This is a genomic window from Ferrovibrio terrae (assembly GCF_943371255.1).
In the GTDB taxonomy this organism is placed as follows: Bacteria; Pseudomonadota; Alphaproteobacteria; order Ferrovibrionales; family Ferrovibrionaceae; genus Ferrovibrio; species Ferrovibrio terrae_B.
Map to the genome: position 1 here is coordinate 1 of NZ_CALRUC010000010.1, position 55,837 is coordinate 55,837.

A 55,837-nucleotide genomic window follows, 5' to 3' on the forward strand; every position below is an offset into this window, starting at 1 on the left:
CTGCTGCTGCTGGACGAACCCACCGAGGGCATCCAGCCCTCCATCATCAAGGATATCGGCCGGGTGATCCGCGAGCTGGCCAACCGGGGCACCATGGCGATTGTGCTGGTCGAACAGTATTTCGACTTCGCCCGGGCGCTCGCCGACAATTTCATCCTGCTGCAGCGGGGCGAGGTTGTGGTCGAAGGTGACGCTTCCCGGCTGGATGCCGACGACGTCCGCCGCTATCTTACCGTCTGACATTTGGTTCGCTTCAGCAGGGGAGGGGTGGCGGCATGAATTTGACGCCCCGCGAGAAGGATAAGTTGCTGGTCGCCATGGCGGCCGTGGTCGCCCGTCGCCGGCTTGAACGCGGCGTCAAGCTCAACCATCCCGAGGCGATTGCCCTGATCACCGATTACGTGGTGGAAGGCGCCCGCGATGGCCGTTCCGTGGCCGAGCTGATGCGCGATGGCGGCACCGTCATCACCCGGGCGCAGGTGATGGAGGGCGTCGCCGAGATGATCCATGAGATCCAGGTCGAGGCCACTTTCCCGGACGGCACCAAGCTGGTGACCGTCCATAACCCGATCCGCTAAGAGGCCGCCCATGATTCCCGGTGAGATCATCACAGGCGACGGCGAGATCGAACTCAATGCCGGCCGGCCCACCATCACGCTGGAGATCGCCAACAGCGGCGATCGGCCGATCCAGGTCGGCAGCCACTATCATTTCTTCGAGACCAACCCGGCGCTGAAATTCGACCGTGCCAAGGCACGCGGCATGCGGCTGGATATTCCCGCCGGCACGGCTGTTCGCTTTGAACCCGGGCAAACGCGGACAGTCAATCTGGTGTCCTATGCCGGCAAGCGCGAGGTCTATGGCTTCCGCGCCGACATCATGGGCAAGCTGTAAGAGGGGATGTAGAGATGGCAAACCGCATTCCCCGCAAGGCCTATGCCGGCATGTATGGTCCCACCGTGGGCGACAAGGTCCGTCTGGCCGATACCGACATCATCATCGAGGTGGAGAAGGACTTCACCTCGATGCCGCCGACCGCCAAGGCCGGCGAGGGTGGCTACTCGGCAAATACGCCGCTCTATGGCGAGGAAGTGAAATTCGGCGGCGGCAAGGTGATCCGCGACGGCATGGGCCAGAGCCAGATCACCAACGCAGCCGGCGCGGTCGACACTGTCATCACCAATGCGCTGATCCTCGATCACTGGGGCATCGTCAAGGCCGATATCGGTCTGAAGAACGGCCGCATCCATGCCATCGGCAAGGCCGGCAATCCCGATATCCAGTCCGGCATCGACATCATCATCGGTCCGGGTACCGAGGCGATTGCCGGCGAGGGCAAGATCATCACCGCCGGCGGGTTTGACGCGCATATCCATTTCATCTGCCCGCAGCAGATCGAGGAAGCGCTCTATTCCGGCGTCACCACCATGATGGGCGGCGGCACCGGTCCGGCGGCCGGCACCTCGGCCACCACCTGCACGCCCGGCCCCTGGCACATGATGCGCATGATGCAGGCGGCCGAAGCCTTCCCGATGAATATCGGCTTCCTCGGCAAGGGCAATGCCTCGCGCCCCGAAGGCCTGGTCGAGCAGATTGCCGCCGGCGCCTGCGGGCTCAAGCTGCATGAAGACTGGGGCACCACGCCTGCCGCCATCGACAACTGCCTGAATGTCGCCGAGCAGTATGACATCCAGGTGGCGATCCACACCGATACGTTGAACGAAAGCGGCTTCGTCGAAGACACCATCGCCGCCTTCAAGCACCGCACCATCCATGCCTTCCACACCGAAGGCGCCGGCGGCGGCCATGCCCCGGATATCATCAAGGTGGCGGGGCTGGCCAATGTGCTGCCCAGTTCCACCAACCCGACCATGCCCTATACGGTGAACACCGTGGACGAGCATCTCGACATGCTGATGGTCTGCCACCATCTCGATGCGCGCATCCCCGAAGACGTCGCCTTTGCCGACAGCCGCATCCGTCGCGAGACGATTGCCGCCGAAGACATCCTGCACGATCTCGGCGCCTTCTCGATGATGTCGTCCGACAGCCAGGCCATGGGCCGTGTGGGTGAAGTCATCATCCGCACCTGGCAGACGGCGGACAAGATGAAGAAGCAGCGCGGCCGGCTGCCGCAGGAAACCGGCGACAACGACAATGTCCGCGCCAAGCGCTATATCGCCAAATACACCATCAATCCGGCGCTCAGCCACGGCGTGGCGCATGAGATCGGCTCGGTCGAGGTTGGCAAATTCGCTGATCTGGTGATCTGGTCGCCGGCGTTCTTCGGCGTCAAGCCCGACATGATCCTCAAGGGCGGCAGCATCGCCGCGGCGCCGATGGGCGATCCCAATGCCTCGATCCCGACGCCGCAGCCGGTGCATTACCGCCCGATGTTCGCCGCCTTCGGCCGCAATTCGATCCAGTCCAGCCTGCTGTTCGTCAGCGAGGCCGGCCTGCAGAACGACATTGCCGGCAAATTCGGCCTGCAGCGTCCGCTGGTGGCGGTGAAGGGCACGCGCACGGTGACCAAGAAGGACATGATCCACAACAACTACATGCCCAAGATCGAGGTCGATACCGAAACCTATGTCGTGCGTGCCGATGGCCAACTGCTGACCTGCGAACCGGCCAAGGTGCTGCCGATGGCGCAGCGCTATTTCCTGTTCTGAGCGATGTTGCGCGCCGCCACTGTCATCTCCGCCACCCACTGGCCAGCCGCCGAACGCCGCGCCACCGTCACGCTGGCGCATCACGACCGCCATCGCCGCCGCATCCGACTCACTGCCGATGATGGCACGGCCTTCCTGCTCGATCTGGCGGAAGCCACCGTGCTGCGCCATGGCGACGGGCTCAAGCTGGATGACGGCGGCTATATCGAGGTGCAGGCGGCGCCCGAACAGCTGATCGAGGTCTCGGCGCCGACGCCCGAGCTGCTGGCGCGTCTGGCCTGGCATCTGGGCAACCGGCATCTGCCGGCCGAAATCCGCGGCGACCGCATCCTGATCCGCGACGATCATGTGATCGTCGACATGCTCAAGGGCCTGGGCGCCAGTGTGGCGGCGGTCAACGCGCCCTTCGATCCCGAGGGCGGTGCCTACGGTCAGCACAACCACGATCCCTCGCACCCTTTCGGCCTCGGCTCGCGGTATGGCAAGGGCGGCGAGAAGGCCGGCGGCCACAGTCATGACCACGACCACGGTCACGGACACGGACATCACCACCATCATCACGGCGATGACCACGATCACCACCACTGAGCTGTATCGCCTGCTGGCCTGGTTCTCGCCGAGCTATCCGATCGGCGCTTTTTCATACAGCCATGGCATCGAATTCGCCGTCGAAAGCGGCCGGGTAACGAATGTCGCCACGCTCGTCCAGTGGGTCGGTCATATCCTGCGCCATGGCGCCGGCTGGGTCGATGCCGTGCTGCTGAAAGAGGCGCATGCCGCGGCCGATGATCCCGCTCGGCTCGATGAGTTGGCCGATCTGGCCGCCGCCTGGCGCGGCAGTGCCGAAATGGCGCTGGAAAGCTGCCAGCAGGGCGGCTCCTACCTGAGTGTCACCCGCACCGCCTGGGGCGAGTCGAAAATACTGGATGCCTTCGCCGCCGTGCGGACCGACAAGCCGGTGCCGCTCTGCATCGCCATTGGCGTGGCCGCGGCGGCGCATGACCTCAAGGTCGAAACCGTGCTGGCCGCCTATCTGCATGCCTTTGCCGCCAACCTGGTCTCGGCCGCGGTGCGCCTGATCCCGCTGGGCCAGACCGATGGCCAGCGCGCCCTGGTGGCCCTGATGCCGGTGGTCGACAGCGTGGTGCCCTGCGCGATTGCCTGTGCGCTGGAGGATTGCGGCACGGCCTCGCCGATGGTCGACCTTATGTCTATGATGCACGAAACCCAGTATACGAGGCTGTTCCGCTCATGAGTTCGAATCCCCCCAGCAGCAATCCCCTGCGCGTCGGCATCGGTGGCCCTGTCGGCTCGGGCAAGACCGCGCTGGTTGAGCGGCTCTGCCGCCATCTGCGCGACGACTGGAACATCGCCGTCGTCACCAACGACATCTACACCAAGGAAGATGCCGAATTCCTCACCCGGGCCGGCGCGCTCGATCCCGCCCGCATCGCCGGCGTCGAGACCGGCGGCTGCCCACATACGGCGATCCGCGAGGATGCCTCGATCAATCTGGCCGCCGTCGCCGACATGCAGAAGCGTTTCCCCGGCCTCGATGTGATCTTCGTGGAATCCGGCGGCGACAACCTGGCCGCCACCTTCTCGCCGGAACTGGCCGACATCACCATCTATGTGATCGACGTCTCGGCCGGTGACAAGATTCCGCGTAAAGGTGGCCCCGGCATCACGCGCTCCGACCTGCTGGTGATCAACAAGATCGATCTCGCTCCGCTGGTCGGCGCCTCGCTCGAGGTGATGGACCGTGATTCCAGGAAGATGCGCGGCACCCGGCCCTTCATCTTCGCCAACCTGAAGGCGGAAAAAGGCGTCGCCGAGATCGCCGATTTCATCCTGAAAAGCGGTGGCCTGAAGGACTAGGATGCCGCTAACCATGCGTTCCGTCATCGCGCGGTTGTTCCCGTTACATGGGCGGCGTAGTCCCGGCGGCTATGGTCGGGTCATGCTGATCTATATCCTAGTGAATGTCGTCGTATGGGGTGTAGCCTTGGCCACCCAGATCCGGCCGCTGGGTTTTCTGGCCATGCTGGTGACGGGCATATTTATCTTGTCCACCTATTTCACCGGTGCGCAGCGCTGCCGTGACCTGACACTGCCCGGTTGGGCGATTCTTGCCGTCTTTATTCCGGGATTTGGCTTCCTGTTGGCTGTTGCGCTCTGCTTCATCCCGGGGACCCGTGGTCCTAACAAATATGGCCCCGACCCACTTGACCCATTTGCTCCGGCCTTGCCGGCCGGCGCTGCATTGGCAGGAATGTCGAAGCCAGTTTTCTCCGACCTGTTCCGTGCGTCAGGTCGGCGCAACCGCAAATCCTATCTGCTGCTCCATCTGGCTATGATGGTGGTGGGCTTGGTTTGGGTCATCGCGGCGGTGGGTGCCTTGGCAGATATGAACACACTCGGCGTATCGCAGAGGGATTTGCCGCCGGTAATTTTGGTCATACAGATTGCGGCATTTGTCGTCGGCATTCCGATGACAGTCATTGGCATTCTGGCCATGGTGCAACGGTGCCATGATTTCAGCCGCAGCGGCTGGTGGGCTCTGCTCTGGCTAATACCAGGTATTGGGGCCATTTTCTGGATTGCACTATTCTTCATTCCCGGCACGCGCGGTCCCAACAAGTATGGTCCTGATCCGCGTGCGTCCACCGAAGCACTGGACCCCACGGCCGCCTGATTTACCTCCCAGGTAATTGCGGCGTGTACTGGGCCGCCATACCGTTTTACCATGAACGGCATGGAAACCTTCGCGCGCCCGTCACAGCTGCGCCCGCAATTCCCCGACCTGCTGCGCCACTGGCGCAGCGAGCGGCGCATGAGCCAGCTCGGCCTGGCCACCGAAGCCGGCATCTCCGCACGCCATCTCTGCTTCCTCGAAAAGGGCCGCTCGCAGCCGAGCCGCGAGATGGTCGTGCTGCTGGCCCAGGTGCTGGATATCCCGCTGGCCGGGCAGAATGCCCTGCTGGTGGCCGCCGGCTTTGCGCCGGTCTTCAGCGCAAGTGCGCTGGATGCGCCGGAGCTGGCCTCGGTGCAGCAGGCGCTCGATTTCATGCTGGCGCATCAGGAACCGTTTCCGGCCCTGGTGGTGGACGAGCACTGGGAGGTGCGCCAGCGCAACACGGCGACTGCGCGCATTCTTGGCGCCCTGCGGCCCCACTACACGCTGCCCGACGCCCTGGCGCAGAATGCCCTGCATGTGCTCTGCCATCCCGGTGGCATGCGGCCGTTCATGCCGAATTGGGAAGACTTCGTCAGTGCCTATCTGCAGGTGCTGCAGCGTGAGGCTACCCAGGGCCTGAGCCAGGCGGCGGCAAAGCTGCGCGACGAGCTGCTGCGCTACCCCGATATGCCGGCGGCGTTTGCGGCGCCTAAAGCCGATCATCCCATGGTGCCGATGCAGCTGCGCATCGGCCGGCATGATCTGTCCTTCTTCGTCACGCTCACCACCTTCGCCATGCCGCGCGATGTCACGCTGCAGCAGATCAAGATCGAATGCTTCTTCCCCGCCGATGCGATGACGGCGGCGCTGGCGCGCGCGCTGGCGGCAGAGCCGAAACTGTCCCTCTTCGATTGACCTGGCATGTAATTGCCTGACTGACCCGCGATGCGCGACACAGGGCGCCTGTTGTCGTCATCCCGGAGACCGTCATGACCCATAAAGCGCTGCCGGCCCTGCGCCGGCTCAATGCCAAATTCATTCATAATTTTGTCACGCGCGATGTCGCGGCCCAGGCCGCCATCATCCACCAGCGTTTCACCTGCATCATGCCTAACGGCCTGCGGCTCGACCGCGCGGCCTATCTGGCCTACTGGGCCACCGGCTTCGATCCCGATGTCATCACCTACTGGGACTATCGCGACGAGCGGATCGAGATTTTCGGCACTGTTGCGCTGGTCTGCGCCACCAACTGCTACACCCGGCGCCGCGACGGGATCGCCACCTCGGGGATGACGGTCTATACCGACACCTACCTGCTGGACGATGGCCTGTGGTCCTGCATCCAGGCACAGATCACCCCCATGCAGCCGGAATACTTCCCGCCCGACGATACCGTGATCCGGCGCTACCATCGCGGCGTCCTGCAGGACTGAGGCCGGTTTCCCGCCAGCCCCGGATGGCTTGAAGCCGGCGCCGTCCCGCGCGTATCCTTCCACAAAACAGGGAGGACACATGCCGGACAAGGTGAGCGAAAAGACCGCCGAGCGTACCGCAACGCTGGATGCCATTCTGACCCGCAGCCCGGTGATCCCGGTGCTGGTGGTGGAAGATGCGGCCGTCGCCGTGCCGCTGGCCCGCGCCCTGGTGGCAGGCGGCCTGAGCGTGCTGGAAATCACCCTGCGCTCGACTGCGGCGCTGGAGGCGATCAAGCGCATCGCCGCCGAGGTGCCCGACGCCGTCGTCGGTGCCGGCACGGTGCTCAATCCGGCGCAGTTCGCCGCCGCCCAGCTGGCCGGCGCGCGGTTCGTCATTTCGCCCGGCGCCACCGATGCGCTGTACTTCACCGCGAAAGACACCGGCCTGCCTTATCTGCCGGCGGTGGCCACGGCGTCGGAGATCATGCGCGCGATAGAGCAGGGCTTCACCCGCGCCAAGTTCTTCCCCGCCGAGAGCAGTGGCGGCGTTGCCGCGCTGAAAAGCCTGGGCGGCCCCTTCCCGGAGATGAAATTCTGCCCCACCGGCGGCATCACCGAAGCCAACCTGCGCAGCTATACCAGCCTGCCCAACGTGTTTGCCGCCGGCGGATCCTGGCTGGCGCCGAAAGACCTGCTGCAGAAGGCCGACTGGGCTGGCATCACCGCGCTGGCCAAAAAGGCCGTCTCCATCGCGAAAGGAAGCTGAGATGCTCGAACTGCGTCCGAACTGCGAATGCTGCAACCGCGACCTCGCGCCCGATGCGGCCGATGTCATGATCTGCACCTTTGAATGCACCTTCTGCCGGGCCTGCGCCGAAGGCACGCTGAAAGGCACCTGCCCGAACTGCCGTGGCAACCTGGTGATGCGGCCGGTGCGGCCGGCGGCGATGCTGGTGAAATACCCGGCCTCGCAGAAGCGGGTCTTCAAGGCCGAGGGCTGCGCCGCAGCGGCCGAATAGCGACGCAACAGCAGGCCATGGCCAAATACATCCTCGCCATCGACCAGGGCACCACCTCCAGCCGTGCCATTGTTTTTGACGCTTCCGGCCTGCCGGTCGCTACCGCGCAGAAGGAGCTGACCCAGCATTATCCGGCCGATGGCTGGGTCGAGCATGATGCGGAGGAAATCTGGCGCGATGTGCAGAGCCTGATGCGCGAGGCGGTGGCCAAGGCCGGCCTGCGCGGCGGCGATATCGCGGCGATCGGCATCACCAACCAGCGCGAGACCACCGTGGTCTGGGAGCGCGCCGGCGGCCGGCCGATCCATCGCGCCATCGTCTGGCAGGATCGCCGCACAGCTGATATCTGCCGGCAGAAGCTGGCCGATGGCATCGGCAGCGTGGTGCAGCGGAAAACCGGCCTGCTGATCGACAGCTATTTCTCCGCCACCAAAATCGCCTGGCTGCTCGACCATGTTCCAGGTGCCCGTACCCGCGCCGAAAAGGGCGAGCTGTGCTTCGGCACCATCGACAGCTTCCTGCTGTTCCGCCTGACCGGCGGTGCGGTTCATGCCACCGATGCCACCAATGCCTCGCGCACCATGCTGTTCGATATCACCGCGCAGGACTGGGACGACACGCTGCTCAGGGCCTTTGATGTGCCGCAGGCGGTGCTGCCCAAGGTATTGGATTGCAGTGGCGAATTCGGCATCGCCACTGCCGATATCCTCGGCCATGCCATTCCGGTCACCGGCATCGCCGGCGACCAGCAGGCGGCGGCCTTCGGCCAGGCCTGCTTCCAGCCCGGCATGATGAAATCCACCTATGGCACCGGCTGTTTCGCGCTGGTCAACATCGGGTCCAGGCTGGTGCTGTCGGAGCACCGCCTGCTCACCACAGTGGCCTACCGCCTGAACGGCCAGACCACCTATGCGCTGGAGGGCTCGATCTTCGTGGCCGGCGCCGCGGTGAAATGGCTGCGCGACGGTCTGAAGATTGTCGGCGGTGCGGCCGAGACGGCAACGCTGGCCGCAGGAATACCGGAAAATCATGGCGTCTATCTGGTGCCAGCCTTTGTCGGCCTCGGTGCACCCTACTGGGATCCGGATGCACGCGGCGCCCTGATCGGCCTCACGCTGGATACCGGTCGCGCCCATATCGCCCGTGCCGCGCTGGAGGCTGTGGCCTATCAGACGCGTGATCTCACCGCGGCAATGAAGGCCGATGGCGCGGCAAAGCCGACCGCCATCCGCGTCGATGGCGGCATGGTGGCGAATGACTGGCTCTGCCAGTTCCTCGCCGACATGCTCGATGTCGCCGTCGAACGGCCCCGGGTGATCGAGACCACGGCGCTCGGCGCAGCCTATCTCGCCGGCCTTGCGGTCGGGCTCTATGCCGGCCTTGATGCGGTGGCCTACGGCTGGCAATGCGAGCGTCGCTTCGAGCCGCGCATGAACGCGGAAACCCGCGCGCGTCTCTATGCTGGCTGGCAGAAAGCGGTGCAACGCGTGCTCAGTAAGTGATGCCGCTGCGCAGCATCCTCTGCCTGCTGTTGTTGGCGGGCTGCGCCGCGCAGGCCGACCGCGCCAGCACCGCCAATGGTGAAAAGATCACCTGGCCCAGCGTCGTCTGTGCCGGCGCGCCAGTCATCTGCAATCGCATGGAGGGCGCCGGCTATTTCTTCGCCCAGCCCGGGGCGAGGGTTGCCGTGCTGATCTCGCATGGTTCGCAGGGACTCGATTTGCGCCTGTTCGAATATGCCGATGCGCTGCGTCAGGCCGGCTTTGCCGCGCTGGTGATCGACCACTGGACTCCGCGCGGCATCACCGTCACGCATCAGGATTATGTTGCCGCATCGCTCAGAGGCGGCAACGAGCTGAATATGGCCTTCGACAGCCTCACCGCGGCAGCCTGGCTGCGCAGCCAGGGCTATGACCGGATCGGCAGCATCGGCGAATCCCAGGGTGGTGGCGCGGCCATCATGCTGACCCAGAAATTCGTCCATGAGCTGGTCAATCGCAATGTCAGCCGGATTTACGCGCGGCCCTTCGCGACGCAGCCGCTGGATGCCGTGGTTGGCCTGTATGGCTATTGCGGCATCCGCAATGCCCTGCGCGATGCCTATGTCGCCACCCCCGTCCTGTTCGTCACCGGCGCCGCCGATGACGAAACGCCAAGCCGCTACTGCGAGCGCTATGTGCCATGGATGAATGCGCGCGGCGGCAAGGCCGATATCGTGGTGCTGCCGGGCGAGGGGCACAGTTTCGACGCGCCCTACCGGCGCCGTCTCAATCCGACCGGACCGCATTATGCCAACTGCGACATCCTTATCGATGCCGGCGGGGTGACCGATCTCACTAGTGGCGAAACCATGCCGGGGCAGGATACCCGGCCGCTGATGGCGAAATGCCTGCGGTTCGGCGGTTACCACAGCGGCTATCGCAGCGACCGTTTCGTTGCCGTGCCGCATTGGATCGGGTTCTTCCGGCGTCATATGCACGATAAGCAGGGCGTTCCGGCTGATTAAGGTTAACCGCAATTGTTAACCTTAACGCCCGGCTATTTCGGTCGCTTCAGGCCGTAAACCGCAAAAACAACTTGTCGGTGTTCATCCATCAGGGTTAAATATTTCTGCGTTTCCGAAGTATTCGGACGCGCGTCGTTAAGCCTAACAGATCGTCCCGTTCGACAGACCGTAAAGCTGACGACTGGTTGACGCTGATCCAGAATGAGATCGGGGCCATGATTTCGGCGAACACAAACACCAGTGCCTATGCCGCACTGTCGACCATGCGCTCGACAGAGACTGGACTCGGCATCATTTCCAAACGCATCCAGACCGGCTTGCGCATCAACGACGCGGGCGACGATGGCGCGATCTTTTCCATTGCCCAGGGCGTGCGCGCCAATGTGCGCGCTTATGCTGCCGTGCAATCCTCGCTTGCGGGCGGCATTGGTCTCGGCGAAGTGACCCTGGCGGCGATCAGCGGCATCTACAGCGTGGTCGGCGATATCAAGGCCAAGATTGCCAGCCTGGGCGACGGTTCGCTGGCACAGCCGCAGCTCGATACCTATCGCGGCGACGTGGCCCGCCTGATTGAGCAGGTCAACACCTATATCGGCCAGGCCACCTATAATGGCCGCAACATCCTGCGCGGCGATGCCACAAACACGCCGATCGATTTCATCGCCGATATCTCTGGCACGCAGCTGTCCTATTCGGTCAGCCACTCGCTGAGCCTCGATGCGGATGAATTTCTTGGGCCTTCGGTGCTGGTGGTCTCGGCCACCGATGTGTCCGAGGCGATTGGCGGCAATCCGCCCGATATTGCCACGGCACAGGATTCGCTCGCTCGTTTCGAGGCCCAGTTGATGGATCTCGGCCAGGTGATATCGGCACAGAAGCGCGCCATGGAGGCCCAGCGCGGCTTCGTCGATAATCTGGTCGATGCCATGAAGCAGGGGCTTGGCCTGCTGATCGATGCCGATGTGGCGGCTGAAAGTGCCAGCCTGCAGTCCAGGCAGGTGGCGCAGCAGCTCACCATGGAATCGCTCAGCATCGCCAACCGCACCTCGGCGGGTGCCATCAGCCTGCTGCTGGTCCAGGCCGGCGCCCGGACCTGACGCCGGCGCTTTCCACCATCCCGGACGGAAGAAAAAACTGCGCCGGCCGTGCGGCCAGCATGTTCTTTATTTGTTCGTATTTTTGTGGTATATTGAATTGCGGCTGCCCCTATGGGCCGCTGGGCAGGGTGCCGCAGCCGGAGCGGCGAACCTCAACGAACCTCAACGAACCTCAACGAACCCGAACGAACCCGAACGAACCCGAACGGACCTGAACGGACCCCAACGGACCCCAACGAACCTCAACGAACCTGGGCGAACATCGACCACCCTGATTTTTAGCGGCCTTTTCGTGCGCGGAGCGCACGCCAGGCGGCCTGATCGTGGCGCGGCGGGGAACTGCGGCAAAAGGCGTAGGTTGCAGTGCGGGCCTCGCTGTTGCGCCGCCCAGACCCGTATGCTACGTAAACCCGGCTTTCGCGCCGGGGGGCCGTAAAAAAGCTATAGCTACCCCGTAAAATCCTTAAGTCGGTCAATGTCTTAAGCGGAGCGTCGGGAGGCTGGCCCCAGATCTTGGTGGCGAGTCCCGATCGGCGGCTCCGGTTCATGAAGCAGAAGGGTCGTTCGTGGCTCAGGAAACCTCTCTTGTTACCGGCATTGCCGGCCGCTACGCGACAGCGCTGTTCGATCTGGCGCGTGACGCAGGCCAGCTCGATGCCGTCGCCAAGGATCTCGATGCCCTCTCGGCCATGCTGGCCGACTCCGCCGATCTCGTCCGTCTGGTCCGTTCGCCGGTGTTCAGCCGCGACGAGCAGGCCAGGGCGATCGGCGCGGTGGCCGAAAAAGCCGGCATCGGCGATCTGGTCCGCCGCTTCCTCGGCGTCGTGGCATCCAACCGTCGCCTGTTCGTGCTGGCCGACGTGATTGCCGGCTTCAAGCGGCTGCTCAGCCATCATCGCGGCGAAGCCATTGCCGATGTCGTTTCGGCGGTGCCGCTGAACGACGCGCAGCTCGCCCAGATCAAGTCTTCGTTGTCGTCGGCCGCCGCCGGCAATGTCGTGATCAACGCCAAGGTCGATCCCTCGCTGATCGGCGGCCTGATCGTGAAATTTGGATCGCGCATGATCGATGCGTCGGTCCTTACCAAGCTCAACAGTCTCAAGACCGCCATGAAAGGTGTTGCGTGATGGATATCCGCGCCGCAGAGATTTCTGAAATCCTGAAGAGCCAGATCAAGAATTTCGGCGCCGAAGCCGAAGTTTCCGAAGTCGGTCAGGTTCTGTCCATCGGCGACGGCATCGCCCGCGTCCATGGCCTCGACAAGGTCCAGGCCGGTGAGATGGTCGAGTTCCCCGGTGGCGTGAAGGGCATGGCGCTGAATCTCGAAACCGACAATGTCGGCGTCGTGATTTTCGGCGACGACCGCGGCATCAAGGAAGGCGACACCGTCAAGCGGACCGGCGCCATCGTGGACGTTCCGGTTGGCAAGGGTCTGCTGGGCCGCGTCGTCGACGCGCTGGGCAATCCGATCGACGGCAAGGGCCCGCTGACCGACGTCAAGCGCGCCCGCGTGGAAGTGAAGGCGCCGGGCATCATCCCGCGCAAGTCGGTGCATGAGCCGATGCAGACCGGCCTGAAGGCGCTCGACGCGCTGGTTCCGGTCGGCCGCGGCCAGCGCGAACTGATCATTGGCGATCGCCAGACCGGCAAGACCGCCGTTGCGATCGACGCCATCCTGAACCAGAAGGCCACCAACAAGGGCGACGACAAGAAGAAGCTCTTCTGCATCTATGTCGCCATCGGCCAGAAGCGTTCGACGGTTGCCCAGGTCGTGAAGACCCTGGAAGAAGCCGGCGCCATGGAATACTCGATCGTGGTGGCTGCCACCGCGTCCGAGCCGGCGCCGCTGCAGTTCCTGGCGCCCTATACCGGCTGCGCCATGGGCGAGTTCTTCCGCGACAACGGCATGCATGCCGTGATCGTGTATGACGATCTGTCCAAGCAGGCTGTCGCCTATCGCCAGATGTCGCTGCTGCTGCGCCGCCCGCCGGGCCGCGAAGCCTATCCGGGCGACGTTTTCTACATCCATTCGCGCCTGCTCGAGCGCGCCGCCAAGATGTCGGACAAGAATGGCGCCGGCTCGCTCACCGCGCTGCCGGTCATCGAGACCCAGGCGGGTGACGTGTCGGCCTACATTCCGACCAACGTCATCTCGATCACCGACGGCCAGATCTTCCTCGAGACCGAGCTGTTCTATAAGGGCATCCGTCCGGCCATCAACGTCGGCCTATCGGTCAGCCGCGTCGGTTCGGCCGCGCAGATCAAGGCGATGAAGCAGGTTGCCGGCTCGATCAAGCTGGAACTCGCGCAGTATCGCGAAATGGCCGCCTTCGCCCAGTTCGGTTCGGATCTCGATCCGGCGACCCAGCGCCTGCTGAACCGCGGCGCCCGCCTGACCGAGCTGCTGAAGCAGGCGCAGTACCAGCCGCTGCCGGTTGAAGAACAGGTCGTCTCGATCTATGCCGGCGTGAAGGGCCATCTCGACAAGCTGCCGGTCAGCAATGTCGGCCGCTTCGAGCAGGCCCTGCTCAGCACGATCAAGTCCAAGCATCCGGACATCCTCTCGGGTATCCGCGAGCAGCAGGCCCTGACGCCGGACCTGGAAGCAAAACTGAAGGCCGTGCTCGAAGAGCTCGCCAAGACCTTCGCCTGAACGCCTGAACCAAGGGTAGAGCTTCATGCCTAGCCTCAAGTCACTGCGCGTTCGGATCAACTCGGTCAAATCGACCCAGAAGATCACGAAGGCGATGAAGATGGTGGCAGCCAGCAAGCTGCGCCGTGCCCAGGAGGCCGCCGAAGCGGCGCGTCCTTATGCTGAGCGTATGGCGAGCATCATGGCCTCGCTGTCGGCGGCCCAGACGGGTTCCGACACCGCACCGAAGCTGATGATCGGTACCGGCAAGGATCAGGTGCATCTCCTGATCGTCGCCACCGCCGAACGCGGCCTGTGCGGTGCGTTCAACTCGTCGATCGTCAAGCTGGCCCGCCGCAAGATCGAGGAGCTGACCGCTCAGGGTAAGACGGTCAAGATTCTCTGTGTCGGCAAGAAGGGCCGCGACCAGCTGCGTCGCGACCATGCCTCAAAGATCGCCGACACCGTCGACCTGTCGAAGTCCAAGAAGATCGGCTTCACCGACGCGCAGGACATCGCGGATCGCGTGCTGGCGATGTTCGAGGCCGGCGAGTTCGATGTCGCGCATGTCTTCTATAACAACTTCAAATCGGTGATCAGCCAGATCCCGACCGCCCAGCAGCTGATCCCGGCCATGATTGCCGGCACGAATGCTGCTGCGGGCGCTCCGGACCTCGGCGGTGGGATTTACGAATTCGAGCCGGACGAGGAAACCATTCTCGACCAGCTGCTGCCGCGCAACCTGTCAATGCAGGTTTACCGTGCACTGCTGGAGAATGCGGCTTCCGAGCAGGGCGCCCGCATGTCCGCGATGGACAACGCGACGCGCAATGCCGGCGAGATGATCAAGAAACTCACGACCGTCTACAACCGGTCGCGTCAGGCCCAGATCACCAAAGAACTTATCGAAATCATCTCCGGCGCCGAGGCGGTCTAAGACCGCGCGCTGGACGAGACGGAAAAGAGAGAGCGGAGCAGCATCATGGCTACGAACAAGACGGGTCGCATTACCCAGGTCATCGGCGCGGTTGTCGACGTGCAGTTCGACGGTTACCTGCCGGCGATCCTGAACGCCTTGCATTGCACCAACCAGGGCAACCATCTGGTGCTCGAAGTGGCGCAGCATCTGGGCGAACAGACCGTCCGCACCATCGCGATGGACTCGACCGACGGTCTGGTCCGCGGCATGGAAGTCACCGACACCGGCAGCCCGATCTCGGTGCCGGTCGGTCAGGAGACGCTCGGCCGCATCATCAACGTGATCGGCCAGCCGATCGACGAGCGCGGCCCGATCAACGCCAAGCATGCCGCGCCAATCCATGCGCCGGCCCCGGAATACGTCGACCAGTCGACTGAACAGAAGGTGCTGGTCACCGGCATCAAGGTCGTCGACCTGCTCGCGCCCTACTCGAAGGGTGGCAAGATCGGCCTGTTCGGCGGCGCCGGCGTCGGCAAGACCGTGCTGATCATGGAGCTGATCAACAACATCGCGAAGACGCACGGTGGCTACTCGGTGTTTGCCGGTGTCGGCGAGCGTACCCGCGAGGGCAACGATCTTTATCACGAAATGATGGAATCGGGCGTTATCAAGACCGATGGCCCGGGCTCGAAGGTCGCCCTGGTGTATGGCCAGATGAACGAGCCGCCGGGCGCCCGCGCCCGCGTCGCGCTGACCGGTCTGACGCTGGCGGAATACTTCCGCGACCAGGAAGGCCAGGACGTGCTGTTCTTCGTCGACAACATCTTCCGTTTCACCCAGGCGGGTTCGGAAATGTCGGCGCTGCTCGGCCGTATTCCTTCGGCGGTGGGTTATCAGCCGACGCTGGCCACCGACATGGGCATGCTGCAGGAGCGCATCACCTCGACCCATAAGGGCTCGATCACCTCGGTGCAGGCGATTTACGTGCCCGCCGACGACTTGACCGATCCGGCGCCCGCCACCTCGTTCGCCCATTTGGACGCGACCACCGTGCTGTCGCGCCAGATCGCCGAACTCGGCATCTATCCGGCGGTGGATCCGCTCGACTCGACCTCGCGCATTCTCGATCCGCGCATCGTCGGCGACGAGCATTACGACATCGCCCGCCGCGTGCAGTCGATCCTGCAGAGCTACAAGTCGCTGCAGGACATCATCGCCATCCTGGGCATGGACGAGCTGTCGGAAGAAGACAAGCTGACCGTGGCCCGCGCCCGCAAGATCCAGCGCTTCCTGTCGCAGCCCTTCGACGTCGCGCAGGTGTTCACCGGTTCGCCGGGCGTGCAGGTGCCGCTGGCCGAGACGATCCGCGGCTTCAAGGAAATTGTCGAAGGCAAGCACGATCATCTGCCGGAGTCGGCCTTCTACATGGTCGGCACCATCGACGAGGCGATTGCCAAGGCGAAGAAGCTGGCCGCCGAAGCGGCCTGAGCCCTTCGCGCAAAGGAGTAGACCATGGCGGAAAGCGTCAGGTTCGAACTGGTCTCGCCCGAGAAGCTGCTTCTCGCGGTCGATGCCGAGATGGTGGTGGTGCCCGGTGAGGCCGGCGACTTCGGCGTGCTGCCGGGTCACAGCCCGCTGATCTCCACCATTCGCAACGGCGTCATCGAGGTGACGGTGAACGGCAGTGTCACCGAGCGCATCTTCGTCGCCGGCGGCTTTGCCGAAGTGGCGAACGACAAGCTGACCGTGCTGGCCGAAGAGGCCGTGCCGGTGAAGCAGATCGACCGTGCCAAGGTCGAGGCGGCGCTGAAGGATGCCCGTGAAGACGCCGAAGACGCCAAGGATGACCATGCCAAGGCGCGTGCCGCGGCCCGGGTCGAGAAATACACCGCCATGCTGGACGCCGCGGCGTAAGTTTCACCAGATAGACTATCGGGATGGCCGGGCTTGCCCGGCCATTTTCGTTTCAGCGCCGGATGATCTGCTCGCTGACGTCGCGCCGGTGCTCCCAGCCGGCGCGCTGCAGTTCCGGCGTCGCCTGTTCGTCCTCGGGCCCGCCGACGCAGAGATAGGCGACCAGCTTCCAGTCGGGCTCGACCTCCAGCTCGCGGGTCAGTGCTTCGGGCTCGAAGATCGAGACCCAGCCGGCGCCCAGGCCGGCCGCGCGGGCGGCGAGCCAGAAGCCGTAGACCGCCATCACGGCCGAGTAATCCAGCATCTCGGGCATGGTGCGGCGGCCTAGGCCATGGCCCTGCAGAGTGGCCTCGTCGCAGAAGACCGCCAGATGCACCGGCGCTTCCTTCAGGCCGGCGAGTTTCAGCGAGGCATAAAGCTTCGCCTGCTCGCCGCTGTAATCGCCGAGCGCCTCGGCATTGGCGCGCTCAAAGTTTGCCACCACCTTGGCGCGGCGGCCGGCATCCTCCACCAGCACGAAGCGCCAGGGCTGGCTGTTGCCGACGCTGGGCGCCAGGGCGGCGGTTTCCAGCAGCCGTGCCACCAGGTCTGGTGGCACGGGGTCGCGGCGGAAGCGGCGCACATCGCGCCGCCACACCATCAGTTCGGTCAGCCTGGCCCGGAAGGCCTCATCGAAGACCGGTGGCGGCACTACAGATTAAAGCTCGGGCTGCTGGATGGCGCTGAGCAGCCACTTGCTGCCCGGCGTGTTGCTGGCGCGCAGGAAGGTCCAGATCTCGGTGCTCATGCCGCGCTCGGTCTTGCTGCCCTCGACAACCGTGCCATCGGGGCGGGTGGTGTAATCCAGCGCGCTCCAGCGCATCGCCACGGTGGCATAGTCGATGCCGTCCTCGCTCCAGGCCTCGGCCAGGTCGCCCTGCTCAAGATTCACGTCCGCGACATGATTGGTCAGGCCGGTGCTGGCCAGCAAGGCGAGTTCGCGGCCGAAATAGCCGACCATCTCCGGCGTGGCCTGCAGGCGCAGGGCTTCAAGGTCGCCCTTCGACCAGGCGGTCTGGACATCGCCCAGCGTCTGCTGGAAGGCCTCGAAATCGCTTTCGCCGATTTGCAGGCCGGCCGTGCGGCCAAAGCCGCCCGACGACGGGGTCATGTCGGCGACGCGCGCCTGGGTGGTGCCATGGGCCGGCGGAATGTCGGTGACTGGGCTGTTATAGCTGTCGCGGGTGTAGCCGCCGGGGATCCCAGCAGCAGCCGTCTGCGGCTGCTGGCCGCGCAGGCTGCGGAACAGGCGCAGGCCGAGCCAGATGGCGCCGCCGATCAGGGCGAACTGGAGCAGCATGCCCATCACGCCACCGAAACCAAGGCCGCCAAGGCCGCCTTCGCCGAACAGGCCGCCGCCGAACAGCAGGCCGCCAATGCCCATGCCGATCACGCCGCCCATCAGGCCGGCCATGAAGGGGCGCTGGAAGAAGCCGGCAGGCTGCGCCGCCGGAGCGGCGGCCGTGGCCGGCCGGGCGGTCTGCGCAGGGGCGGGCTGGGTGGTTGCGGGCGGAGTGGCGCTACGCTGGACCGGGGCGGCGGAGGGCGCGGTCGGGGTGGCCGGTGCGGACTGGTAGGTCTGGCTGCCGCGGCTGCCCATGCTGCCGCCGCGACCGGCCTTGGCGGCGGCGATGGCCGGCGCGAGGGCGATACTAGCGGCCAGGATGGCGACCAGGAGAGACGTGCGCTTGCGGATCATTTTTCCCTGCCCCTTTGCGATGCCCGGATGTTTATGCCGAGTTTATTTTATGTAAGCAGCGGCAGCCGGATACACAAGGGCCGGCTGCCGCTTTTGCACTGCAACGTTACTCGGCCGGCCGGTAGATTTCGCCGCCCGCGCGGCGGAACCGGTCTGCCATCTCGGTCATTCCCTGTGCGGCCACATCGTTCTGCATCCGGGCGGCATCACGCACCTCCTGGCTGATTTTCATCGAGCAGAATTTCGGCCCGCACATTGAGCAGAAATGCGCGGTCTTGTGCGCTTCCTTGGGCAGGGTCTGATCGTGGAACTGCGCCGCGGTTTCCGGATCGAGGCCCAGGTTGAACTGGTCCTCCCAGCGGAATTCGAACCGCGCCCGGCTGAGTGCGTCGTCGCGCCGCGCCGCGCCCGGATGGCCCTTGGCCAGATCGGCGGCATGGGCGGCGATCCGGTAGGTCACCACGCCCACCTTCACATCATTGCGATCCGGCAGGCCGAGATGCTCCTTTGGTGTCACGTAGCAGAGCATGGCGCAGCCATACCAGCCGATCATCGCCGCCCCGATGCCACTGGTGATGTGGTCGTAACCCGGCGCGATATCGGTAGTGAGCGGGCCGAGCGTATAGAAGGGTGCCTCGCCGCAGGTTTTCAGCTGCTTGTCCATATTCGCCTTGATCTTGTGCATGGCGACATGGCCCGGCCCCTCGATCATCACCTGCACACCCTTGGCCCAGGCGATTTTGGTCAGTTCACCCAGAGTTTCCAGTTCGGCGAACTGTGCTGCATCGTTGGCATCGGCCGTCGAACCCGGCCGCAACCCATCGCCCAGCGAGAAGCTGATATCGTAGGCCCGCATGATGTCGCAGATCTCGGCGAAATGCGTGTAAAGGAAGTTTTCCTCATGATGCGCCAGGCACCATTTCGCCATGATTGATCCACCGCGCGAGACAATCCCGGTGACGCGATTGGCGGTCAGCGGGATATAGGCCAGCCGCACGCCGGCATGGATGGTGAAATAATCCACGCCCTGTTCGGCTTGTTCGATCAGGGTGTCGCGATAGACCTCCCAGGTAAGATCCTCGGCGCGGCCGTTCACCTTTTCCAGTGCCTGGTAGATCGGCACGGTGCCGATCGGCACCGGTGAGTTGCGAATGATCCAGTCGCGGATGTTGTGGATGTTGCGCCCCGTCGAGAGATCCATCACCGTATCGGCGCCCCAGCGGATCGCCCAGACCATCTTGTCGACTTCTTCGGCCACCGAGGAGGTGACAGCCGAATTACCGATATTGGCATTCACCTTCACCAGGAAATTTCGACCGATGATCATCGGTTCCAGTTCCGGATGATTGATGTTGCAGGGAATGATGGCGCGGCCGCGCGCGATCTCTTCGCGCACGAAGTCCGGCGTCACGAAATCCGGGATCGACGCACCGAAGTCCTCGCCATCCCGCTTCGCCAGGTCCTTGCGCGCCTCGTTCTCGCGGATGGCGACGTATTCCATCTCCGGCGTGATGATGCCGCGCCGGGCATACTCGTATTGTGTCACGGCAGCATCGCCTTTGGCGCGCAGCGGGCGCGGATGCATCGGGAAGGCCGGCACCGAGCTGACGCCGCCATTGTCTTCCGGCTGCACCAGTCGGCCATTGTATGCCTCTACATCGCCACGTGCCTCGATCAGGCGGGTGCGCCAGCGTGGCAGGCCCTGGTTGATGTCGATTTCGGCATCGGGATCGGTATAGAGCCCCGAGGTGTCGTAGACCGGCAGGGGTGGTTCGTTGGCAGAGGGATGCGTAGCGATCTCGCGATGCGGCACGCGGATGCCTGAATGAAGGCTGCCGGCTTGATAACGCTTCGTTGAAGCGGGCAGAGGGCCGGTGGTGATTTTAAAGTTCGGTGCGTTAGCCAACGTGTCCATGGGATCTCCTTCTCGATCACGACAGGAGATCCGGGTGTGGTGGATGTTCGCGGAATGCGGGCACCGGATCAAGATTCCGCGCGCCGTATGACCGTTCCCTCCGCCGGCATGACCCGGATCAGGTTCACAGGCCAGCACCATGCGGTGCTGGCTCTCAGGGTCACGGCGTTGCAGACTCATCCTTGGAACAGATGGAGCCTGCCGGCCAAATCTCAGCGCCCTAGCGGCGCCCCCCTCGGTAACGGTCATGGTGGAGCAGGGGTTACTGATCGTCAACATTCCACGACGCGTAAAACCAGCGGTATAATTCGCCGTTTACAGGAAGATTTCGGCTGCGCCATTGTGGGGCGCGGGCAGCAGCCAGGAAATGACCGGCTGCGGGAGGGTTGAGGAATGAGTGTGGAGTTGGGAAGCGGTGACCTTGAGGCTGCATTGGAAGCAGCGAATGCGCAGTTGCAGCTTGAAGGTGAGCGCCGACGCATTGCTGAGCAGCGGTTCCGCGATGTTACCGCACTGAGTGCCGACTGGGTCTGGGAAACCGATGCCGACCTCGTCTACACCTATATGTCCGAACAGGTCGAGAGGGCCACGGGGGTTCCGGCGGCGGAATATATAGGCCAGTCCCGCGTCAATCTGTTCGGCGATGAGAATTCGGCGGACCCTTTTCTGCGGTTGCATATCGACGACATGCGGGCACATCGACCCTTTGCGAATCAGGTGCAATGGCTGAATCGGCCCCGCGGCTTGGTCTGCATCAATGTCAGCGGCCGGCCGCGCTTCGACGAGAAGGGTTGTTTTATCGGCTATATCGGTATCGGCCGCGATATCACGGAAGAGCAGCAGCAGCGTCGCCGGCGCGATGAGATGAATCATGCGCTGGCAGAAGCACGCGATCAGGCGCTGCGGGCGTCGAAGAGCAAGTCTTCCTTCCTGGCGCATATGAGCCATGAATTGCGGACGCCAATGAATGCGATTCTTGGTTTCGCCGAGGTGATGAAAGACCAGGTGGTCGGGCCTCTGGAAGACCGCTATCGTGGCTATGCCGGCCATATCCATGACAGCGCGCTGCATCTGCTCAGTCTGATCAACGATGTGCTGGATCTTTCGCGAATCGAGGCGGGTGCCTACGAATTGCATGAAGGCGAGGTTGATTTGCCGGCGGTGGCGGCGCGCGCGCTTCGCCAGGTTGAAGGCGCCGCACGCGGTGGCAGCGTGTCATTGGCACTGGAACTGCCGACCGGTCTGCCGCCGGTCTGGGCCGATCAGCGCGCGATCTTTCAAATTATGTTGAACCTGCTCAGCAACGCCATCAAGTACACTCCGGCCGGTGGTGTGGTGGTGATTTTCGCGCAGCGTGAATCTTCAGGCGGCATTGCCTTCGGTGTGCGTGATACCGGCATTGGCATGACCGAGGGAGATATCGCCAAGGCTCTGCAGCGTTTCGGCCAGGTCGACAATGTGATGACGCGTGAGCACCAGGGATCAGGTCTCGGCCTGCCACTGGTGCAGGAACTGGCATTGCTGCATGGCGGGCAGGTGGCGGTAGACTCCGAGCCGGGCAAAGGGACCACCGTTACGGTGCGTTTCGGCGCCGATCGCCTGGAACCCCGGGGGTAAGCTTCCCCGATTGACTCGGGATTGTTTTACCGCAATACTAAACCTTATGGTTAAGTATTCAGATGCCATCCTGGATCGCACTTTCGCGGCATTGTCCGATCCGACACGACGGGCACTGCTGGCGCAGCTGGAAACCCAGGACCGCATTTCGGTCAGCGAACTGGCGAAACCCTTTGCGGTATCGTTGCCCGCCATCATGAAGCATCTCGATGTGTTATCGGATGCCGGGCTGGTCACCCGCAGCAAGACCGGCCGCACAGTGACCTGCCGGCTGAATGCAGGTCCGATGGAGCAGGCCATGGAGTGGCTGCACCGCTATCAGCGTTTCTGGTCGGCCCAGCTCGACCGTCTCGCCGCCTTTGTGGAGGAGGAGCCATGCTCGCCCAAACTCAAGCTGGTGCATCCCAAAAGCCCAGCCTTACCCTCAAGCGACGCATCAAAGCCACGCCCGCCAAAGTCTACCGGGCCTGGACGGACCCCGCGCAAATAATCTCCTGGTGGGGGCCTGGTAACTGCGAGTTTCTTGCCAGCGAAATCGATCTGCGGATCGGCGGCCGCTTCCGGATCGCCTTTCGCACCGACGTGGACGGCCGCAGCCACGAACAGCACGAAGTGGGCGGTACCTACAAGGACATCGTACCGGACCAGCGGCTGGTCTTCAGCTGGAACTGGGTCACCACGCCCGAACGCGTGTCGCAGGTCACTGTCACGCTCAAACCCGACGGTGGTGGCACGTTGCTGACGCTGTTTCACGAACAGCTGTTTGATGAAGAGTCCAAGACCCGCCACACCCGGGGCTGGACCGCTTCGCTTGAGAAGCTGGAAGGCCTGTTTGCCTGAGAGGGTAGGGACCGTCAAACAGGATGTTAACCTGACGGGCAGTGCTTTCGGGCGCCGGGGGCGCCATGCTATAGGCTGACATCTGGCCGTTCCGGTCCAAGAGTCGCGATGCCGTTCAATTCACTCGCTTTCCTGATTCTGCTGACCACCAGCTGGCTTCTGGTTGTCTGGTTGCGCCGACCCGCCTATGCGTTGATCGTGGCCAGCCTGGTCTTCTATCTGTTCGCCGGTCCCCTCGACACCACGGTCTTCCTTCTGACGGTCGGGCTGAACTGGCTGATCCAGCTGTTCATCATGCGGCCGCGTTGGCGCATTACGGCCGCCGTATTGCTCAATATCGGCCTGATCTTCGCTTTCAAGTACAAGAACCTGTTGTTCGGTGGCGGCATGGCCGGCAGCTATACCGATACCGGTCTGCCACTGGGTATTTCCTTCTACTGCTTTCAGGCGTTGGCTTATCATATTGACGTGATTCGCCATCAAGCGGCGCCGGCGCGGTCTTTTGCTTCATTTTTCCTGTTCAAGAGTTTTTTCCCGCAGCTGGTGGCCGGCCCGATCGTGCGGGCGCCGCAGTTCCTGCCACAGATCGAACGGTTGTTCAGCGGCAACCGGCGCCGGCTGCGCCTGATCGCCTATGGACTGGTGCTCTGCCTGCTCGGCCTGTTCAAGAAGGTGGTGTTGGCCGATAGCCTGGCGCCGATTGTGGATGAGATTTTCGTTGCGTCACCAGAGTCAGCGTATCAGGCCTGGCTTGGCGCGGTGCTGTTCGCGTTCCAGATCTATTTCGATTTCTCCGGCTATTCCGACATCGCCATCGGTGCCGCCTATCTGCTGGGTTTGCGCCTGCCGCTGAATTTCCTCACGCCCTATATGAGCACGGGCCCGCGCGATTTCTGGCAACGCTGGCATATCAGCCTGTCGACCTGGATTCGCGACTATCTCTATATTCCACTGGGCGGCGGGCGCGGCGGCTGGCTGCGGGCGGCTGCCGTTCTGGTCGGCAGCATGGCGTTGGCCGGACTGTGGCATGGCGCCAATGGCACCTTCGTGATCTGGGGTGCGGGCTGGGGTATCTATATCCTGATCTGCCGGTCGCTGCGTGATCGCGTCATGCTGCCGCTTGCGTTGCGCTGGCCGCTGCATATGGCCATTGTGGTGATGCTTTGGGTGTTCTTCCGTTCGCCCAGCTTTGGCTTCGCACTCGACTATCTGACTGTCATGCTGGATGTCACTGCTTGGACGGTTCCCGTGGGGGGCATATCCCCCATTTTATCAGGCATCGGCATTGCCGGCCTGTTTCTGCTGCATGCAGCCGAATACCGCCTCAACCGGCGGAGTACGCTCTTTGTGTTGCGACGCTGGAACGGACCGTTCCTGTGGGGGCTGTGCATTGGCCTGTCGTTGCTGCTGATCCTGCTGCCCAGCAGCAATGCCAATCCATTCATCTATTTCCGGTTCTGAGGTGCTGCGATGAAATCTCGCCGCATCCGCCTTGCTGCTGTGGCGCTGTTTGTCGGCGGCGGCCTGTGCGCTGCCCTGATGGCCGAAGCCTGCCTCAAGGTCATTGCCGCCACGCCACTGTGGCGGGTTCTGCCGGTGATCGAGCCAATCCTGGGCCAGCCCGATCCGCAAACCGGCTATGCCTTCACACCTGGTGTGTCGGGTATATGGGTGCGGGAGAATCGTGCACGCGTGCAGATCACTGAACTGGGGCTGCGTGGTCCGCAGGGGATCACGCAGGCGAAAGCGCCAGGCACAGTGCGCATCGCGCTGCTGGGAGATTCTGTCACCGAGGCTTTGCAAGTCGAATACGCGGCCAGTTTCGGGGCGTTGTTGCAGGCACGGCTTAATCATGGCGGCAGCGCAGGCACCGAGGTGATCAATCTGGCGATGTCGGGGAATGGCCCGCTGCGCCAGCTCATGCGGCTGGAACAGCGCGGCTATAGTTTCGATCCAGATATTGTGCTGTCGGTGACTAGCCCATTCGATTTTCTCTCCGGTGAACTGCGTGACGACCGGCTCAATCCAGCCTATGTGCCGGATGGCAGCGGCGGCTGGATGCGCGGCTATGCTTTCCGCAAGCGGTTCTCGGTGCGTCAGGCTGATACGTTGGCTGGCCGTGTTTTCCTTGACGCCGTGCAGCGGTTCGATCTTGTACGGCTGCTGTATCTGCGCAGTCGGGATCCATTATCGAAACTAATGGGCATCGAGGCCTCTGCACGTGCTCCTGCATCATCACCGGTAGTCGCCGATACCTGCTTCACAGCAGATTTGCGGAATTTGCAACGTCTGTGGCAGAACCATGAGCCGGCGCAGGATTGGCAGGTGACCGGAAAATTCTTCGACGAACTGGCTGCTAGCAGAGCCGGAAGACCCGTGAAGTTGGTGTATGCGCTGCGCGATTTACCGATGCCGCCGGCACGCTGCGCGTCGCAGCGCGCGCAGCGTGCTGCGGTGATAGACACGATCGAAGATGCACTGGCAACACGGCAGATCGGCTTCATCGATCTGGAAAAGCAGTTGGTAGATATTGTGGGCGTAGACGGAAGTGCCGACCTCAGGGTCTTGCGCGGCTTCGGTTTGCAGATCGGACAGGGGCATCTCAATCATGAAGGCCATCGGCGTTATGCCGAGGTGCTCCAGACTGCTGTTGCAGAACTGATCGGGCGCTGATTAGAGCAGGCCCTGTTCGCGGAAACTGACATGGCCTTTGCGGCCGATGATCAGATGGTCATGCACGGCGATGCCAAGGGCCGATGCGGCTGATATCACCTGGCGTGTCACCTCAATATCGGCCCGCGATGGTGTGGGATCGCCGCTAGGGTGGTTGTGCACCAGAATCAGGGCTGCGGCATTCAGTTCCAGAGCTCGCTTCACCACCTCGCGTGGATAGACTGGCGTATGGTCGACGGTACCGCGCTGCTGTTGCTCGTCAGCGATCACCTGGTTCTTGCGATCCAGAAACAAAATCCGGAACTGCTCGACTCCTTCGTGTTGCAGGGCGGCGCGACAGTAATCCAGCAGGGCCTGCCAGCTAGAGACCGCAGGGCGTTGCGTCGCATCGGCTTTCAGCATACGCAGGCCGGCTTCGCGGGTCACCTTCAGGGCGGAGATCGCAGCATCGCCGCAGCCGGGCACCTTCGACAGGCGTTCGGCAGGCGCGGCCAATGCACCAGCCAGCGAGCCGAATTCCGCAATCAGCGCTTTGGCCAGCGGCTTGGTATCGCCGTTGCGGAAGACGCCGAACAGGATCAGTTCAAGGATTTCATAATCCGGTATGCCGCTGCCGCCACTTTCGAGGAAGCGGGCCCGCAACCTTGCGCGATGGCCGTGGAAGTGGGGTTTTTCGTCTGCGCCCGCTTCTGCCAAGCGTCCCGTCTATGCGTATGGCGGCTTGTGCCAGCCCTTGGGCGACAGCGTGAAAATCTCGTAGCCGGTCTCGGTGACACCGATCGAATGTTCGAACTGTGCCGAGAGCGAGCGGTCCTTGGTTACTGCGGTCCAGCCATCCGACAGCAGTTTCACCTGCCATTTGCCGGCATTCACCATCGGCTCGATGGTGAAAAACATGCCGGCCTTGAGCGGCACGCCGGTACCCGGCTCGCCGTAATGCAGGATATTCGGCGGCTCGTGGAAAATGCGCCCCAGACCGTGACCGCAGAAATCGCGCACCACCGAGAAGCGTTCCTTCTCGACGAACTGCTGGATCGCATAGCCGATATCGCCGGTGGTGGCGCCGGGCTTGACCACCTCGATGCCGCGCATCATCGCTTCATAGGTGACATCGCAGATGCGCTTGCCCTTCACGCCGACATCGCCGAGCAGGAACATGCGGCTGGTGTCGCCATGCCAGCCGTCGACGATTACGGTGACATCGATATTGAGGATGTCGCCATCCTCCATCACCTTGTCGCCCGGGATGCCGTGGCAGACCACATGGTTCACCGACGTGCAGATCGATTTCGGGAAGCCGCGATAGCCCAGCGGCGCCGGTACGGCGCCATGCTGGGTGATGAAATTATGGCACAGCGTGTTCAACTCGTCGGTGGTGACGCCAGGCACCACATGAGGCGTAATGAAATCCAGCGTCTCGGCAGCCAGCCGGCCGGCCGCACGCATGCTGGCGAAATCCTCGGTCTTGTGCAGACGGATGGCGCCGGGACGGAAATCGTCGTCGTCTTCGGTATCGAGGATGCGAGCCTGGTTCTGGTTCACGGCGTTTTATTCACTGTTTTATTTCAATAAGTTACGGGTCTATTTCAAGCCGGTCGGCAATGGCGATGCCGGCCTCCGTAACGGTGCAAGCATAACATAGCGCCTCGACCCCGGCATTCCTAGCCTCGATGAAGGCGGCGGCGTAGCCCGGGTCGCAGTCGGCGGCAATGCGGAAATGGCGGCAATCGCCGCGCTGGACCACGAACAGCATCACCGCCCGATGCCCGGCGGCTACCATCCCTGAGAGTTCACGTAGGTGCTTGGCGCCGCGCTCGGTGACGCAGTCGGGGAATTCCGCCAGCGGCGGCCGCCGGCTCAGATGCACGTTCTTGATTTCCAGGTAACAATCGGGTCTGCCCTCTGCCGTCAGCAGGAAATCTACCCGGCTGTTGGTGCCGTATTTCACCTCGGGCCGGTGCAGGCTGTAATCTACCAGTTCCGCGATGCGGTCCTGGGCCAGGGCCTCGGCCACCAGTTTGTTGGGCAGGCTGGTGTCGATCCCCACCAGGGTGCTGTCGGCTTCGGCGATCACCCAGCCCCAGTTCAGCTTGCCCTTGCCGGGCTTCAGCCAGGCCCGGCTGCCCGGCTGATCCAGCCCCAGCATGGCGCCTGGATTGGGGCAGTGCACGGTTTCCTCATGGCCATCGGCAAACCGCATGTCGGCCAGGAAGCGCTTGTACCGGCGGATCAGGATGGCCGGGGTGAGGGGTTGGGAAAACTGCATGCTTCGCCTATAGCGGTGGCTGGCCTGCACGTCCAGCGCGTGCTATGTCCTCTCGCCATGACGGAAACGCCTAAAATCGTAACCGCAGCCATGCTGGTGATCGGCAACGAGATTCTCTCGGGCCGCACCCGCGATGCCAATATGTATTTTCTTGCCGGCAGGCTGACCGAGCTGGGCATCCGCCTGCGCGAGGCTCGCGTGGTGCCGGATATCGAGGCGACCATCATCGCCACGGTGCAGGAGCTGAGCAAAGCTTACGACTACGTTTTTACATCGGGCGGTATCGGCCCGACTCATGACGACATCACCGCCGACTGCATCGCCAAGGCCTTCGGCGTTGGCATCGATATCCATCCGGAAGCGCGCCGCCGACTGGAAGCGCATTACGAGGCCGGCATGCTGAATGCCGCCCGGCTACGCATGGCGCGCATTCCGGACACCGCCACGCTGATCGACAATCCAGTATCGGCAGCACCGGGTTTCCGTATCGGCAACGTCATGGTGATGGCCGGCGTGCCGAGAATATTCGAGGCAATGGTGGCAAGCGTGGCGCCAAGCCTGGTCGGTGGTGACAAGCTGCTGTCGCGCACCGTGCTGGCTTTCGTGCCCGAGGGTGCGGTGGCCGAAGACCTCGGGGCCCTGCAGACCGAATATCCCGATGTGGATATGGGGTCTTATCCCGCTTTCCGTGGCGGCAAGGCTTCCACCGCTATCGTGCTGCGCTCCACTGACAAGGCACGGCTGGATGCGGCAACGGATGCGATGTATGCGATTTTCCGCCGCATGGGCGGCGAGCCATTCGAGAACGAGATCGTCTGATGCGCCTGCTCCTGCCGACCGCCATCGTGGCTGGTCTCTTCGCCTTCGCCGCCTTTGCCCAGCCGGCGCCCAATCTAAACCCGACCGGCAATCTGGCCCCGCCGCCGAAATTCCTGGCCAAGGATCTGCTGGGCCTGTGCGAGGGTCCTGAGGGCAGCGCACGCCTTGCGGGTTGCCTGCGCTATCTGCAGGCCGCGGTGGCGATGTATGAGATGGCGGTGGCCGAAAGCAAGGATATGACCTGGTTCTGTGCGCCGCGCGAGGCGCCATCCGCCCTGCTGCGCCAGCAGTTTGTCGAATGGGCCAAAGAGAACCCCGATCAGATCGGCCAAGAGGCCATTCAGGCTGTGCGCCTGGCTTTGACCGACGCCTTTCCCTGTCAGGGAGACTAGTGCGGCCGGGCGGCAGGCCCGGATACACGAAAAGGTGAGTGGCAGCCGTCATTCCGCCGCAATCCCGGCGCAGGCTGACGTGTTAGAATGCGGCACTGCCGGAGGTTGGAACCCGCCATGGGCAGAACGGTCCTAAAGCCTATTGCTGCATTGACGCTGCTGGGTGCGTTGGCCGCCTGCGGCCCGCCGTTAGGATGGCAGAAGCCCGGCGTGACATTGGCAGAAGCCAACATCGACAGTAGCGAATGCGCCGCTCTTGCGCGCAATCAGGCTTTCCGCGAAAGCACTTTCGGGCCGTCCGGCTATTATGGTGGTTATTACGGCCCGTGGCCGTATCGCTATGGTCCCTATGGCTATCGCAGCTACGATTCTTTCATGTGGCGCAGCCAGCGTGAAAGCGACCTGCAGGATTTCTGCCTGCGTGCACGCGGCTATCATCTTGCGCCCATTCCGCAATAGGGCTCTATGCCAGGAGGCAATCATGCCGCGTCATTTCGCCACTCTGCTTCTGATCGCTACTGCCGCCTGCGCCCCGACCACGGAATGGGAGCGCGCCGGCACGTCATTGTCGCAACGCCAAAGTGACGAAAAGGCCTGCCTCGACCTTGCCCAGTATCAGGCCTTCGACGAGAGCGATAAATCCAAGCCGATCTATCCGCCCTTCAAGGATACACAATTCACCACCGATGGCGGCGGCGACGATGGCGGGGGCGGTGGCATTACAACCTCCTATGCCCGTCGTGGTGCGCGGGTCTATGAGCTGTCCGAATACTGCATGCAGCAGCGTGGATACTACCTGGTGCCGATCGCCAAGAAATGACCCCACACCGGATTGGCCTGTTCCTTCTGCTGGTCCTGACGGCCTGTGCCACGACGCCGACCGAATGGGTGCGGGCGGATACGTCGGCAGCCCAGCGCCAGAAAGACGAGACGGCCTGTCGGCAGATCGCATCGGATCGCGCCTATGACGAGAGCATGTCGTCAAGGCCGCTGTATCCGCCCTGGACCGGCACAGGGTTCGAGCAAAACCGGTCCCCTTGGCTGCCGGGTTACGAGACGCGCTCGCCATCCTATTTCGCGCGCGGCCCGCGCATGGGTGAACTCCACGACTATTGCATGCGCGAGCGCGGCTACCGCCTGCAGGCGCTTACGCCGTAGCCTTCTCAGCCATGATGTCTTCGGCCTTGTGGCAGGCCACCAGCCGTCCGTCCTCCAGCGCGCGCAGATCCGGCGCCACAGCACCGCAATGGGCATCGGCATGCGAGCAGCGGGCTGCCAGGGCGCAGCCGGGTAGCAGGGCGGTCTGGCTCGGGGGATTGCCCTGCAGCAGGCTGCGACGTCGCGCCTGCCCCACGGGCGGTGGCACCGGGCGCGGCAGGGCCGCGAGCAGCGCCTTGGTATAGGGATGTGCCGGCCGGGCAAAAAGCGTGGCGGTGCCGCCCTGTTCGACGATGCGGCCGAGATACATCACGGCCACGCGGCTGCACAGATGATCGATCACCGCCAGATTATGGCTGATAAACAGATAGGTGATGCCCAGGCGCTGCTGCAGGTCGGCCATCAGGTTCAGCACCTGCGCCTGCACCGACACATCCAGTGCCGAAACCGCCTCGTCGGCTACGATCAGTTTTGGCTGTGTGATCAGGGCGCGGGCGATGGCAATACGCTGGCGTTGCCCGCCCGAAAATTCATGCGGATATTTTTCCATGTCGCCGGCCCGCAGGCCAACGGTGGCAAGCGTTGCGGCCACGCGGGTGCGGCGCTCGCTGCGGCTCGGCCGTTCCAGCACATCCAGCGGCTCGGCAACGATGCGCTCGACCGTCAGGCGCGGATCGAGCGAACCGTAAGGATCCTGAAAAACCATCTGGAAGTCGCGTCGCGCGGTCCGCAGATCGGCTGTCGACAGCGCATGCAGGTCGCGACCGGCAAAGCGCATCTGGCCGCGGTCGGGCTTTTCCAGTGCCATCACCAGGCGGGCCAGGGTTGACTTGCCGCAGCCAGACTCGCCGACAATCCCCAGGCTCTGACCGGTTTCGATGGCCAGCGACACGCCATTGACGGCAAACACCTGCTGGGCTGGCGAAAATGGCGTGGCGCGGCGGAGCGTGTAGGCCTTGTGGATGTCGGTGACATCGACCAGGGCTGTCATGGCGATGCCCTTGCACCAAGGGTCTGGTCGGTGCGCCAGCATTCCGCCCGATGTGCCGGGCCGATGCTGACAGCCGGTGGGAATTCTGCGCGGCAGCGCGGCTCGGCCAGGTTGCAGCGCTCGGCAAAGGCGCAAGCTGCCGGCAGGTCATGCAGGTCTGGCACGATGCCGGCAATGGTGGGCAGTGGCGTGCGCGGGTGCGGCTGTCCGGGGGCGATACGCGGCATGGCCGAAAACAGCCCACGCGCATAAGGATGCGCCAGACGGGCAAAGACCTCGCGCACCGGCCCGGCCTCCACGGCCCGGCCGGCATACATCACCAGCACGCGGTCGACGGTTTCGGCGATCACGCCCAGGTCGTGGCTGATCAGCACGAGGCCCATGCCGCTGTCATCCACCAGCCGGCGGATCAGATCGAGAATCTGGCCCTGGATGGTGACATCGAGCGCCGTGGTCGGTTCGTCGGCGATCAGGATGTCGGGGTCGCAGGCGAGCGCCATGGCGATCATGGCGCGCTGGCGCTGGCCGCCTGACATCTGGTGCGGATAGGCGTCCAGTCGCTGGCGCGGATTGGGGATGCCGACGCGGTCAAGCAGGTCGACAGCACGGTCGCGGGCCCGGCGCCGGCTCAGCTTCAGATGCTGCTGTAGGGGTTCGGCAATCTGGTCGCCGATGCAGTGCAGCGGATTGAGCGAGGTCATCGGCTCCTGGAAGATCATCGCCAGCCGATTGCCGCGCAGGCCGCAGAGCCGCTGTTCGTTTAGCGTCAGCAGATTATGCCCGTCATACAGCACCTCTCCAGAGGCCATCGCCCCATCCGGCAGCAGGCCCATCAGTGCCAGCGCCGTCAGCGACTTGCCGCAGCCGGATTCTCCTACGATGCCGAGCGTTTCACCCTTGTCGAGCGTGAAGCTGAGGCCACGCACGGCTTCCACCACGCCGCGTGCGGTTTGCAGCGCGACGCGCAGATCGGTCACCGAAAGCAGCGGGGCTTTTGTCATCAGCGTTGCCGTGACAGACGCGGATCGGTGAGGTCGCGCAATCCGTCGCCCAGCAGGTTGAGACCGAGCACGGCGATGGCGATGGCGCAGCCGGGAAACACAGCCAGGAAGGGGGCGCGGAAAACCATGGCCTGTGCCTCATTCAGCATGCGACCCCAGCTGGGCGTCGGCGGCTGGGTGCCGAGGCCGAGGTAGGACAGCGCAGCTTCGGCCAGGATGGCCAGTGCGAACTGGATGGTGCCCTGCACCACAATCACGGCCAGGATATTGGGCAGCACATGCTCGATGGTGATGCGGGTGCTGCCCTTGCCAGCGCTGCGGGCGGCCAGGATATAGTCGCGGGCCCAGATCGCATTGGCCGAGCCGCGCACCACGCGGGCGAAAACCGGAATGTTGAAGATCGCGATGGCTACCACCGAATTCATCGTGCTGGGGCCGAAGATCGCCGCCAGCATGATGGCTGACAGGATGGCGGGGAAGGCGAAGGTGAAATCAGCGAAGCGCATCACCAGTTCCTCGATCCAGCCGCGTCGTGCCGCAGCCAGCAGCCCCAGAGTACTGCCCAGCACAATCCCGAAGCCGACGGCCAGCACGCCGACCATCAGCGAATTCTGTGCACCGGCCAGGATCAGCGACAGGACATCACGGCCGAAGGAGTCGGTGCCCAGCCAGTGATCCGCCGAGGGCATCGCCATGCGGCGGCGGATATTGATGGCGGTTGGCGCATAGGGTGTCCAGATCACGGATAGCAGCGCCATGCCAACCACGAAAGCGGTCAGGGTTGCGCCAACGACGAAGCTGCGATGCCGCCGGGCGCGGGGCCAGAAGCTGCTGGGCTCAGACATCGCGTCCTTTCAGCCGCGGATCGATCACGGCATACAGAACATCGACGATAAAATTCACCGTCACCACGGTGAAGGCCAGCAGGACAACGGCAGCTTTCACCACCTCGATATCCCGGTTGCTGATGGCCTGGAAGATCAGGCGGCCGAGGCCAGGCAGCGAGAAGACCTGCTCGACCACGATGGCGCCCGCCAGGAGGTTGCCGAACTGCAGGCCGATCACGGTGATCACCGGGATCAGCGCGTTGCGCAGCACATGGCGCCACAACACGGCCTGGCGGCTGAGCCCCTTGGCCCGCGCGGTGCGCACGAAATCCTCGCGCAGCACTTCCAGAACGGATGAGCGGGTGATGCGGGTGAGGATGGCAGCCTGCACCACGGCAAGCGAAATGCTGGGCAGGATCAGGCTTTTCGCCGCCGCGAGTATCCCGTCCCCCCAGCCGGGGAAGCCGCCGGCAGAAAACCAGCCCAGATTGACGGCGAAGAGCAGGATCAGCAGCAGGCCGAACCAGAAGTTCGGCAGCGAGATGCCGAGCTGGCTGATGCCCATGATGGCGAGATCGCCCGGCTTGTTGTGCTGGGCGGCGGCATAGACGCCAAGTGCCAGTGCCAGCACCACGGTCAGCAGCATGGCACTGGCCGCCAATGGATAGGTCAGCAGCAGCCGCTCGGCGATCAGCGGCCAGACCGGCGTTTTGTAGGCATAGGAGATGCCGAAATCGCCTACGGCCAGATGCGCGATCCAGTCGAGATAGCGGTCCAGCACCGGCCGGTCGAGGCCGTACTGATTACGGAACACGGCAAGTTGTTCATCGGTGGCATCGATGCCCAGAACCAGCAGCGCCGGGTCGCCGGGCAGGATTTCCAGCACCAGGAACACGATCACCGAGGTCGCCAGCAGGGTGGCGAGCAGGGTGGCGAACCGCTTGAGCAGGAAGGCGGGCATCAGGATCGGGACACGGTAGCAGCCTGTTGTTGCCGCTCGGCCAGCCGCGCCAGCAGGGCTCGCTTGGCCTCAGGCGCCAGCGCCGGCCAGGCGCCGATCTCCTCGCCGGTGCGGAAACAGCCCAGGCACCATCCGGTGCGGCGGTCGATGCTACAGACCTTGTTGCAGGGCGAGGGCGGTCCCGGCTCCTCGCGCCCGGGGGCGGCGATCATGGCGAAAATATGGCGACGGGCTCGCCCGGGATGCAACCGGCGGGGCGGGCGGAAAGCGCGGTCCGGTGCCGCAAAATCCTGCCGGGGGCTTGAACCATGGGCGGGGAAACTCTTATCTAGCGGGCGCCGAGCGGCGGGGGCCGCGATGTCTGGCAGGGGACGTACTAAAACGATGATCGACATCAAGAATCTGGTCAAGCAATTCGGACCGTTCACCGCCGTAGACAATGTCAGTTTCAGTGTGGCCAAAGGCGAGGTGCTGGGTTTCCTCGGCCCCAACGGCGCCGGCAAGTCCACCACGATGAAAATGCTGTGCGGCTTCCTCAATCCCACCTCGGGCAGCATCTCGGTCTGCGGCCATGACGTCGAGGCCGATCCGCTGGCCGCCCGCCGTGCCATCGGCTATCTGCCGGAAGGAGCCCCGACCTATGCCGACATGACGGCGCGCGGCTTCCTTGATTTCATCGCCGATGTGCGTGAACTGGCCGGCAAGGATCGCCAGTGGCGGCTCGACAAGGTGATCGACCAGGTCAATATCAAGGACGTGCTCGACCAGCCGATCGACACGCTGTCCAAGGGCTACAAGCGCCGCGTCGGCCTCGCCCAGGCGATCCTGCATGATCCGCCCGTGCTGGTGCTGGACGAGCCGACCGATGGTCTCGATCCGAACCAGAAGCATGAAGTGCGCGGCCTGATCCAGGCGATGTCGCGCGACAAGGCCATCATCATCTCGACCCATATCCTCGAAGAGGTGGAGGCGGTGTGCAGCCGCGCCATCATCATTGCCCGCGGCCGCATTCTCGCCGAGGGCCGCCCCGAGGGTAACGCCGGCTGGCGCATCGGCACCGTGCTTGCCGCGCCGGGTAAACTCGATGCTGCTTTCCGCGAAATCACGCAAGCGCGCGCCGCCTGATCAGGACCAAAGACCATGAAACCGATGCTTGCCGTTCTCCGCCGTGAATTCAGCGGCTACTTCTCCACCCCGGTGGCCTATGTCTTCATCGTGGTGTTCCTGTTCACTGCGGGAATCTTCACCTTCTATCTCGGCCAGTTCTTCGAGCGCGGCCAGGCTGATCTGAAGGCCTTCTTCCTGTTCCATCCCTGGCTCTATCTCTTCTTCCTTCCCGCCATCGCCATGCGATTGTGGGCGGAGGAGCGCAAGGCCGGCACCATCGAGCTGCTGCTCACCCTGCCGATCCCGCTCTGGGCCGCGGTGCTGGGCAAGTTCCTCGCCGCCTGGGCCTTTGCCGGCATCGCGCTGGCGCTGACCTTTCCGCTTTGGCTCACGGTCAACTGGCTCGGCTCGCCGGATAACGGCGTCATTCTCGCCGGCTATATCGGCAGCCTGCTGATGGCCGGCGCCTATCTGGCAATCGGCAGCTGCCTGTCGGCAGTGACCAAGAACCAGGTGATCGCCTTCGTGGTCAGCGTTCTGGTCTGCTTCATCTTTACCGTTTCGGGCGCACCGATGGTGCTGAGCTTCTTCCAGGGCTGGGCGCCGCCGCTGATCACCGACACCATCGCGTCCTTCAGCTTCCTGTCGCATTTCAATGCGATCACCGAAGGCGTGATCGACCTGCGCGATCTCGTCTTTTTCCTCTCGCTTATCGCGGTCTGGCTCTATGCCAATGCCGTTGTCGTCGATTTCAAGAAGGCTGGCTAAGTCATGAAAACCGGCAGCAAAGCCCTCCTTACCGGCACAGGCCTGATCGCCGCCTTCGCCGTCTTCCTCGGCTTCAATATCCTGGTCAATCAGGGTCTGCGCGATGTCCGCATCGACCTCACCCAGGCGCGCCTCTACACGCTGTCTGACGGCACCCGGAATGTGCTGAAGGCCATCCCGGAGCCGATCACGCTGCGCTTTTTCTTCTCCGACAAGCTGGCGAGCAATGCGCCGCAGCTGAAGCAGTATGGCACGCGCGTGCGCGAGTTGCTGGAGCGCTATGCCGCTCTGGCCGGCGGCAAGATCCGGCTTGAGGTGATTGACCCTGAACCCTTCACCGAAGCGGAAGACCGCGCGGTACAAGCCGGCCTGCAGGGCGCACAGTTGCCCGGCGGGTCGCTGTATTTCGGCCTCGTTGGTTCCAACACGCTGGACCAGCAGCAGACGATCGTCTTCTTCCAGGCGGAGAAGGAACAGTTCCTCGAATATGACCTGACCAAGCTGGTCTACGCGCTCAGCAATCCGGCCAAGCCGACCATCGGCATTCTCGGTGCCCTGCCGCTGGAATACGGCCCGGGCGGCATGATGGCGGCGATGCGCGGCCAGATGCAGCCCTATCTGATCCTTGAGCAGATCAAGCAGTTCTTCCAGGTGAAGATGCTGGACCCGTCCAAGCCGGAAGAGATCGACGACAAGTTGTCGACGCTCATCCTGGCGCATCCCAAGGATATGAGTCCGCAGGCCCAGTATGCCATCGACCAGTATGTGCTGAAGGGTGGCCGGCTGATTGTATTTGCCGACCCCTATTCGGAAACCATGGCGGCGATGCCCAACCCGATGACCGGCCAGCCGATGCCGGGCGGCGATCAGTCGTCGCTGCTGCCCGAACTGTTCAAGGCCTGGGGTATCGAGGTGCAGGCCGGCAAGTTCGTCGCCGATCTCAGTATGGCGCAACGCGTGCAGACCGGTCGTCCCGGTGCTGCCGCCGTAGCGGACTACATCCCGTGGCTGGCGATTCCGAGCGAGCGCCTGAGCCAGGATGATGTGGTGACCGCGGAGCTGACCCAGATCAATGCTGCGTCCATGGGCGCGATCCGCAAGCTGGACGGTGCCACCACCACGCTGACGCCGCTGATCACCTCGTCGAAGCAGGCCATGCTGATGGACACTGCCGATCTGCAGGGCGATCCCAATCCGCAGGTGCTGGCCGAGAAGTTTAAGGCTACCGGCGAGACCTACACCATGGCGGCCCGCATCAGTGGCCCGGCCAAGACGGCCTTCCCCGGCGGTGCCCCGGCTGATGCCAAGACGGCTGGCCCGCAGGTGACCGACAGCGCCAAGCCGATCAATGTGCTGCTGGTGGCCGATGCCGATATGCTGGACGACCGTTTCTGGGTGCGCACGCAGCAGATGATGGGGCAGAGCATGTATGTGCCGATCGCCGCCAATGCCGACCTGCTGGTGAACGCCATCGATAACATGTCGGGCTCGGGCGATCTGATCGGGCTGCGCAGCCGCGGCCGGTCGCAGCGCCCGTTCGAGGTAATTGATAATATGCGGCGCGTGGCCGAACAGCAGTTCCTGGCGCGCCAGCGCGCCCTGGAGCAGAAGTTGGAGACCACGCAGAAACAGTTGGCTGATCTGCAGAGCAAGGCGCAGGATCAGTCCAATGCCCTGCTCAGTGCCGAGCAGGAAGCAGCCATTACCACCTTCCGTGACGACCTGCTCTCTACACGGCGCGAGCTGCGCGGCGTGCAGCGCGAACTGAATCGCGACATCGAAGGCCTGCAGGTTCTCGTCAAGTTCATCAATATCGGCCTGATGCCGCTGCTCGCCGCCCTGGTTGCGGTGGGTCTGGCGATTGTGTGGCGGCGTCGCCGCATTCGCCGCGCCATGGAAGGCTGAGGCTGTCAGTACGGAGTGAAGGCAATGCAGATGCGTAATAAAAGCTGGGCAATCCTGGTGGCCGCCGCCGTGATTGTTGGCGGAGCCGGCTGGTGGGTTGCCGCCTCGCGTGACCGAGCGGCCCAGGCCGATTTTACGCCGAAACCGCTGTTCGCCGGGCTGACCGCCAAAGTCAATGACGTTGCCGGTCTGGAGATAATGACGGTCAAGACGATGTTCCGCGTCGAGCGCGGCGCTACCGCCGATCAGTGGACCATGCCGAGCCGCCATGACTATCCGGTGCGTGCCGATCTTGTGCGCAAGAATGTGCTGGGCATTGCCGGGCTGGAAACGATCGAGCCGCGCAGCGACAAGCCGGCGCATTACAATCTGCTGCAGGTTGCTGAGCCCGACCAGTATCAGCCGGTGGACGATGCGGCGAAGTCCGACCCGGGCCCCATTCTGGTGCGGCTGGCCGACAAGGACGCCAAGTCGATTGCTGCTGTGATCATCGGCAAGGCGCGCAGCTATCCGTCCGCAGGCAAGCCCGGCCAGTTGCAAGTGCGCAAGCCTGACGAGGCCCGCGCCTGGCTGGCCCAGGGTACGCTGGAACTGCCGGCCGATCCGGCGCAGTGGCTGGTCAAGGATTTGATCAAGATCGACCGCGCCCGTGTGGCCTATGCCACGGTGAAGCATCCCGATAGCGAAGTTCTGCGGGTTAACCGCGGCCCGGAGAAAACCGATAATACACCGGTCGATTTCGTGCTGCCCGACATGCCTAAAGGCATGAAGGCGGTTTCACCCTTCGATGTGAATGCGGTGGCTGGCGGCCTGGCTTATCTGGGCTTCGAGGATGTCACCAAGGCGGCCGAACTCGATTTCTCCAAGGCAACGACAGCCGAGATTGTCACGCTCGATGGCGTGAAGGCGGTGGTGCGTACCATCCCGGCCGCGGACCAGGACAAGAAATTCTGGCTTAAGATTTCTGTCAGCTTTGACGCCGCGCTGGTCAAGCCTGATGCCGCCAAGGAGCTGTTGAAGCCCGAGGAGGCCGAGAAGCAGGTGAAAGAGGCGGCGGCGCGCATGGATGGCTGGGCCTATCTGGTCAACGATTATGCTGCCCGCGACCTGACCCGCCGGCTGAAAGACCTGATCGAGCCGGAAAAGAAAGACGAACCCAAGAAAGGCTGATTCTGGAGGTAACGCCATGACCGACCAGACCATGCAATTCCAGTCGGATGTCGCCCGGCTGCTGCATATCGTCACTCACGCTCTCTACAGCCAGAAGGAAATCTTCCTTCGCGAGCTGATTTCAAATGCATCCGATGCCTGCGACAAGCTGCGTTTCGCGGCGCAGACCGAGGCGGATCTCTGGGGCGGTGATGCTGACCTGAAAGTCACGCTGTCACCTGACAAGGCTGCCCGCACGCTCACCATTGCTGATAACGGTATCGGCATGAGCCGTGATGAGCTGGTCGCCAATCTGGGTACCATCGCGCGCTCAGGCACCGGCGAATTCGCCGCCAGGCTATCCGGTGATGCGGCCAAGGACATGGCGCTGATCGGTCAGTTCGGTGTCGGATTCTATTCCGCCTTCATGGTGGCCACGAAAGTGGACGTCGTCTCACGCAAGGCCGGCGAAGCGCAGGCTTGGCGATGGGCTTCCGATGGCTCCGGCCAGTTCACCATCGGTGAGGCCGAAAAGGCTGGCCGGGGCACCACAATCATCCTGCATCTGCGCGAGGGCGAGGATGAGTTCCTCGAAACGACGCGGCTGAGCCATATCGTCAGGACTTATTCGGACCATATCGCCTTGCCGGTGGTGCTGGAGGCTGACGGCAAGAGTGAAACGCTGAACAGCGCCAGTGCGCTCTGGGCACGGCCCAAGGCCGAGATCACCGAGGAGCAGTACCAGAATTTCTACCATCATGTGTCGCACGCTTTCGACGATCCTTGGCTGACCCTGCATACGCGCGCCGAAGGCAAGCTGGATTATACGCTGCTGCTCTTCATCCCGTCGTCGCGGCCGCATGATCTGTTTGATCCGGCGCGCAAGGCGCTACTCAAGCTCTATGTACGCCGGGTCTTCATTACCGACCGTTGCGACGAGTTGGTGCCGGCCTGGTTGCGCTTCCTGCGCGGCGTGGTCGATTCTGCTGACCTGCCGCTGAATGTCAGCCGCGAGATGCTGCAGCACAATCCGGTGCTGGCGCGGATCAAACAGGCGATCACCCGTCGCGTGCTGACCGAGCTGGAGAAGAAGGCCGGCAAGGATACCGAGGCTTACACAGTTTTCTGGGAAACCTTCGGCGCCGTGCTGAAGGAAGGCATCTACGAAGACCCTGAGCATCGCGAGGCCATTCTCAAGCTGGCGCGCTTCCGCTCCTCGCAGCGCGAGGGCTGGGTGTCGCTGGGCGACTATATTGCCGCCATGAAGGACGGCCAGAACGCGATCTATGTCATCAACGGCGACCAGCTCGACCAGCTCAAGCGCAGCCCGCAACTGGAAGGTTTCCGCGCCAAAGGGATCGAAGTTCTGCTGCTGACTGATCCGGTGGATGATTTCTGGCTTTCGGTGGTGCGCGATTTTGCCGGTAAGCCGGTCAAATCCGCCAGCCGGGCCGGCGCCGATCTGGATGCCATCGCGGCGACCGCTGACGAGAAGAAGCCCGAAGACAAGCCTGACGATGCGGCCCTTGGCACTCTGATCGCGGCGCTCAAGCAGATTCTGGGCGATGCCGTGAAGGATGTGCGCGAATCAAAGCGGCTGACCGACAGCGCGGTCTGCCTGAGCGCGGCAGAAGGCGATATCGACCTGCATCTGGAGCGCCTGCTGCGGCAGCACCAGAAGCTGGGCCAGATCAGCGCGCGCGTCCTGGAAATCAATCCGGCCCATCCGCTGATCCGGGCGCTGGCAGTTCGGGCACAGCAATCCGGTGCTGTTGATGCCCTGACCGATGCAGCCCAGCTGCTGCTCGATCAGGCCCGCCTGGTCGAGGGCGAGGTACCGGCCGATCCGCTACTGTTTGCCCAGCGGCTGGCGCGCGTGATGGAAAAGGCGCTCTAGCTGTTACATCCCGACGCGCCTACATCCCGACACGACTGAGCGGCACTTCGGTGACACCATAACCGGCAGCAGCCGGAATGCGCAGATGCGGCTCGGAGAAGGATGTCTTGTCGAGTACCGGCATCACATCGACGATAGCATCCTGCTGCGTGATCGCCATGGCGTCGGCTACTGTTTTCGCACGGGCCAGTTTCACCAGCTGCATGCGAGTGGCAAACACAATGGTGCGTGTCTTGGCTTCCCAGTCATCCAATGCGGCCTGCGCGCCGACCCATTCGGATTCCACCGATTCCGAGCCGTCATGCACGCCAATCTGGTCTGCTGGTGCGGGTGCCAGGAAGAACCAGGTATCAAATCTTTTGGGCATCACCTCGGGCGTGATCCAGTGCGCAAATGGAATCAGGGTATCCAGCGCGTAATCCAGGCCTTCGGCCTCGGCCATGTCGCGGAGCGTCTTGTCGCCACGATTGAGCGGTTCGCGCCAGTGATCAAGAGTCTCGATGCGGCTGGCCGGCAGCAAGGCGCCATCGCCCTTGGCGCGCGCCAGCAGCAGGCCGGATTCCTCAAAGGCCTCGCGGATTGCGCCAAAGGCAAAGGCGGTCAGCTGCGGATCGAAATTTCCAGGCCGGGCGTGGCGGCCCATCAGCACCGGATCGCTGTCGCCCTCAGCCAGCTTGCCGCCGGGAAACACCATGGCGCCGGAGGCAAAGTCGATGGCGTGGTTGCGCTTGACCATGAAGACTTCAAGGCCGGCGATGCCATCGCGCACCATCAGCACGGTGCTGGATGGTCGCAGGGCTGATTTATCCTGGGTGGATGTGCTGTCGCTCATCGGTATTTCCCCGTTCTTTTTTTATCAGACGCTGCGGCTGAGATAGATCTTGTTGCCGCCATGCGGATTGCGCACAAAGCCGCGCTTGGCCAGCCAGGCGATACCGGCCTTGTCCTGTTCCGGTCGCTGGATTTCGACGGCAACCAGATCAAGGCTGCGGGCATGGAAGGCGGCGCAGTCGAGCAGCCAGGCACCCAGACCCTGTTTGCGAGCCTCTTCTGCCACCACCAGCCGGCTGATCAGCAGGCTGCTCTGCAGCGGCAGCAGCACCATGAAGCCGTCGATGGCGGTGCGCCACTCGGCGACAAACAGGTTTTCCTCTTTCTGCAGGGCGGCGAGATCAAGGCTTGCCGCGTCGGCCAGGCTGGTGCGGGCAATCTCGCCCAGGCGCGACAGGTCGTTGCGGTCTGCCGCACGCAGGCGATGTTCGATCCGATTGCTCACCGCCATATGGCAATCCCGGGAAAGCGGGCTGTTATCATGGAGAAAGCTTCGGCTGTGGCGCCCGGGCTGTCAACTCCAGGGCTGTAACCTTTGCGGGGCCGCCGTCGCGGAAAGGTTTATGGAGCGCCCTTGATGTCGACCGCCGCGATAATCGGCCCGACGCCGTCATTGCTGAGTGTCTGCAGCATCACCACGACACCCTGGCGGCTCCAGTCGGTGCTGCTCAGGTCGGGCACGTCGTAGCTGGCGCTCTGGCCTTTCCAGCGGCCCAGATCGCCCCAGGCGCGGGCGACATTGAGATAATTCAGTGTGCGACCACTATTCTCGCCACGCTCGATGGAAACTTCATGCTTGGTATCATATCGGCACAGCACCAGCTTGGCCTCGCCCTGCCATTGGGGCAGCGGCCCGACCTGCACCTGCCATGCCCCGGTTGTCTTGTTGCGCTCGGCACGCATCGATACCTGTTGCTGCTGCTTGCGTGCCTTGGCAATCGCATAGGCGACCGCGTCGCGATCGGAGCCGACCACGGCATACTGGCCATTGATCACCACTTGCGGCGTGTAGACTTCGCGCTTGCCGGAATTGCGCGCGTAATCCTGCTGGCGCACGGCGTGGCCCTTGCGGCTCAGTGTGTCTTTCCAGCCGAGATAATCCCAGTAATCGACATGCAGCGAGATCGGGATCACCCCGGGCTGTTTCAGCCAGTCCTGCATCAGGGCATCCGCCGGCGGGCAGGAGTTGCAGCCCTGGCTGGTGAACAGTTCAAGTATCACAGGTTGCGGCGCCGTCTGGTTCTGCGCGAAAGCCGGTGCCGCCAGCCCCAGCGCCATCAAAAGGGCCGGCAGCAGCGCGGTCATGCGGCGTGGTGAAATCATCGTCATGGAGGTGAACCTAGGCATGCTCCCAGCCTACGACTACTCACGTTGCGGTGAAAGCGGCAAGGCGTTGATCCAGCAGGCTGTCGGGCAAGGGCATGAGACGCGCGGCATGGGTCCAGACCAGTGCCGCCTGCACGGATCGTCCGGGAAACACCTGCTGCAGCAGGCCGCGATACAGCGCCATCTGATCCAGATACGCCGGGTCGACATCCTGCACCGAGACAGGCGGTGGCCGGTTTGTCTTGTAATCGACGACGAGCACGGCGGCATCGGTGACCAGCAGGCGGTCGACCTGGCCGGTGACCAGGCGTTGCCCGATCCGTCCGGCCAGTGGCGCTTCCGCGCGCGCGCCGGGCTGGAATACCGCGGCGAAGGCCGGATCGCGCAGCAGAGTCATGGTCTCGCCCAGCAGGCCGGTCTGGCTGGCCATATCCAGACCATGGCCAGGATGGGCCAGGAAGCGCCGTGCGGCTGTTTCCCGCTCGGCCTCAGGCAGGTCGGGCACGGTCTGCAGCAGGCGGTGAATTAATCGGCCGCGTGCGAGGCCGGCAAGGCGGTCGGGTGCTGTCGGGCTCAGGGGGGCCGGTTCGGGGCGGCTGGGCTGTGACGGGCTCAGTGGCCTGGGTGGTGTTGGTTCCGGTGATGGGGCGGCCTGCAGCCAGGCGGGGGCAGCGGTCGGTGCAGCAGAGGTTATCGTCGGGCTGGCGGTAGCCCGGCTGTCCGGATTGGTCTCGTAACGCCGTGCTTCATCGCCCCATGGCAGGGCGGCAGTCTGCAGCGGGGTCAGTCGGTCCAGGCCGGCGGACACCAGATCATACCAGCTGCCCAGCGGCGGGCCTTTTTCGGCATTGCGGCTGCCGAGATAGCCGCAGACATAGAGCCGGTCACGGGCGCGCGTCAGGGCGACATAGAGCAGGCGGCGATACTCGGCCATCTGCTCGGCATTGCGCAGGCTGCGCAGGCCGGCGGTGATCGCGGTGTCATTGTCCTTGCGCATCGGCCAGTAGAGCTGCGGCACAGCGCGCGCCGCGGATGGGCCAGTGGCATGCACAGGCGGAACCGGTGCCTCGCCCCAGAGCAGGCCGCTGCTGCTCTGGTCCTGCGGCAGGTCGCAGCTGTCGGGCAGAATGACGATGGGCGCTTCCAGGCCCTTGGCACCATGCACGGTCAGCACGCGCACTTCGTTGCGGCCCTGGTCGAGATCGCGTTTCACCTCGCCGGCATGGCGCGGGAACCAACTCAGGAAGCCCTGCAGGCTTGGTGCGGCTTCGCGTTCATAGGACAGGGTGGCGGCGAGAAATTCATCGATCGGCTCGTTGGCCTGCGGCCCCAGTCGCGCCACCAGCCGGCGCCGTCCACCACCCGCACCCAGCAACTCGGCATAGAGTGCAAACGGCGGCACCAGATCGGCACGAGCCAGCCAGCGATGCAGCTCTTCGCTGGCGGCTTTCCAGGCCGGATTCTCATCCGACCGGCGCTGCAGCTCGTGCCACAGGCGCGGTTTGGTGCGATTCCAGCACAGCGCGAACAGATCGTCTTCGCTGAAATTGAACAGCGGGCCTTTCAGCACGGTGGCGAGCGTCAGGTCATCGTCCGGCAGCAGGCAGAAGGCACCGAGCGCCAGCAGGTCAAGCACTGCAATCTGTTCGGCCAGCTTCATGCGGTCGGCACCGGCCACCGGTACGCCAGCCGTTTTCAGCGCCTGCACCATCGCTTCGAAGAATACATTACGGCGGCGCACCAGGATCATCACATCGCCCGGCTGCACGCGGCGACCCAGGCTCGGCAGTTCCTCAGTGTCCATCCAGCGGCGGATCTGCTGGGCGATCTCATCGGCAAGGCGGCGGCGCGGATCCCTGGCGCCGACATAATCCAGCGGTGCTTCCCAGGGTTCGCTTTGTACCTTCGGATCGGGCTTGAACGGAGGCCAGAGTTCGATGCGGCCGGCCTCGTCGCGGCGCTTGGCCTTGTGCCGGAGGATTGTACCATCCTCGACGACACCGGGCTTGGCGGCGTCATCGGCGAAGACCGCATCCACCAGCTGCAGCACGGCGGGAGCGGAGCGGAACGACATTTCCAGCGGCACAGGATGCAACTGCTCGCCCACCGTCTCGGCGCGGCGGCGGAATTCGCTGCGCATGTCGAGGAAGGCCTGTGGCCGCGCGCCCTGGAAACTGTAGATCGACTGCTTCACATCGCCGACGGCGAACACCGTGCGGCGCACATCGTCGCGTGCGCCGGTGCCGCTGAAGAATTCTTCGGCCAGTGCCGCCACCACCGACCACTGGTCCGGGCTGGTATCCTGTGCCTCATCCACCAGGATATGGTCGATGCCGCGATCCAGCTTGAACATCACCCAGGGCACCTGGCTCGGCTCGACCAGCAGATCGCGGGCGCGCAGGATCAGGTCGTCGTAATCCAGCAGGCCGCGCGAAAGCTTCAGCGCTGCATATGCCTCCAGCAGTGCTTCCCCCAGCCGCATCAGCATGGCGGTCGCTTCAGCCACAGTCAGCTTGTTGAGCTGCTGCTTCAGCGCGATCAGGCGATCCTGTTCCAGCGCGAGGATGTCACCACAGTCAGATTCGATCTTTTCAGCTGCCTTGTTCGCCAGCTTGTCGCGCGGTTTGCCTTCACTGGTGAAAAATCTGGCAAGCCAGTTTTCTTCAAACGTTTCCGCAGATGCGCCCGCTGCCAGCCAGTCGCCCAGCGGCAGGCCAAGCTTTTTGTCGTTGGCGCTGCCGCCGCAGAGCGCGGCAACAGCGCGGCGCAGGTCGGCCAGCGGCATGGCTGCGATATGCTGGCCGATCGTCATCTCGCGGGTGGCATCGGGCGGCAGTTCAAGCTGGGCATAGAGTGCGCCGATGGCGCCGGCCGCATCGCCATGGGCGGCCAGCAGCAAGGCGAGGTCGCGGCGGCGGCTGAGCAAGGCTTTCAGCAGCTCGGCAAAGCGGCCGTCATCGACGCGGGCGGCAAAGAAGCCTATCACCGGCGCGAAACCGGTGTCGGTCAGGCTGCTACCCAGCACCTGGGTCTGCGCCGTGGCGAACAGGTCGGCGGTGACTGCATCATCGGCAACCTTGAAGCCCGGCGGCACCTGCGCCTCGACCGGGAAACGCTTCAACAGCGCCTCGCAGAAGGCATGCACGGTCTGCAGCCGCAGGCCGCCGGGGGCTTCCAGGGTGCGGGCGAACAGTCGTCGTGCCGCCTGCATGTCAGTATCGTTTATGGGCCGGCCGAGCAGGTCGAACAGGTCGGCCTTCAGAGCTGCGTCGGACAGCGTGGTCCATTTGCCCAGGCGCTCGGTCAGGCGCAGTTGCATCTCAGCGGCAGCCGCCTTGGTGAAGGTGAGGCAGAGAATGCCGCTCGGCCGCGTTCCCATCAGCAGCAGGCGGGTGACGCGGTCGACCAGCACGCGGGTCTTGCCTGAACCCGCATTGGCCGCCACCCAGGCCGACAGTGCCGGATCGGCGGCGACGCGCTGGTTGGTCTGATGCACCTGCAGTTCGGTATCGGAGGTCATGTGTCCTCCCCGCTGCCTTCGGCGCGTTCGGCGACGCGGGCGAGATGATCGTAGTCGCCGGGGTACTTTACAAACCTCGGACGAGGCCTCGACAGATAGGCAATAGATTCTTTGTCGAACTCACCAACCCAGTGTTTGAGTCGATCCAAAGTTTGTTGTGCGAGTTCCTCGGCGGGGGGGATTTTTTCTCTAGCATTGGGTTTAGATTCTATGACATTTGCAGTCCCGGGTTCCTCACCTCCAGTTAAGCGAATGTAGATCAAGGCTTCAATATATTTGCTAGGTAGATCTTTGAAGCCGCCGACCTGTGCGATTGCTGCTTCCAAAGCAAGTTGAGGAGCGAGACCGGAATTTACTTCCTTCTCTGATGGGGGACGTCCCGTTTTGTAGTCAAGGATAGTTAGAGAGTTTTTGGCATGGTTATGGTCAATACGGTCCGCTGTAGCTGTAAGTGTAAAAATCCCTGCAGGCGCTGCGATTTCTAAAGCTCCATTCTGCTCTAGTAGAACCGTGCGGAAACCTTCAGTGCGGCGGGTGCGCTCATAACTATGAAACCAGCGCATGGCACGTTCGAAACGAGGCCACCAGAGTGCCGCTATATCCGGCCTCTGGAGCCAACCACCGAATTCAGTTCGGCCAAGATCAAGCAATTCGGCTATTGCAGTAGCCTCATCCGGCAGCGCATCGCGATAGCGTTCCTGGAATTTCTCTAGAACAGTGTGAATGACATTGCCACGTAGGCGCGCATCAGGTGGTAGTTCGGGTAAATCAAGGCGGCGCAAGCCAAGTATACGCTTCGCATAAATGGCGTAAGGATCGCGAACCCAAGTTTCAATATCGGTAACTGGTAATCTGCGTGGCCGTGCGGCCACCGGCGGTGAGGGCCTTGGCGGATCAACGCGTAGACTGTGCACCGGTGTATCAAACTGTTCGGCCCAGGCGAGATACTGCGGCGCCGCTGTGGCTTTCCAGCGTGCGTCATTCTCCAGCAGCGCTTCCAGCCGCAACAGCCAGCGGGCCGGCACGGTGGGCGTGCCATCCACCTTGGCCGCGCGGGTCAGGATCACGTCACTGCCACTGGCGGCTTGCACGAAATCATGCGCGGTCTGGCCGAGGCGGAATTCCGGCGCGCTCAGGCCGAGCGCCTGACGCATCGGCCGGCTCAGCCACGGATCTTCCTTGGCCTGTGGCGGCCAGGTGCCTTCATTCAGGCCGCCGAGGATGATGCGGTCGGCCTGCTGCAGGCGCGCTTCCAGCAGGCCCCAGATGGAGAGGCGCGGATGCAGCTGCCGGCGCGGGCGCACCACCTGGCCCTCCAGCAGGGCATCCAGCAGGCGCGGCCATTCGGCGGGTGTCACAGTGCCAAACTGATCGGCGGCTGCCAGCAGATCGACCACCAGTCCATGCAGCGCCTCGCCGGCATCGTGCTGCCACAGTGGCGAGGGCTGGTCGGGCGCCACGGTCAGGGCTTCGGCCGCGATCACCTGCACCTGCAACAGCGTTTTCAGATCGGTGGCCTGGGTATCGTCGATGAGCGGCTGCGCAATGGTGCTAAGCCGTGCCAGCGGCGGCAGCAATTTCGGTGTCCTTGCCAGATCGGCTGCCAGGGCCGCAAGACCGGTGAGCGGACGACTTTTGCGCAGCAGGGCAATTTCAACATCTCGCGTCCAGCGCAGCAGCTCTTCGCGTGGCATGCCGAGGCGGCAGAAGGGATGCTTCAGCAATGCCAGCAAAGCAACCGGTGCGAAGTTTTCAGCCACCGCTGTCGCCAGCAGGCGCAGGAAGACGGCAGGGGCCATCTGGAGCAGTGGCTGGCCAGCAGAGTCATCGACCAGGATGTCATAGCGCGCCAACTCGGCCGCAACGCGGCGCGCGAGCATGCGGTCCGGCGTGATCAGTGCTGCCGTACGCCCCGGGGTTTCCAATGTCTCGCGCATGGCCAGCGCAATGGCCAGCGCTTCCTCGCGTGGACCCGGTGCATCAATCCGCTGCAGACCGGTCAGGGCATCACCTGCTGCCATATCATCACGGAGTTCCCGCCAGCGATGGGTCTCGGCAGGCGGCAGCAGGGCGGCGGTCAGCAATGCGCTGCGCGCGTTCGGTGTGCCATCGCCCGGCCAGTCCAGCACCTCCGCACGCAAGATGCCGAGGGTATCGAGAAGTCTGGCCAGCGCATGCTGTGGGTGAGTCGGCTCGTCATGGGCTGCCGACCAGGCCACATCGTCCAGCAGGCGGTCGAGGCCGGGCAGCACCAGGCTGCCCTGCGGCAGGCGCGCAATCAGCTTCAGCAATCGTGCGGTGGCGGGGATGGTGCCGGTGGAACCGGCGGCGATGACGGGATCGCCGGGTGGCGAGGTCTGCCAGTGCTCGATCCAGCGCTGGGTGGCGCGCTGGCGATGTTCGGCACTGTCGCTACGACCCTGTTCGGCCTTGATCGCCGGCCAGTTCTCACGGATCACCTGCAGGAAATCCAGGGTCTGCTGCCAGTGGCCGGCAAGCTCTGCCGGCACCAGATCGGGCAGGCGCTCGAGGCCGACTTCCTCGGTGGCGGCGGTATCAAGCAGGTGGCCGAGTTCGCGCGCCAGCCGCAATGCATTGGCGCTGTCACCGCCGGCAAGAGGCGAGGCCATCACCAACCGGGCCAGCAGCAGGCTGCGTTCCAGCGTGCCAAAAGGCAGGGCGTCATCGCCGGTTTCGCCGATGCCGCGCAGATCGAGCTCGTCTTCGTCCACATCGCCGAGCGGGCGGATGGTCGGCAATAGCAGCGCCTTGCCATCGCCCTGGCGCAGGAAGGCTTCAGCCAGTGCACGGCAGGCGCGCCGTGTCGGCAGCAGCACCGTGACGCGCGACAACTGCAGCGGATCGGCGCCATGCTGCCGCAGGATTCCCCGCGCCAGCAGGTCGAGGAACGGCCTGCCCGGTGCGATGGTGTAGACCGTTGGGCTAGCTGGCGTCGTCATGCAGCGTCGCTTCGGCGTGCCTGAGACCTTCGTGAGTCCCGACATCCATCCATTGTCCATGATGGACCAGGCCATGAAGCCGCTCGGCGGCGATGGCACGATCATAGAGGATGTTCAGCGAAAAGGCCCCGCCAGGTGGATCGCGGAACAGGGCCGGCGATACAATCTGCACCCCGGTATAGACATAGGGCGCCGTGATATTGCTGCCGCGCCGCATCAGGCGGCTATCGGTGTCGAGCGAGAAATCGCCTGGCCCTCCATAGCCGTCGGCCCGTGCGCGCGGTTGCAGCAGCAGCAGGCCATCCATGGTGGCGGGATCAAAAGCCGCAGCCAGGCGCTGCAATGCGGTGTCAGTGGTCTCGTCGTGCCAGATCAGATCGGCATTGACCGAAAAGAAGGGGGCGGTGCCGAGCAGCGGCAGGGCCTTGGCGATGCCGCCTCCGGTTTCCAGCAGCAGGGCGCTTTCATCGGAGATCACGATTTCGATGTCACGACGGACTTTGAGATGCGCGCGAATCTGGTCACCGAGCCAATGGGTGTTGACCACGGCGCGCTGCACCCCGGCTTCGACCAGGCGATCGAGGCAGCGATCCAGCAATGTGCGCCCTGCCACCGGGATCAGCGGCTTGGGCGTGTGGTCGGTGATCGGCCGCAGGCGCGTACCAAGTCCGGCCGCCAGTACCATTGCAGTGTGCGGGCCGGCGTTCATGTCAGCCCAGGCAGCGGCGTATAACGCTGCTCCGGCGATACCATGGCATCGAGCCAGTGACGCAGATCAGCCAGTGCCGGATGGGCAAGATCGCGTTCGACCAGATTCCACATACGCGGCATAAAGGCCTGGTAATGCGGCTTGCCGTCGCGTTTCCACAGCCGGGTGAAGACGCCGAGGATGCGGATGTTGCGCTGGGCACCGAGAATGGCATAGCCGCGGCGGAAAGCGGCGTCATTCACACCGCTGCCGGCGATATAGCGCTGCAGCATGGCCTCGGCCAGTTCAGGCGGCACGTCGCGGCGCGCATCCTCCAGCAGGGAGACGAGGTCATAGGCCGGATGGCCGGCAACCGCATCCTGGAAATCGAGCAGGCCGAGTTTCGCTGCGCCACTGCGCTGCGGTAACCAGATCAGGTTCTCGGCATGGAAGTCGCGCAGCACCAGGACACGACTTTGCGGCATGGCATCCAGCGCCACTTCCGGGGCCAGGATATTCCAGAAGAATCGAAAGGCCTGCCGTAATGCCGCTGACGTGTCGCGACCGGTCAGGGCTGGAAGGTACCAGTCGATGAAGAGTTCGGCTTCGGTGGCCAGTCGCGTCTCGTCATAGGGTGCGAGTCCTGCCGGTGCGGGATGGCGATGCAGGTCGAGCAGGAAATCGATGGTGGCTTCATACAGCATTGCCTCATCGCTGCCCTGCTTGAGCAGACGGGCGAAGAGATCGTCGCCGAGATCTTCCAGCAGCAGGAAGCCGTGTTCGACATCTTCGGCCAGCACGCGAGGCGCACTATAGCCCAGAGCTTGCAGGTGCCGGGCGATACGTAGGAAGGGGCGGACGTCTTCCTGCGGCGGCGGCGCATCCATCAGCACCGCGGGTTCGCCATTACGGTTCAGTCGTTCGTATTTGCGGAAAGAGGCGTCGCCGGCGAGATTCGAGCGCACAGCGTTGCCCCAGCCGGCGCGCTGAAGGAAGTCCCTTGAAAGTGCAAGACGGTCAGACATCGGCGGCATAGCTGAAAGCGGCAGGAAGATCGGCCAAGCGTGTGGCCCAGGTGGCATCGCCATGTAATTCGGCCTGTCGCGGCCCGCCGGCGTCACGGGTGAGCGAGAGCGCCACGGTCAGGGCCGTGGCCGGGGCATGGCTGCCAAGACGGTCAGGCCATTCGATCAGGGTGATGCCCTCGCGCAGGGCGTCGTCGAGGCCGAGTTCATCCAGTTCGCGTGGATCATTCACACGATAGAGATCGAAATGCCACAGCATGCCTTTCGACGTGTCATAGGTCAGTACCAGGTTGAAGCTCGGGCTTGGCACTTCGACGCTTTCCTCGTGGCTCAGATGCCGGATCAGGCCGCGGGCAAAGCAGGTCTTGCCGGCACCGAGCGGACCATCCAGGAGCAGGGCATCCCCGGGCTGCAGACGGTCGGCCAGCAGCACCGCTAAAGCGATCGTGGCCGCTTCGTCGGGCAACTGATAGCAACGAATCATCGGCATGGCTGTCGAGTCTACTGACGGCTCAGGAGTGCCGCAATCGGGCCGGGCTCGGGCAGTGGATAGCGTGGCAGCAGGATTTCAACCGCCTGGGCACCATCGGCACCATCCAGTCTGAGCTGGGCGCCATGCAGGTCGAACAGGCCGCGCGCTACCACCAGCGACAGATCGGCATTGACCCGGCGTTGATCGGGTGCATCGACCAGATCGGCAAACAGTTGGCGCGGCTGCACAGGACTCAGGCCGCCGCTGTGGCACTCCACCCTTAAGCCCAGATGCGATTCATCGTCGGCAGAAAGCTGCAGGGCCACGCGGCCGCCCTGCGGTGTGCCATCCAGTGCCACGGCCATCACGCTGTCGAGCGCCTGCCGCAGGCGCTGGCCATCACCGATAATGGCGCCGCTGCCGCTACGCAAAGGCAGGTCGAGCACAATAGCGCGGCGGTCGGCCAGTTCGCGCCACAGTGCTGCATCCTCGCGCCACAGGGTATCGAGCGAAAGTTCGGCGGGTTCCAGAGCCATCTGGCCAACTTCGATGGTGGCGATGGCAATGATGTCATCCAGCAGGCGCAGCAGGTCGCGCGAGGTGATCATGATATCAGCGCAGTATTCTTCCTGTCGCGCATTCATCGGGCCAAGAATGCCCTGCGACAGTACTTCTGTCATACTGATCAGCGTGCCCAGCGGTGAGCGCAGGTCATGCGTGATATTGCTGATGAAGGCCGCATTCATGCGGTCGGTCCGCTCCAGCGCCTCATTGCGTTCGCGCAAGGCACGCTCGATGCGGATATTGGCGCTGACATCCAGATAGGTATAGAGCACGGCCCCATCAGGCAGCGGCACCGAAACATAGTCGATCACCGTGCCATCGCCACGCTCCAGGCGACCGCGTGTGCCTTTGCGACTGGCGAAGCTGTCGATCAGGCGTTCACGCAGCTGCACCCAGTCCGGGCCGCGCTGCATCAGGGGGCGGGCCGCTTCCATCACCTCGGTGATATGCGGCTGGCGGTTCAGCATGTCGGTATCGATCTGCCAGAGCTGCGAGAAGGCGCGGTTATACAGCGACAGGCGTCCGTCGGAGCCGTAGACGACAACGGCTTCATAGAGGTTGTCGAGCGTGGCGCGCTGCACCGCGATCATGGTGTTGGTGGCGCGCTCCAGGGTCAATTGCCGTGTCACATCGTCATAGGCGAACAGCAGGCCGCCCGAGGGATAGGCGCTGATGACCAGGCGTAGCGTCGAGCCATCGGGCAGGTGGATCAGTTCTTCCGACCGCTCGATTACCGTGGTGAAGAGCGAGAGCTGGCCACGCTTATAGGTCTGCCAGTCGATCTGTTCGGGCAGGCGGCGTTCAGCACGCAACTGCTCCAGCACCTCGCCAAAGGTGGGGCGGGTTTCCAGCCAGGATTCATCCAGCTGCCACAGCCGTGCATAGGCGCGGTTCCAGATCAGCAATTTCTTGTCCGGCCCGTAGATCGCGGTAGCAGTCGAAATGGTGCGCAGCACCTCCATATGTGCGTCCATATGGCGGCGCAGCTGGCCACGGGCATCGGCTTCGGGCGTGATATCCTGGCCGAAGCCAAGCGTACCTTCGCCGACCGGAAGTTCAAAGATTCGGTAATTTCGGCGGTCACCCTCGGCGACAAAGCGGCGCTCCTGCGATTTCAGCGTGGCGGCGGCGCGGGCCGCCAGCGCCAGATCACGCGGCTGGTCGAGGTCATGGGCCGAGGCCAGTTCCAGGCCGCGTTCCACCGCATCCTGTGCGGTGGTTTCTGCCATCAAGGCATAGCGCGCGTTGACCCAGATCAGGCGGCCTTCGCCGTCGCGACGCCAGATCGGGAAGGGGGCGGCATCCAGCAGGGTACTAGCCTGGGCTTCGGCCTGGCGCAGGCGGTCGGTCTCGGCCGTCAGGGTATCGAGGCGTTGCTGCAGGGCCGTCGACGCCTTGCGCTCGCCGTCGCGGGCAATGGCGGTGGCGGCCATCTCGGCTTCGGCGCGGCGCAACTGCTCGGCCATGTCGCGCAGGCGCAAGGCCTGCCAAGCGGCTAGGCCTGCCGCGGCAGTGCCGGCCAGTGCCGTCAGCCACAGCAACTCGCTCACGCGACAGTCTCCGGTATTGCAGGTGTTCTGGCCCCAGACATGGCGCCACTATCGGCCAGCCGAGCCGTGCAAAACAAGGCGTTAAAAACGACAAAGGCCGGCCCAGGTTGTTTCCTGGCCCGGCCTTTGCGCATGCGGGGCGATTCGCCCCGATTCAGGGGTCGCTTAGTAGCGATAATGATCCGGCTTGAACGGACCCTTTTCGCCGATGCCGAGATACTTCGACTGCACCGGGGTCAGCTTGGTCAGCTTGGCGCCGACCTTTTCCAGATGCAGGCTGGCGACCTTCTCGTCCAGGTGCTTGGGCAGGGTGTAGACCTGTTTGTCGTACTTGCCCGGGTTGGTCCAGAGTTCCATCTGGGCCAGCACCTGGTTGGTGAAGGAGGCGCTCATCACGAAGCTCGGATGGCCGGTGGCATTGCCCAGGTTGACCAGGCGGCCCTCCGACAGAACGATAATGCGCTTCTTGTCGGGGAACTCGACCTCGTCGACCTGCGGTTTCACATTGTGCCACTTCATGTTCTTCAGCGCGCCGATCTGGATCTCGCTGTCGAAGTGGCCGATGTTGCACACGATGGCGCGATGCTTCATGGCGCGCATGTGTTCGATGGTGATGACGTCCAGATTGCCGGTGGCAGTGACGAAGATGTCGCCCTTGGGCGCGGCATCTTCCATGGTCACGACCTCATAGCCTTCCATCGCCGCCTGCAGAGCGCAGATCGGATCGATTTCGGTGACCATGACGCGGCAGCCGGCATTGCGTAAGGAAGCGGCCGAGCCCTTGCCCACGTCGCCATAGCCGGCGATGACGGCAATCTTGCCGGCCATCATCACGTCGGTGCCGCGGCGGATGCCGTCGACCAGGCTTTCGCGGCAGCCATACAGGTTGTCGAACTTGGACTTGGTCACGCTGTCGTTCACGTTGATCGCCGGGAACAGCAGGCGGCCTTCCTTGGCCATCACATACAGGCGATGCACGCCGGTGGTGGTTTCCTCGGTCACGCCCTTGATCGCGGCGCCCATCTTGGAATACCAGCCGGGCGAGGTCTTCAGCTTCTTGGCGATCGCGGCGTAGAGGACGGTCTCTTCCTCATTGGTCGGCTTGGAGATCACCGAGGCATCCTTCTCGGCCTGCATGCCCAGGTGGATCAGCAGGGTGGCGTCGCCGCCGTCGTCGAGGATCATGTTCGGGGTGCCGCCATCGGCCCATTCGAAGATCTTGTGGGTGTAGTCCCAGTATTCTTCCAGAGTCTCGCCCTTCACGGCGAAGACCGGGATGCCGGCGGCAGCGATCGCAGCAGCGGCATGGTCCTGGGTCGAATAGATGTTGCACGAGGCCCAGCGGATATCGGCGCCGAGTGCCTTCAGCGTCTCGATCAGCACGCCGGTCTGGATCGTCATGTGCAGGGAGCCGGCGATGCGGGCGCCCTTCAGCGGCTGGGCCTTGCCGAATTCGGCGCGGGTGGCCATCAGACCGGGCATCTCGGTCTCGGCCATGTCCAGTTCCTTGCGGCCCCAGTCGGCCAGGCCGATGTCTTTAACGATATAATCCGCGCTCATTTCGCAGCTCCAGTTTGGCGAGATTTTACACTGGGCGCGGATATAGCAGGCGCCGGGCGGGCCTGTCCAGCATTACATAAAGAAATCTTTATATAGGTATATAGATTTTAAGGTCAGGCTATTCAGATTCCCCGAATTTACCCTCCACCAGGGCGATCAGGGCCTCCAGGGCGGCGGCCGCTTCGGTGCCGGAGGCGGTGATATCGATACTGCTGCCCTGGGTCCCGGCCAGCATCATCAGGCCCATGATGGATTCGCCATTGACGGTCTGGCCATCCTTGGAGACCTGGATTTTGGCCTGCGGGAAGCGTGCCACCACCTGGACGAACTTGGCCGCGGCACGGGCATGCAGCCCCCGCTGGTTGGGAATGGTGACGCTGCGGTGCAGGGGCGCGCCACTCGATGCCGCTGCATCCATCAGGCAGATTCTCCGGCCAGCAGCTTGGAAGCGACGTTGATGTATTTG

General features: G+C 63.6%; 58 protein-coding genes, 1 pseudogene and 1 riboswitch (1 of these 60 cut by a window edge). Of the genes and pseudogenes, 35 read left to right on the forward strand and 24 right to left on the reverse strand.

The window, feature by feature from the left end:
• The 20 genes and pseudogenes from AAG799_RS03870 to AAG799_RS03965 form a co-directional block, all read left to right on the forward strand.
• A pseudogene (locus AAG799_RS03870) lies at positions 1-240 on the forward strand (ABC transporter ATP-binding protein); the annotation flags it as partial.
• 35 nt (positions 241-275) lie between these two features.
• Positions 276-578 carry an urease subunit gamma gene (locus tag AAG799_RS03875; RefSeq protein ID WP_341894484.1) on the forward strand — a complete coding sequence of 101 codons (303 nt, stop codon included), beginning with the start codon at positions 276-278 and terminating at the stop codon, positions 576-578.
• Between the two features lie 10 nt (positions 579-588).
• Positions 589-894, forward strand: a complete 306-nt coding sequence (locus tag AAG799_RS03880; RefSeq protein ID WP_341894485.1) for an urease subunit beta — start codon at positions 589-591, stop codon at positions 892-894.
• A gap of 14 nt (positions 895-908) precedes the next feature.
• Entirely contained in the window at positions 909-2,672 is a 1,764-nt protein-coding gene (gene ureC / locus AAG799_RS03885; RefSeq protein ID WP_341894486.1) for an urease subunit alpha, read from the forward strand.
• A gap of 3 nt (positions 2,673-2,675) precedes the next feature.
• Entirely contained in the window at positions 2,676-3,260 is a 585-nt protein-coding gene (locus AAG799_RS03890) for an urease accessory protein UreE (RefSeq protein ID WP_341894487.1), read from the forward strand.
• Positions 3,187-3,927, forward strand: a complete 741-nt coding sequence (locus AAG799_RS03895; protein WP_341894488.1) for an urease accessory protein UreF — start codon at positions 3,187-3,189, stop codon at positions 3,925-3,927. Before AAG799_RS03890 ends, AAG799_RS03895 begins: the two co-directional genes overlap by 74 nt.
• Positions 3,924-4,550 (forward strand): urease accessory protein UreG, encoded by a 627-nt coding sequence (gene ureG, locus AAG799_RS03900; RefSeq protein WP_341894489.1) that lies wholly within the window; start codon positions 3,924-3,926, stop codon positions 4,548-4,550. The genes AAG799_RS03895 and ureG overlap by 4 nt, the downstream gene beginning before the upstream one ends.
• Positions 4,551-4,563: 13 nt before the next feature.
• Positions 4,564-5,367, forward strand: coding sequence for a DUF805 domain-containing protein (locus tag AAG799_RS03905; RefSeq protein ID WP_341894490.1), 804 nt, complete (start codon positions 4,564-4,566; stop codon positions 5,365-5,367).
• A gap of 60 nt (positions 5,368-5,427) precedes the next feature.
• A complete protein-coding gene (locus tag AAG799_RS03910) occupies positions 5,428-6,264 on the forward strand; it encodes a helix-turn-helix transcriptional regulator (protein WP_341894491.1) in 837 nt (278 codons plus the stop codon).
• 74 nt (positions 6,265-6,338) lie between these two features.
• Positions 6,339-6,782: a nuclear transport factor 2 family protein gene (locus tag AAG799_RS03915; RefSeq protein ID WP_341894492.1), complete on the forward strand. Its 444-nt coding sequence runs from the start codon at positions 6,339-6,341 to the stop codon at positions 6,780-6,782.
• 79 nt (positions 6,783-6,861) lie between these two features.
• Complete coding sequence (locus AAG799_RS03920) at positions 6,862-7,530, forward strand: bifunctional 4-hydroxy-2-oxoglutarate aldolase/2-dehydro-3-deoxy-phosphogluconate aldolase (RefSeq protein ID WP_341894493.1); 669 nt, start codon at positions 6,862-6,864, stop codon at positions 7,528-7,530.
• Between the two features lies 1 nt (position 7,531).
• Complete coding sequence (locus AAG799_RS03925; protein ID WP_341894494.1) at positions 7,532-7,783, forward strand: DUF1272 domain-containing protein; 252 nt, start codon at positions 7,532-7,534, stop codon at positions 7,781-7,783.
• Between the two features lie 17 nt (positions 7,784-7,800).
• Positions 7,801-9,285, forward strand: coding sequence for a glycerol kinase GlpK (gene glpK / locus AAG799_RS03930; RefSeq protein WP_341894495.1), 1,485 nt, complete (start codon positions 7,801-7,803; stop codon positions 9,283-9,285).
• The gene (locus tag AAG799_RS03935) at positions 9,285-10,289 is read left to right on the forward strand and encodes a dienelactone hydrolase family protein (RefSeq protein WP_341894496.1); all 1,005 of its coding nucleotides are present in this window, start codon (positions 9,285-9,287) and stop codon (positions 10,287-10,289) included. Before glpK ends, AAG799_RS03935 begins: the two co-directional genes overlap by 1 nt.
• Before the next feature lie 215 nt (positions 10,290-10,504).
• Positions 10,505-11,386 carry a hypothetical protein gene (locus tag AAG799_RS03940; protein ID WP_341894497.1) on the forward strand — a complete coding sequence of 294 codons (882 nt, stop codon included), beginning with the start codon at positions 10,505-10,507 and terminating at the stop codon, positions 11,384-11,386.
• A gap of 566 nt (positions 11,387-11,952) precedes the next feature.
• On the forward strand, positions 11,953-12,513 hold the full coding sequence (locus AAG799_RS03945) for a F0F1 ATP synthase subunit delta (RefSeq protein WP_341894498.1): 561 nt from the start codon (positions 11,953-11,955) through the stop codon (positions 12,511-12,513).
• The gene (atpA, locus tag AAG799_RS03950) at positions 12,513-14,039 is read left to right on the forward strand and encodes a F0F1 ATP synthase subunit alpha (RefSeq protein WP_341894499.1); all 1,527 of its coding nucleotides are present in this window, start codon (positions 12,513-12,515) and stop codon (positions 14,037-14,039) included. Before AAG799_RS03945 ends, atpA begins: the two co-directional genes overlap by 1 nt.
• A 25-nt stretch (positions 14,040-14,064) precedes the next feature.
• Positions 14,065-14,955, forward strand: a complete 891-nt coding sequence (locus AAG799_RS03955) for a F0F1 ATP synthase subunit gamma (RefSeq protein ID WP_341894500.1) — start codon at positions 14,065-14,067, stop codon at positions 14,953-14,955.
• A gap of 45 nt (positions 14,956-15,000) precedes the next feature.
• The gene (atpD, locus tag AAG799_RS03960; RefSeq protein ID WP_341894501.1) at positions 15,001-16,425 is read left to right on the forward strand and encodes a F0F1 ATP synthase subunit beta; all 1,425 of its coding nucleotides are present in this window, start codon (positions 15,001-15,003) and stop codon (positions 16,423-16,425) included.
• Positions 16,426-16,449: 24 nt separating this feature from the next.
• Positions 16,450-16,851, forward strand: coding sequence for a F0F1 ATP synthase subunit epsilon (locus AAG799_RS03965; RefSeq protein ID WP_341894502.1), 402 nt, complete (start codon positions 16,450-16,452; stop codon positions 16,849-16,851).
• 52 nt (positions 16,852-16,903) lie between these two features.
• On the opposite strand, the gene bluB is transcribed toward AAG799_RS03965, so the two are convergent.
• From bluB to AAG799_RS03985, 4 genes are all read right to left on the reverse strand, one after another.
• Positions 16,904-17,542, reverse strand: a complete 639-nt coding sequence (bluB, locus tag AAG799_RS03970; RefSeq protein WP_341894503.1) for a 5,6-dimethylbenzimidazole synthase — start codon at positions 17,540-17,542, stop codon at positions 16,904-16,906.
• 6 nt (positions 17,543-17,548) lie between these two features.
• Positions 17,549-18,589, reverse strand: a complete 1,041-nt coding sequence (locus tag AAG799_RS03975; protein ID WP_341894504.1) for a TIM44-like domain-containing protein — start codon at positions 18,587-18,589, stop codon at positions 17,549-17,551.
• 106 nt (positions 18,590-18,695) lie between these two features.
• A complete protein-coding gene (gene thiC, locus AAG799_RS03980) occupies positions 18,696-20,504 on the reverse strand; it encodes a phosphomethylpyrimidine synthase ThiC (protein ID WP_341894505.1) in 1,809 nt (602 codons plus the stop codon).
• A 77-nt stretch (positions 20,505-20,581) separates the two neighbouring features.
• Positions 20,582-20,750: riboswitch (TPP riboswitch) on the reverse strand.
• Positions 20,751-20,819: 69 nt separating this feature from the next.
• Positions 20,820-21,377: a hypothetical protein gene (locus tag AAG799_RS03985; protein ID WP_341894506.1), complete on the reverse strand. Its 558-nt coding sequence runs from the start codon at positions 21,375-21,377 to the stop codon at positions 20,820-20,822.
• On the opposite strand from AAG799_RS03985, the gene AAG799_RS03990 reads away from it, so the two are divergent.
• From AAG799_RS03990 to AAG799_RS04010, 5 genes are all read left to right on the forward strand, one after another.
• Complete coding sequence (locus AAG799_RS03990) at positions 21,369-22,121, forward strand: HAMP domain-containing sensor histidine kinase (protein WP_341894507.1); 753 nt, start codon at positions 21,369-21,371, stop codon at positions 22,119-22,121. The two genes, AAG799_RS03985 and AAG799_RS03990, sit on opposite strands and share 9 nt — an antisense overlap.
• Positions 22,122-22,167: 46 nt before the next feature.
• Positions 22,168-22,611: a metalloregulator ArsR/SmtB family transcription factor gene (locus tag AAG799_RS03995; RefSeq protein WP_341894508.1), complete on the forward strand. Its 444-nt coding sequence runs from the start codon at positions 22,168-22,170 to the stop codon at positions 22,609-22,611.
• On the forward strand, positions 22,497-22,961 hold the full coding sequence (locus tag AAG799_RS04000) for an SRPBCC domain-containing protein (protein ID WP_341894509.1): 465 nt from the start codon (positions 22,497-22,499) through the stop codon (positions 22,959-22,961). Before AAG799_RS03995 ends, AAG799_RS04000 begins: the two co-directional genes overlap by 115 nt.
• A gap of 108 nt (positions 22,962-23,069) precedes the next feature.
• Entirely contained in the window at positions 23,070-24,422 is a 1,353-nt protein-coding gene (locus AAG799_RS04005) for an MBOAT family O-acyltransferase (RefSeq protein WP_341894510.1), read from the forward strand.
• A gap of 9 nt (positions 24,423-24,431) precedes the next feature.
• Complete coding sequence (locus AAG799_RS04010; protein WP_341894511.1) at positions 24,432-25,634, forward strand: hypothetical protein; 1,203 nt, start codon at positions 24,432-24,434, stop codon at positions 25,632-25,634.
• On the opposite strand, the gene radC is transcribed toward AAG799_RS04010, so the two are convergent.
• The 3 genes from radC to sfsA all read right to left on the reverse strand — a co-directional run bounded on the left by radC (position 25,635) and on the right by sfsA (position 27,900).
• Positions 25,635-26,330: a DNA repair protein RadC gene (gene radC / locus AAG799_RS04015; RefSeq protein ID WP_341894512.1), complete on the reverse strand. Its 696-nt coding sequence runs from the start codon at positions 26,328-26,330 to the stop codon at positions 25,635-25,637.
• 9 nt (positions 26,331-26,339) lie between these two features.
• On the reverse strand, positions 26,340-27,113 hold the full coding sequence (gene map, locus AAG799_RS04020) for a type I methionyl aminopeptidase (protein WP_341894551.1): 774 nt from the start codon (positions 27,111-27,113) through the stop codon (positions 26,340-26,342).
• Between the two features lie 94 nt (positions 27,114-27,207).
• The gene (gene sfsA, locus AAG799_RS04025) at positions 27,208-27,900 is read right to left on the reverse strand and encodes a DNA/RNA nuclease SfsA (RefSeq protein WP_341894513.1); all 693 of its coding nucleotides are present in this window, start codon (positions 27,898-27,900) and stop codon (positions 27,208-27,210) included.
• A gap of 57 nt (positions 27,901-27,957) precedes the next feature.
• Here sfsA and AAG799_RS04030 point away from each other — a divergent pair, with 57 nt between their 5' ends.
• The 5 genes from AAG799_RS04030 (at position 27,958) to AAG799_RS04050 (ending at position 30,269) form a co-directional block, all read left to right on the forward strand.
• On the forward strand, positions 27,958-28,719 hold the full coding sequence (locus tag AAG799_RS04030) for a molybdopterin-binding protein (protein WP_341894514.1): 762 nt from the start codon (positions 27,958-27,960) through the stop codon (positions 28,717-28,719).
• The gene (locus tag AAG799_RS04035; protein WP_341894515.1) at positions 28,719-29,111 is read left to right on the forward strand and encodes a Rap1a/Tai family immunity protein; all 393 of its coding nucleotides are present in this window, start codon (positions 28,719-28,721) and stop codon (positions 29,109-29,111) included. Before AAG799_RS04030 ends, AAG799_RS04035 begins: the two co-directional genes overlap by 1 nt.
• Positions 29,112-29,228: 117 nt before the next feature.
• Positions 29,229-29,570 carry a hypothetical protein gene (locus tag AAG799_RS04040; RefSeq protein ID WP_341894516.1) on the forward strand — a complete coding sequence of 114 codons (342 nt, stop codon included), beginning with the start codon at positions 29,229-29,231 and terminating at the stop codon, positions 29,568-29,570.
• 22 nt (positions 29,571-29,592) lie between these two features.
• Entirely contained in the window at positions 29,593-29,931 is a 339-nt protein-coding gene (locus AAG799_RS04045) for a hypothetical protein (protein WP_341894517.1), read from the forward strand.
• The gene (locus tag AAG799_RS04050) at positions 29,928-30,269 is read left to right on the forward strand and encodes a hypothetical protein (protein ID WP_341894518.1); all 342 of its coding nucleotides are present in this window, start codon (positions 29,928-29,930) and stop codon (positions 30,267-30,269) included. The genes AAG799_RS04045 and AAG799_RS04050 overlap by 4 nt, the downstream gene beginning before the upstream one ends.
• Here the strand turns inward: AAG799_RS04050 and AAG799_RS04055 are convergent.
• The 5 genes from AAG799_RS04055 to AAG799_RS04075 are packed head-to-tail and all read right to left on the reverse strand — an operon-like array spanning position 30,259 to position 34,261.
• On the reverse strand, positions 30,259-31,260 hold the full coding sequence (locus tag AAG799_RS04055) for an oligopeptide/dipeptide ABC transporter ATP-binding protein (protein WP_341894519.1): 1,002 nt from the start codon (positions 31,258-31,260) through the stop codon (positions 30,259-30,261). The two genes, AAG799_RS04050 and AAG799_RS04055, sit on opposite strands and share 11 nt — an antisense overlap.
• Positions 31,257-32,261 (reverse strand): ABC transporter ATP-binding protein, encoded by a 1,005-nt coding sequence (locus AAG799_RS04060; RefSeq protein WP_341894520.1) that lies wholly within the window; start codon positions 32,259-32,261, stop codon positions 31,257-31,259. The genes AAG799_RS04055 and AAG799_RS04060 overlap by 4 nt, the downstream gene beginning before the upstream one ends.
• The gene (locus AAG799_RS04065) at positions 32,261-33,106 is read right to left on the reverse strand and encodes an ABC transporter permease (protein ID WP_341894521.1); all 846 of its coding nucleotides are present in this window, start codon (positions 33,104-33,106) and stop codon (positions 32,261-32,263) included. The genes AAG799_RS04060 and AAG799_RS04065 overlap by 1 nt, the downstream gene beginning before the upstream one ends.
• Positions 33,099-34,049, reverse strand: a complete 951-nt coding sequence (locus AAG799_RS04070; protein WP_341894522.1) for an ABC transporter permease — start codon at positions 34,047-34,049, stop codon at positions 33,099-33,101. Before AAG799_RS04070 ends, AAG799_RS04065 begins: the two co-directional genes overlap by 8 nt.
• Positions 34,049-34,261: a DUF1289 domain-containing protein gene (locus AAG799_RS04075; RefSeq protein ID WP_341894523.1), complete on the reverse strand. Its 213-nt coding sequence runs from the start codon at positions 34,259-34,261 to the stop codon at positions 34,049-34,051. The genes AAG799_RS04070 and AAG799_RS04075 overlap by 1 nt, the downstream gene beginning before the upstream one ends.
• 172 nt (positions 34,262-34,433) lie before the next feature.
• On the opposite strand from AAG799_RS04075, the gene AAG799_RS04080 reads away from it, so the two are divergent.
• From AAG799_RS04080 to htpG, 5 genes are read left to right on the forward strand one after another with little or no spacing between them, the layout of a single operon-like run.
• Positions 34,434-35,174, forward strand: coding sequence for an ABC transporter ATP-binding protein (locus AAG799_RS04080; protein ID WP_341894524.1), 741 nt, complete (start codon positions 34,434-34,436; stop codon positions 35,172-35,174).
• 15 nt (positions 35,175-35,189) lie between these two features.
• Positions 35,190-35,924 carry an ABC transporter permease subunit gene (locus tag AAG799_RS04085; protein ID WP_341894525.1) on the forward strand — a complete coding sequence of 245 codons (735 nt, stop codon included), beginning with the start codon at positions 35,190-35,192 and terminating at the stop codon, positions 35,922-35,924.
• A 3-nt stretch (positions 35,925-35,927) separates the two neighbouring features.
• Positions 35,928-37,829, forward strand: a complete 1,902-nt coding sequence (locus AAG799_RS04090) for a Gldg family protein (protein ID WP_341894526.1) — start codon at positions 35,928-35,930, stop codon at positions 37,827-37,829.
• Positions 37,830-37,853: 24 nt separating this feature from the next.
• Positions 37,854-38,999, forward strand: coding sequence for a hypothetical protein (locus tag AAG799_RS04095; protein ID WP_341894527.1), 1,146 nt, complete (start codon positions 37,854-37,856; stop codon positions 38,997-38,999).
• 16 nt (positions 39,000-39,015) lie between these two features.
• Entirely contained in the window at positions 39,016-40,875 is a 1,860-nt protein-coding gene (gene htpG / locus AAG799_RS04100) for a molecular chaperone HtpG (RefSeq protein ID WP_341894528.1), read from the forward strand.
• Positions 40,876-40,894: 19 nt separating this feature from the next.
• Here htpG and AAG799_RS04105 read toward each other — a convergent pair whose 3' ends face one another.
• The 12 genes from AAG799_RS04105 to AAG799_RS04160 form a co-directional block, all read right to left on the reverse strand.
• The gene (locus tag AAG799_RS04105) at positions 40,895-41,707 is read right to left on the reverse strand and encodes a hypothetical protein (RefSeq protein WP_341894529.1); all 813 of its coding nucleotides are present in this window, start codon (positions 41,705-41,707) and stop codon (positions 40,895-40,897) included.
• A gap of 24 nt (positions 41,708-41,731) precedes the next feature.
• Positions 41,732-42,157, reverse strand: a complete 426-nt coding sequence (locus tag AAG799_RS04110; RefSeq protein ID WP_341894530.1) for a GNAT family N-acetyltransferase — start codon at positions 42,155-42,157, stop codon at positions 41,732-41,734.
• A 110-nt stretch (positions 42,158-42,267) separates the two neighbouring features.
• The gene (locus AAG799_RS04115) at positions 42,268-43,035 is read right to left on the reverse strand and encodes a DUF1223 domain-containing protein (protein WP_341894531.1); all 768 of its coding nucleotides are present in this window, start codon (positions 43,033-43,035) and stop codon (positions 42,268-42,270) included.
• 37 nt (positions 43,036-43,072) lie between these two features.
• Positions 43,073-46,552 carry a double-strand break repair helicase AddA gene (addA, locus tag AAG799_RS04120; RefSeq protein WP_341894532.1) on the reverse strand — a complete coding sequence of 1,160 codons (3,480 nt, stop codon included), beginning with the start codon at positions 46,550-46,552 and terminating at the stop codon, positions 43,073-43,075.
• On the reverse strand, positions 46,549-49,512 hold the full coding sequence (gene addB, locus AAG799_RS04125; RefSeq protein WP_341894533.1) for a double-strand break repair protein AddB: 2,964 nt from the start codon (positions 49,510-49,512) through the stop codon (positions 46,549-46,551). Before addB ends, addA begins: the two co-directional genes overlap by 4 nt.
• Entirely contained in the window at positions 49,496-50,221 is a 726-nt protein-coding gene (locus AAG799_RS04130; RefSeq protein WP_341894534.1) for a nucleotidyltransferase family protein, read from the reverse strand. Before AAG799_RS04130 ends, addB begins: the two co-directional genes overlap by 17 nt.
• Positions 50,218-51,225: a phosphotransferase gene (locus tag AAG799_RS04135; RefSeq protein WP_341894535.1), complete on the reverse strand. Its 1,008-nt coding sequence runs from the start codon at positions 51,223-51,225 to the stop codon at positions 50,218-50,220. The genes AAG799_RS04130 and AAG799_RS04135 overlap by 4 nt, the downstream gene beginning before the upstream one ends.
• Positions 51,218-51,715 (reverse strand): tRNA (adenosine(37)-N6)-threonylcarbamoyltransferase complex ATPase subunit type 1 TsaE, encoded by a 498-nt coding sequence (tsaE, locus tag AAG799_RS04140; protein WP_341894536.1) that lies wholly within the window; start codon positions 51,713-51,715, stop codon positions 51,218-51,220. The genes AAG799_RS04135 and tsaE overlap by 8 nt, the downstream gene beginning before the upstream one ends.
• An 11-nt stretch (positions 51,716-51,726) precedes the next feature.
• The gene (locus tag AAG799_RS04145) at positions 51,727-53,811 is read right to left on the reverse strand and encodes a PAS-domain containing protein (protein ID WP_341894537.1); all 2,085 of its coding nucleotides are present in this window, start codon (positions 53,809-53,811) and stop codon (positions 51,727-51,729) included.
• A 165-nt stretch (positions 53,812-53,976) separates the two neighbouring features.
• On the reverse strand, positions 53,977-55,371 hold the full coding sequence (gene ahcY / locus AAG799_RS04150) for an adenosylhomocysteinase (protein ID WP_341894538.1): 1,395 nt from the start codon (positions 55,369-55,371) through the stop codon (positions 53,977-53,979).
• Positions 55,372-55,489: 118 nt separating this feature from the next.
• Positions 55,490-55,789 carry an HPr family phosphocarrier protein gene (locus tag AAG799_RS04155; RefSeq protein WP_341894539.1) on the reverse strand — a complete coding sequence of 100 codons (300 nt, stop codon included), beginning with the start codon at positions 55,787-55,789 and terminating at the stop codon, positions 55,490-55,492.
• Positions 55,789-55,837, reverse strand: the 3' end of a protein-coding gene (locus AAG799_RS04160) for a PTS sugar transporter subunit IIA (RefSeq protein ID WP_341894540.1). 359 nt of this gene lie beyond the right edge of the window; only the last 49 of its 408 coding nucleotides appear in the window; the start codon falls outside the window, past its right edge; the stop codon is at positions 55,789-55,791. Before AAG799_RS04160 ends, AAG799_RS04155 begins: the two co-directional genes overlap by 1 nt.

Coding starts and splice junctions, on each gene's coding strand:
- AAG799_RS03875 (WP_341894484.1), top strand. CDS start 276: ATGAATTTGACGCCCCGCGAGAAGGATAAGTTGCTGGTCGCCATGGCG.
- AAG799_RS03880 (WP_341894485.1), top strand. CDS start 589: ATGATTCCCGGTGAGATCATCACAGGCGACGGCGAGATCGAACTCAAT.
- ureC (WP_341894486.1), top strand. CDS start 909: ATGGCAAACCGCATTCCCCGCAAGGCCTATGCCGGCATGTATGGTCCC.
- AAG799_RS03890 (WP_341894487.1), top strand. CDS start 2,676: ATGTTGCGCGCCGCCACTGTCATCTCCGCCACCCACTGGCCAGCCGCC.
- AAG799_RS03895 (WP_341894488.1), top strand. CDS start 3,187: ATGACCACGACCACGGTCACGGACACGGACATCACCACCATCATCACG.
- ureG (WP_341894489.1), top strand. CDS start 3,924: ATGAGTTCGAATCCCCCCAGCAGCAATCCCCTGCGCGTCGGCATCGGT.
- AAG799_RS03905 (WP_341894490.1), top strand. CDS start 4,564: ATGCGTTCCGTCATCGCGCGGTTGTTCCCGTTACATGGGCGGCGTAGT.
- AAG799_RS03910 (WP_341894491.1), top strand. CDS start 5,428: ATGGAAACCTTCGCGCGCCCGTCACAGCTGCGCCCGCAATTCCCCGAC.
- AAG799_RS03915 (WP_341894492.1), top strand. CDS start 6,339: ATGACCCATAAAGCGCTGCCGGCCCTGCGCCGGCTCAATGCCAAATTC.
- AAG799_RS03920 (WP_341894493.1), top strand. CDS start 6,862: ATGCCGGACAAGGTGAGCGAAAAGACCGCCGAGCGTACCGCAACGCTG.
- AAG799_RS03925 (WP_341894494.1), top strand. CDS start 7,532: ATGCTCGAACTGCGTCCGAACTGCGAATGCTGCAACCGCGACCTCGCG.
- glpK (WP_341894495.1), top strand. CDS start 7,801: ATGGCCAAATACATCCTCGCCATCGACCAGGGCACCACCTCCAGCCGT.
- AAG799_RS03935 (WP_341894496.1), top strand. CDS start 9,285: ATGCCGCTGCGCAGCATCCTCTGCCTGCTGTTGTTGGCGGGCTGCGCC.
- AAG799_RS03940 (WP_341894497.1), top strand. CDS start 10,505: ATGATTTCGGCGAACACAAACACCAGTGCCTATGCCGCACTGTCGACC.
- atpA (WP_341894499.1), top strand. CDS start 12,513: ATGGATATCCGCGCCGCAGAGATTTCTGAAATCCTGAAGAGCCAGATC.
- AAG799_RS03955 (WP_341894500.1), top strand. CDS start 14,065: ATGCCTAGCCTCAAGTCACTGCGCGTTCGGATCAACTCGGTCAAATCG.
- atpD (WP_341894501.1), top strand. CDS start 15,001: ATGGCTACGAACAAGACGGGTCGCATTACCCAGGTCATCGGCGCGGTT.
- AAG799_RS03965 (WP_341894502.1), top strand. CDS start 16,450: ATGGCGGAAAGCGTCAGGTTCGAACTGGTCTCGCCCGAGAAGCTGCTT.
- AAG799_RS03975 (WP_341894504.1), bottom strand. CDS start 18,589: ATGATCCGCAAGCGCACGTCTCTCCTGGTCGCCATCCTGGCCGCTAGT.
- thiC (WP_341894505.1), bottom strand. CDS start 20,504: ATGGACACGTTGGCTAACGCACCGAACTTTAAAATCACCACCGGCCCT.
- AAG799_RS03990 (WP_341894507.1), top strand. CDS start 21,369: ATGAATCATGCGCTGGCAGAAGCACGCGATCAGGCGCTGCGGGCGTCG.
- AAG799_RS03985 (WP_341894506.1), bottom strand. CDS start 21,377: ATGATTCATCTCATCGCGCCGGCGACGCTGCTGCTGCTCTTCCGTGAT.
- AAG799_RS03995 (WP_341894508.1), top strand. CDS start 22,168: ATGGTTAAGTATTCAGATGCCATCCTGGATCGCACTTTCGCGGCATTG.
- AAG799_RS04000 (WP_341894509.1), top strand. CDS start 22,497: ATGCTCGCCCAAACTCAAGCTGGTGCATCCCAAAAGCCCAGCCTTACC.
- AAG799_RS04005 (WP_341894510.1), top strand. CDS start 23,070: ATGCCGTTCAATTCACTCGCTTTCCTGATTCTGCTGACCACCAGCTGG.
- AAG799_RS04010 (WP_341894511.1), top strand. CDS start 24,432: ATGAAATCTCGCCGCATCCGCCTTGCTGCTGTGGCGCTGTTTGTCGGC.
- sfsA (WP_341894513.1), bottom strand. CDS start 27,900: ATGCAGTTTTCCCAACCCCTCACCCCGGCCATCCTGATCCGCCGGTAC.
- AAG799_RS04030 (WP_341894514.1), top strand. CDS start 27,958: ATGACGGAAACGCCTAAAATCGTAACCGCAGCCATGCTGGTGATCGGC.
- AAG799_RS04035 (WP_341894515.1), top strand. CDS start 28,719: ATGCGCCTGCTCCTGCCGACCGCCATCGTGGCTGGTCTCTTCGCCTTC.
- AAG799_RS04040 (WP_341894516.1), top strand. CDS start 29,229: ATGGGCAGAACGGTCCTAAAGCCTATTGCTGCATTGACGCTGCTGGGT.
- AAG799_RS04045 (WP_341894517.1), top strand. CDS start 29,593: ATGCCGCGTCATTTCGCCACTCTGCTTCTGATCGCTACTGCCGCCTGC.
- AAG799_RS04050 (WP_341894518.1), top strand. CDS start 29,928: ATGACCCCACACCGGATTGGCCTGTTCCTTCTGCTGGTCCTGACGGCC.
- AAG799_RS04055 (WP_341894519.1), bottom strand. CDS start 31,260: ATGACAGCCCTGGTCGATGTCACCGACATCCACAAGGCCTACACGCTC.
- AAG799_RS04060 (WP_341894520.1), bottom strand. CDS start 32,261: ATGACAAAAGCCCCGCTGCTTTCGGTGACCGATCTGCGCGTCGCGCTG.
- AAG799_RS04065 (WP_341894521.1), bottom strand. CDS start 33,106: ATGTCTGAGCCCAGCAGCTTCTGGCCCCGCGCCCGGCGGCATCGCAGC.
- AAG799_RS04070 (WP_341894522.1), bottom strand. CDS start 34,049: ATGCCCGCCTTCCTGCTCAAGCGGTTCGCCACCCTGCTCGCCACCCTG.
- AAG799_RS04075 (WP_341894523.1), bottom strand. CDS start 34,261: ATGATCGCCGCCCCCGGGCGCGAGGAGCCGGGACCGCCCTCGCCCTGC.
- AAG799_RS04080 (WP_341894524.1), top strand. CDS start 34,434: ATGATCGACATCAAGAATCTGGTCAAGCAATTCGGACCGTTCACCGCC.
- AAG799_RS04085 (WP_341894525.1), top strand. CDS start 35,190: ATGAAACCGATGCTTGCCGTTCTCCGCCGTGAATTCAGCGGCTACTTC.
- AAG799_RS04090 (WP_341894526.1), top strand. CDS start 35,928: ATGAAAACCGGCAGCAAAGCCCTCCTTACCGGCACAGGCCTGATCGCC.
- AAG799_RS04095 (WP_341894527.1), top strand. CDS start 37,854: ATGCAGATGCGTAATAAAAGCTGGGCAATCCTGGTGGCCGCCGCCGTG.
- htpG (WP_341894528.1), top strand. CDS start 39,016: ATGACCGACCAGACCATGCAATTCCAGTCGGATGTCGCCCGGCTGCTG.
- AAG799_RS04105 (WP_341894529.1), bottom strand. CDS start 41,707: ATGAGCGACAGCACATCCACCCAGGATAAATCAGCCCTGCGACCATCC.
- AAG799_RS04110 (WP_341894530.1), bottom strand. CDS start 42,157: ATGGCGGTGAGCAATCGGATCGAACATCGCCTGCGTGCGGCAGACCGC.
- AAG799_RS04115 (WP_341894531.1), bottom strand. CDS start 43,035: ATGACGATGATTTCACCACGCCGCATGACCGCGCTGCTGCCGGCCCTT.
- addA (WP_341894532.1), bottom strand. CDS start 46,552: ATGACCTCCGATACCGAACTGCAGGTGCATCAGACCAACCAGCGCGTC.
- addB (WP_341894533.1), bottom strand. CDS start 49,512: ATGACGACGCCAGCTAGCCCAACGGTCTACACCATCGCACCGGGCAGG.
- AAG799_RS04130 (WP_341894534.1), bottom strand. CDS start 50,221: ATGAACGCCGGCCCGCACACTGCAATGGTACTGGCGGCCGGACTTGGT.
- AAG799_RS04135 (WP_341894535.1), bottom strand. CDS start 51,225: ATGTCTGACCGTCTTGCACTTTCAAGGGACTTCCTTCAGCGCGCCGGC.
- tsaE (WP_341894536.1), bottom strand. CDS start 51,715: ATGCCGATGATTCGTTGCTATCAGTTGCCCGACGAAGCGGCCACGATC.
- ahcY (WP_341894538.1), bottom strand. CDS start 55,371: ATGAGCGCGGATTATATCGTTAAAGACATCGGCCTGGCCGACTGGGGC.
- AAG799_RS04155 (WP_341894539.1), bottom strand. CDS start 55,789: ATGGATGCAGCGGCATCGAGTGGCGCGCCCCTGCACCGCAGCGTCACC.